At 66.2% G+C, this 57,671-nt stretch carries 47 protein-coding genes and 1 other RNA gene (1 of these 48 running past the window's edge); 17 read left to right on the forward strand and 31 right to left on the reverse strand.

Annotated features, from left to right (window positions below; translation table 11 throughout):
• Both DY468_RS07090 and DY468_RS07095 read right to left on the reverse strand, forming a co-directional pair.
• Window positions 1-2,384, reverse strand: a 2,384-nt coding sequence (locus DY468_RS07090; protein WP_164603711.1) for an AsmA family protein, incomplete at its 3' end; no start/stop codon positions are given.
• Between the two features lie 135 nt (window positions 2,385-2,519).
• Window positions 2,520-3,947, reverse strand: a complete 1,428-nt coding sequence (locus DY468_RS07095) for an FAD-binding oxidoreductase (protein WP_164603713.1) — start codon at window positions 3,945-3,947, stop codon at window positions 2,520-2,522.
• Window positions 3,948-4,014: 67 nt separating this feature from the next.
• Between DY468_RS07095 and DY468_RS07100 the strand changes: the two genes are divergently transcribed.
• Window positions 4,015-4,542 carry a thioesterase family protein gene (locus tag DY468_RS07100; RefSeq protein WP_164603715.1) on the forward strand — a complete coding sequence of 176 codons (528 nt, stop codon included), beginning with the start codon at window positions 4,015-4,017 and terminating at the stop codon, window positions 4,540-4,542.
• Window positions 4,543-4,551: 9 nt separating this feature from the next.
• Here DY468_RS07100 and DY468_RS07105 read toward each other — a convergent pair whose 3' ends face one another.
• On the reverse strand, window positions 4,552-4,725 hold the full coding sequence (locus tag DY468_RS07105; protein WP_164603717.1) for a DUF1328 domain-containing protein: 174 nt from the start codon (window positions 4,723-4,725) through the stop codon (window positions 4,552-4,554).
• Between the two features lie 315 nt (window positions 4,726-5,040).
• On the opposite strand from DY468_RS07105, the gene DY468_RS07110 reads away from it, so the two are divergent.
• The 6 genes from DY468_RS07110 to DY468_RS07135 all read left to right on the forward strand — a co-directional run bounded on the left by DY468_RS07110 (window position 5,041) and on the right by DY468_RS07135 (window position 10,432).
• Window positions 5,041-7,605, forward strand: coding sequence for an ATP-dependent helicase (locus DY468_RS07110; protein ID WP_164603719.1), 2,565 nt, complete (start codon window positions 5,041-5,043; stop codon window positions 7,603-7,605).
• On the forward strand, window positions 7,605-7,889 hold the full coding sequence (locus DY468_RS07115) for a type II toxin-antitoxin system HicB family antitoxin (RefSeq protein WP_164603721.1): 285 nt from the start codon (window positions 7,605-7,607) through the stop codon (window positions 7,887-7,889). The genes DY468_RS07110 and DY468_RS07115 overlap by 1 nt, the downstream gene beginning before the upstream one ends.
• Window positions 7,890-8,003: 114 nt before the next feature.
• Entirely contained in the window at window positions 8,004-8,198 is a 195-nt protein-coding gene (locus DY468_RS07120) for a type II toxin-antitoxin system HicA family toxin (RefSeq protein ID WP_110788289.1), read from the forward strand.
• An 8-nt stretch (window positions 8,199-8,206) separates the two neighbouring features.
• Entirely contained in the window at window positions 8,207-8,497 is a 291-nt protein-coding gene (locus tag DY468_RS07125; protein ID WP_164603723.1) for a type II toxin-antitoxin system HicB family antitoxin, read from the forward strand.
• A gap of 250 nt (window positions 8,498-8,747) precedes the next feature.
• Complete coding sequence (locus DY468_RS07130) at window positions 8,748-9,668, forward strand: ABC transporter ATP-binding protein (protein ID WP_164603725.1); 921 nt, start codon at window positions 8,748-8,750, stop codon at window positions 9,666-9,668.
• Window positions 9,669-9,670: 2 nt separating this feature from the next.
• Complete coding sequence (locus DY468_RS07135) at window positions 9,671-10,432, forward strand: ABC transporter permease (protein ID WP_164603727.1); 762 nt, start codon at window positions 9,671-9,673, stop codon at window positions 10,430-10,432.
• Window positions 10,433-10,518: 86 nt separating this feature from the next.
• Here DY468_RS07135 and DY468_RS07140 read toward each other — a convergent pair whose 3' ends face one another.
• Window positions 10,519-10,869 carry a hypothetical protein gene (locus tag DY468_RS07140; RefSeq protein WP_164603728.1) on the reverse strand — a complete coding sequence of 117 codons (351 nt, stop codon included), beginning with the start codon at window positions 10,867-10,869 and terminating at the stop codon, window positions 10,519-10,521.
• A 268-nt stretch (window positions 10,870-11,137) separates the two neighbouring features.
• Between DY468_RS07140 and DY468_RS07145 the strand changes: the two genes are divergently transcribed.
• Window positions 11,138-11,908, forward strand: a complete 771-nt coding sequence (locus tag DY468_RS07145; protein ID WP_164603729.1) for a L,D-transpeptidase — start codon at window positions 11,138-11,140, stop codon at window positions 11,906-11,908.
• Between the two features lie 58 nt (window positions 11,909-11,966).
• Here the strand turns inward: DY468_RS07145 and DY468_RS07150 are convergent, their stop codons facing one another.
• Window positions 11,967-14,249 carry a spermidine synthase gene (locus DY468_RS07150; protein WP_164603730.1) on the reverse strand — a complete coding sequence of 761 codons (2,283 nt, stop codon included), beginning with the start codon at window positions 14,247-14,249 and terminating at the stop codon, window positions 11,967-11,969.
• A 161-nt stretch (window positions 14,250-14,410) separates the two neighbouring features.
• Between DY468_RS07150 and DY468_RS07155 the strand changes: the two genes are divergently transcribed.
• A complete protein-coding gene (locus DY468_RS07155; RefSeq protein ID WP_164603731.1) occupies window positions 14,411-16,021 on the forward strand; it encodes a phytoene desaturase family protein in 1,611 nt (536 codons plus the stop codon).
• Window positions 16,022-16,089: 68 nt separating this feature from the next.
• On the opposite strand, the gene DY468_RS07160 is transcribed toward DY468_RS07155, so the two are convergent.
• Window positions 16,090-16,392: a hypothetical protein gene (locus tag DY468_RS07160; protein ID WP_164603732.1), complete on the reverse strand. Its 303-nt coding sequence runs from the start codon at window positions 16,390-16,392 to the stop codon at window positions 16,090-16,092.
• Between the two features lie 451 nt (window positions 16,393-16,843).
• Between DY468_RS07160 and DY468_RS07165 the strand changes: the two genes are divergently transcribed.
• Window positions 16,844-17,734 (forward strand): 50S ribosomal protein L11 methyltransferase, encoded by an 891-nt coding sequence (locus tag DY468_RS07165; RefSeq protein ID WP_164603733.1) that lies wholly within the window; start codon window positions 16,844-16,846, stop codon window positions 17,732-17,734.
• A 31-nt stretch (window positions 17,735-17,765) separates the two neighbouring features.
• Here the strand turns inward: DY468_RS07165 and DY468_RS07170 are convergent, their stop codons facing one another.
• Window positions 17,766-17,960 carry a hypothetical protein gene (locus DY468_RS07170; RefSeq protein ID WP_164603734.1) on the reverse strand — a complete coding sequence of 65 codons (195 nt, stop codon included), beginning with the start codon at window positions 17,958-17,960 and terminating at the stop codon, window positions 17,766-17,768.
• A gap of 192 nt (window positions 17,961-18,152) precedes the next feature.
• On the opposite strand from DY468_RS07170, the gene DY468_RS07175 reads away from it, so the two are divergent.
• Window positions 18,153-19,982, forward strand: a complete 1,830-nt coding sequence (locus DY468_RS07175) for an aminopeptidase P family protein (protein WP_164603736.1) — start codon at window positions 18,153-18,155, stop codon at window positions 19,980-19,982.
• Window positions 19,983-20,363: 381 nt separating this feature from the next.
• A complete protein-coding gene (locus tag DY468_RS07180) occupies window positions 20,364-21,653 on the forward strand; it encodes a multidrug effflux MFS transporter (RefSeq protein ID WP_164603738.1) in 1,290 nt (429 codons plus the stop codon).
• A 164-nt stretch (window positions 21,654-21,817) separates the two neighbouring features.
• Here DY468_RS07180 and ligA read toward each other — a convergent pair whose 3' ends face one another.
• On the reverse strand, window positions 21,818-23,965 hold the full coding sequence (gene ligA, locus DY468_RS07185; protein WP_164603739.1) for an NAD-dependent DNA ligase LigA: 2,148 nt from the start codon (window positions 23,963-23,965) through the stop codon (window positions 21,818-21,820).
• 146 nt (window positions 23,966-24,111) lie between these two features.
• On the opposite strand from ligA, the gene DY468_RS07190 reads away from it, so the two are divergent.
• Window positions 24,112-24,399: a GIY-YIG nuclease family protein gene (locus DY468_RS07190; RefSeq protein WP_164603741.1), complete on the forward strand. Its 288-nt coding sequence runs from the start codon at window positions 24,112-24,114 to the stop codon at window positions 24,397-24,399.
• 154 nt (window positions 24,400-24,553) lie between these two features.
• Here the strand turns inward: DY468_RS07190 and recN are convergent, their stop codons facing one another.
• From recN to DY468_RS07230, 8 genes are all read right to left on the reverse strand, one after another.
• Window positions 24,554-26,239, reverse strand: a complete 1,686-nt coding sequence (recN, locus tag DY468_RS07195; protein WP_164603743.1) for a DNA repair protein RecN — start codon at window positions 26,237-26,239, stop codon at window positions 24,554-24,556.
• Window positions 26,240-26,251: 12 nt separating this feature from the next.
• The gene (locus DY468_RS07200; protein WP_164603745.1) at window positions 26,252-27,160 is read right to left on the reverse strand and encodes an outer membrane protein assembly factor BamD; all 909 of its coding nucleotides are present in this window, start codon (window positions 27,158-27,160) and stop codon (window positions 26,252-26,254) included.
• A 229-nt stretch (window positions 27,161-27,389) separates the two neighbouring features.
• The gene (gene lpxC, locus DY468_RS07205; protein WP_164603747.1) at window positions 27,390-28,352 is read right to left on the reverse strand and encodes a UDP-3-O-acyl-N-acetylglucosamine deacetylase; all 963 of its coding nucleotides are present in this window, start codon (window positions 28,350-28,352) and stop codon (window positions 27,390-27,392) included.
• A gap of 346 nt (window positions 28,353-28,698) precedes the next feature.
• Window positions 28,699-30,480, reverse strand: coding sequence for a cell division protein FtsZ (gene ftsZ, locus DY468_RS07210; RefSeq protein ID WP_164603749.1), 1,782 nt, complete (start codon window positions 30,478-30,480; stop codon window positions 28,699-28,701).
• Between the two features lie 93 nt (window positions 30,481-30,573).
• Window positions 30,574-31,896 carry a cell division protein FtsA gene (ftsA, locus tag DY468_RS07215; RefSeq protein WP_164603751.1) on the reverse strand — a complete coding sequence of 441 codons (1,323 nt, stop codon included), beginning with the start codon at window positions 31,894-31,896 and terminating at the stop codon, window positions 30,574-30,576.
• Window positions 31,893-32,882 carry a cell division protein FtsQ/DivIB gene (locus DY468_RS07220; protein ID WP_164603753.1) on the reverse strand — a complete coding sequence of 330 codons (990 nt, stop codon included), beginning with the start codon at window positions 32,880-32,882 and terminating at the stop codon, window positions 31,893-31,895. Before DY468_RS07220 ends, ftsA begins: the two co-directional genes overlap by 4 nt.
• Before the next feature lie 317 nt (window positions 32,883-33,199).
• The gene (locus tag DY468_RS07225; RefSeq protein WP_164603755.1) at window positions 33,200-34,189 is read right to left on the reverse strand and encodes a D-alanine--D-alanine ligase family protein; all 990 of its coding nucleotides are present in this window, start codon (window positions 34,187-34,189) and stop codon (window positions 33,200-33,202) included.
• 106 nt (window positions 34,190-34,295) lie between these two features.
• Window positions 34,296-35,624 carry a glycosyltransferase family 87 protein gene (locus DY468_RS07230; RefSeq protein ID WP_164603757.1) on the reverse strand — a complete coding sequence of 443 codons (1,329 nt, stop codon included), beginning with the start codon at window positions 35,622-35,624 and terminating at the stop codon, window positions 34,296-34,298.
• A gap of 226 nt (window positions 35,625-35,850) precedes the next feature.
• On the opposite strand from DY468_RS07230, the gene DY468_RS07235 reads away from it, so the two are divergent.
• Window positions 35,851-36,654, forward strand: coding sequence for a bestrophin-like domain (locus DY468_RS07235; RefSeq protein ID WP_164603759.1), 804 nt, complete (start codon window positions 35,851-35,853; stop codon window positions 36,652-36,654).
• Between the two features lie 8 nt (window positions 36,655-36,662).
• On the opposite strand, the gene murB is transcribed toward DY468_RS07235, so the two are convergent.
• The 11 genes from murB to rsmH form a co-directional block, all read right to left on the reverse strand.
• Complete coding sequence (gene murB / locus DY468_RS07240; protein ID WP_164603761.1) at window positions 36,663-37,592, reverse strand: UDP-N-acetylmuramate dehydrogenase; 930 nt, start codon at window positions 37,590-37,592, stop codon at window positions 36,663-36,665.
• A 136-nt stretch (window positions 37,593-37,728) separates the two neighbouring features.
• Window positions 37,729-39,132, reverse strand: a complete 1,404-nt coding sequence (murC, locus tag DY468_RS07245; protein ID WP_164603762.1) for a UDP-N-acetylmuramate--L-alanine ligase — start codon at window positions 39,130-39,132, stop codon at window positions 37,729-37,731.
• 136 nt (window positions 39,133-39,268) lie between these two features.
• The gene (gene murG / locus DY468_RS07250; protein WP_164603764.1) at window positions 39,269-40,369 is read right to left on the reverse strand and encodes an undecaprenyldiphospho-muramoylpentapeptide beta-N-acetylglucosaminyltransferase; all 1,101 of its coding nucleotides are present in this window, start codon (window positions 40,367-40,369) and stop codon (window positions 39,269-39,271) included.
• 4 nt (window positions 40,370-40,373) lie between these two features.
• Window positions 40,374-41,516: a putative lipid II flippase FtsW gene (gene ftsW / locus DY468_RS07255; RefSeq protein WP_164603766.1), complete on the reverse strand. Its 1,143-nt coding sequence runs from the start codon at window positions 41,514-41,516 to the stop codon at window positions 40,374-40,376.
• A 193-nt stretch (window positions 41,517-41,709) separates the two neighbouring features.
• A complete protein-coding gene (gene murD, locus DY468_RS07260) occupies window positions 41,710-43,107 on the reverse strand; it encodes a UDP-N-acetylmuramoyl-L-alanine--D-glutamate ligase (RefSeq protein WP_164603768.1) in 1,398 nt (465 codons plus the stop codon).
• 151 nt (window positions 43,108-43,258) lie between these two features.
• Window positions 43,259-44,344, reverse strand: coding sequence for a phospho-N-acetylmuramoyl-pentapeptide-transferase (gene mraY / locus DY468_RS07265; protein WP_164603770.1), 1,086 nt, complete (start codon window positions 44,342-44,344; stop codon window positions 43,259-43,261).
• Window positions 44,345-44,354: 10 nt separating this feature from the next.
• Window positions 44,355-45,794, reverse strand: coding sequence for a UDP-N-acetylmuramoylalanyl-D-glutamyl-2,6-diaminopimelate--D-alanyl-D-alanine ligase (locus DY468_RS07270; protein WP_164603771.1), 1,440 nt, complete (start codon window positions 45,792-45,794; stop codon window positions 44,355-44,357).
• The gene (locus DY468_RS07275; protein ID WP_164603772.1) at window positions 45,791-47,248 is read right to left on the reverse strand and encodes a UDP-N-acetylmuramoyl-L-alanyl-D-glutamate--2,6-diaminopimelate ligase; all 1,458 of its coding nucleotides are present in this window, start codon (window positions 47,246-47,248) and stop codon (window positions 45,791-45,793) included. Before DY468_RS07275 ends, DY468_RS07270 begins: the two co-directional genes overlap by 4 nt.
• Before the next feature lie 111 nt (window positions 47,249-47,359).
• Entirely contained in the window at window positions 47,360-49,099 is a 1,740-nt protein-coding gene (locus DY468_RS07280; RefSeq protein ID WP_164603826.1) for a peptidoglycan D,D-transpeptidase FtsI family protein, read from the reverse strand.
• An 11-nt stretch (window positions 49,100-49,110) separates the two neighbouring features.
• Window positions 49,111-49,491, reverse strand: coding sequence for a cell division protein FtsL (ftsL, locus tag DY468_RS07285; protein WP_205512117.1), 381 nt, complete (start codon window positions 49,489-49,491; stop codon window positions 49,111-49,113).
• Window positions 49,491-50,489 (reverse strand): 16S rRNA (cytosine(1402)-N(4))-methyltransferase RsmH, encoded by a 999-nt coding sequence (rsmH, locus tag DY468_RS07290; protein ID WP_164603774.1) that lies wholly within the window; start codon window positions 50,487-50,489, stop codon window positions 49,491-49,493. Before rsmH ends, ftsL begins: the two co-directional genes overlap by 1 nt.
• Before the next feature lie 503 nt (window positions 50,490-50,992).
• On the opposite strand from rsmH, the gene DY468_RS07295 reads away from it, so the two are divergent.
• Entirely contained in the window at window positions 50,993-51,859 is an 867-nt protein-coding gene (locus DY468_RS07295) for an N-acetylmuramoyl-L-alanine amidase (RefSeq protein WP_164603775.1), read from the forward strand.
• On the opposite strand, the gene DY468_RS07300 is transcribed toward DY468_RS07295, so the two are convergent.
• Window positions 51,745-53,121 (reverse strand): RNA polymerase sigma factor, encoded by a 1,377-nt coding sequence (locus tag DY468_RS07300; RefSeq protein WP_164603776.1) that lies wholly within the window; start codon window positions 53,119-53,121, stop codon window positions 51,745-51,747. The genes DY468_RS07295 and DY468_RS07300 overlap by 115 nt on opposite strands.
• Window positions 53,122-53,128: 7 nt before the next feature.
• Window positions 53,129-53,485, reverse strand: coding sequence for a YciI family protein (locus DY468_RS07305; RefSeq protein WP_164603778.1), 357 nt, complete (start codon window positions 53,483-53,485; stop codon window positions 53,129-53,131).
• Window positions 53,486-53,638: 153 nt separating this feature from the next.
• On the opposite strand from DY468_RS07305, the gene rnpB reads away from it, so the two are divergent.
• Together rnpB and DY468_RS07315 are read left to right on the forward strand one after the other, a co-directional pair.
• Window positions 53,639-54,061, forward strand: an RNA gene (gene rnpB, locus DY468_RS07310) — RNase P RNA component class A.
• A 90-nt stretch (window positions 54,062-54,151) separates the two neighbouring features.
• Entirely contained in the window at window positions 54,152-55,561 is a 1,410-nt protein-coding gene (locus tag DY468_RS07315; protein ID WP_164603780.1) for a hypothetical protein, read from the forward strand.
• 7 nt (window positions 55,562-55,568) lie between these two features.
• On the opposite strand, the gene DY468_RS07320 is transcribed toward DY468_RS07315, so the two are convergent.
• Window positions 55,569-57,161: a DHA2 family efflux MFS transporter permease subunit gene (locus DY468_RS07320; protein ID WP_164603782.1), complete on the reverse strand. Its 1,593-nt coding sequence runs from the start codon at window positions 57,159-57,161 to the stop codon at window positions 55,569-55,571.
• Between the two features lie 155 nt (window positions 57,162-57,316).
• On the reverse strand, window positions 57,317-57,671 hold the 3' end of the coding sequence (locus DY468_RS07325; protein WP_164603785.1) for an HlyD family secretion protein. 923 nt of this gene lie beyond the right edge of the window; only the last 355 of its 1,278 coding nucleotides appear in the window; its start codon lies off the right edge, out of view — the gene reads right to left on this strand; its stop codon occupies window positions 57,317-57,319.

Here is a 57,671-nt window from a genome sequence, read left to right on the forward strand (position 1 = left end):
AGCTTCAGCCGGCCGCGCAGCCGCGAGCCGGCAATGCCGGCGTCGATGTCCTTGAAGGTCCATGTGCTGCCGGCGACCGCAAGCTGCGTCGCCAGCGACAACGGCGCGCCGGCCGCCGGCAAGTCGAACAACGGCGCCAGGTCGAGCTTGCGCGCATTCAGCGACAGCGCCGCTTTCGGCTCGGCCGCGAACGGTTCGATCTCACCGCTCGCCTCGGCATCGAGTCCCGCCGCGGCGAGCTTCACCTTTCCATGCAATGCGCCGCGCCATTTGCCGGTGCCCGACGCCTGCACTGTTGCCGCGCCGTCGCCGGCGGCGATGACATGATCTAGCCCGAGCACCGCGAGCAATGTCTCGCCGCGCGGCGCAGACAGCTCGCCGTCGAGCTTGAGCTCGCTTCGTCCCAGCGCATCGAGATCGAGCTTGCGCAGATCGGCGGCGGCCGGGCTCGCCTTCACGGTCAAACGACCGCTGAGCTGGGGCGCGGTCAGTTCGAGCGAGCCGCTGGTCTCAACGTGGTCCCGAGCCGCGCCGGCCTTCTCGGTCGACAGATTAAACTTGGCGCGCACCTCACCGGCCTCGTTGGCCAGCGCCTTCACCCGGGCCGCAATGGCTGGCGCAAACGGATCGATCGCAGCCGCGATCGGACCCGGCGACGGCGCACGCGCTGTGAGACTCAATCGTCCGGTGGCGCTGTCGCGATCGAGCGCGCCGTCGCCTTCGAGCAGCAGCCCGCCCGCAGTACCGAGCTTCAGCTTGTCGAGTGCGATCCGGTGCGGATCGTAGATGAGCCGCACCGCCGCCGGCTGCCAGACCTGATCGCCAACGCCGAGTTTGCCGAGATCGAGCATGACATTGGCCTGCTCCGGCCAGCCGCCATTGGGGCCGGCGAGCGTCTTGGCCCATTGCAAAGCGACGTCGAGATCGGCGCTGTCGCCCTTCAGCTCGGCGTCGATCTGCGGTCCCTGATCGTCGCGGCGGCCGCGGTAGGCGAAACGGCCGCGCAGCGTATCGCCTCCGCTTTCCACCGTCAGCGGATCGAGTACCAGCGCATCGGAACCGGCGCGGACGCCACCGGCGATCCGCAGCGCCTTGCTCAGTCCGCCGCCGGCCGTCGGCGTGCGGCCCTGCAGCCAGGCGGCGAGCAGATCGGGGTCGGTGGACGACAGATCGAGCGTGCCGGTGATGCCTGCATCCGACGCCCCGGCGCCGCCACGCAACGCCAGCCGGGTGCCGCCGGGGGCGCGCAGCTCGAGCCGTTCGATCTGCCAGGCCTGCTCATCGCCGAGAAGTTCTGCCGACAGATCGGTGACCGGACGGGTGCCGATCATGATCTGATCGGCGTCGACCGAGACCTGTGCCGGCAGCGGCGGCAGCGGCAGCGACGCCGCCAGATCGCGCAGCCGCCCCGCCCAGGGCCGAGGCGCCGCCGCATCGCCGGGCCTCGCCAGCAGCCGGTCGGCGTCGAACTGCCGGGCCGAAAGCTTGGCGGTGAGCCGCGGCGCCGCGCCGAACTTCGCCTCGCCGCTGCCCGTGAGCTTCAGCGCCCGGTCGTCGGCGCCCCAGGACATCTCGACCTGATCGAATTTTGCGAGCGCCGGATCGGCCTCGACCTTGGCGGCGAGCCGCCAAGGCGCGCGCGGCGCTTCGCCCGCCGCGGCCGCAACGACCGCCAGCGAGGCACTGCCCTCGAACCGCGGACGGCTTTGGTCGAGCGTGAGCAGGCCGTCGAGATCGGCGACGACCCCGCCGGCGCCCTGATTGATCCCGGCCCGCAGCCGGATCGCATCGCCGTCCGCCGCGCGGCCGGTCGACAGCCGGAACGGATAGCGCTGGCCGCGCAGCAGGAAATTGCCGTCGCCACGCAGCGCCGCGACTTGCGCCCGCAGCTCGCCGGAGAACGCGATGTCGCTGAGTTCGAGATTGCTGCGGCTGGCGGCATCGTGGAGCGCGATCCGGCCGGTGAGATTGAGCCGGTCGACGGTGAGCGCGGCCAGATTCGACAGCCCTGCGGCCGGCCAGTCGAGCCGGCCCTGCGGATCGAGCCCGAGATCGAGCGACAGCCCGTTGATCGACAGTTCGTCGGCGCGCAGCTCGCCGCGCATCAGCGAGCCGAGACTGAATTCGACGTCGAGCTTGGCGACGCCGACCCGGCCGGCATCATTGGCGCCGCCGACGCTGACCCCATGCAGCCGGAGCGAGGGTGTCGGCAATAGCCGCGCATCGAGCGGGCCGGTGACTCGCACCTGGGTGCCGAGCAACCGCGTCGCCTCCGCTTCAAACGGAGTGCGAAACTGAGTCCAGTCGATCAGATAAGGTCCGACCAGCGCGGCAATCAGCGCCAAAATCAGCGCGATCGCCAGGCTGAGCAGCGTCGTCTGCACGCGGTTTCCCCTCGGGGCGTTGCGACGCCCCTCGCCGGCGTCCTTCCCTTCGTGATTTCAACGCCTAACGCCAGACTGTGGCGAACTCACAGCGACTTCAAGCGGCGGATTCACGCCGCCGGAAAATCCTGTGGTTCAAATCCCTTGCGGCAGGATCTTGCCGGGATTGAAGATGTTCTGCGGGTCAAGCGCCTGCTTGATCGCAGCCATCGCCTGCAGCGCCTCGAGGCCGAGCTCGGCCTTGAGATATTTCTGCTTGCCCTGGCCGATGCCGTGCTCGCCGGTGCAGGTGCCGTCCATCGCCTGCGCCCGCTCGACCAGCCGGTGCATGAACTCGTCGGCCCGCGCCAGCTCTGCGGCGTCGTTGACGTCGCACAGCAGCGAGCAGTGGAAGTTGCCGTCGCCGACATGGCCGACGATCGGGGCCAGCAGTCCGAGCCGGTTGAGATCGGCCTCGGTCTCGCCGACGCAATCGGCCAGCCGCGAGATCGGCACGCAGACGTCGGTAGCGACGACGCCGACACCGTCGCCCTGACGCAGCGCCCGCACCGACCAATAGGCGTCGTGCCGGGCCTGCCAAAGCTTGTTGCGATCCTCGGGGCGCGTCGTCCAGGTGAAGTCGCCGCCGCCGCAATCCTTGGCGATCGCGCCGAAATTCTTCGACTGCTCGCCGACCTCGACTTCGCTGCCGTGGAATTCGAGCAGCAGCAGCGGCGTTTCCGGCAGCGTCAGCTTGGAATAGGCATTCACCGCCTTGACCTGGGATTCGCTCATCAGCTCGATCCGGGCCAGCGGAATGCCGGTCTGGATCGCCAGGATCACCGCCTGACAGGCGTCGCTGACCGACGGGAACGAGCAGGACGCCGCCGCGATGGTCTCCGGGATGCCGCGCAGCTTGATGGTCAGTTCAGAGATGATGCCGAGGGTGCCTTCGGAGCCGACGAACAGATGGGTCAGATCGTAGCCGGCCGAGGATTTCTTGGCGCGGGTGCCGGTGGTGACGATCTCGCCGTCGCCGCGCACCACCTTCAACGCCAGCACGTTGTCGCGCATGGTGCCGTAGCGCACCGCATTGGTGCCGGAGGCGCGGGTCGCCGCCATGCCGCCGATGGAGGCGTCGGCGCCGGGATCGATCGGGAAGAACAGCCCCTGGTCACGCAGGTTCTCGTTCAGCGCCTTGCGGGTGACGCCGGGCTGGATCACGCAATCGAGGTCCTCGGCGTGGACGGCGAGGATCTTGTTCATGTCGCGCAGGTCGATGCAGACGCCGCCGGCGGGCGCGTTGACGTGGCCTTCGAGCGACGTGCCCGTGCCGAACGCGATCACCGGCACCTGGTGCTGGGCGCAGATCCGCACCGTGTCCTGAATGTCCGCGGTGTCCTGCGCCATCACCACCGCGTCCGGCGGCTGGTTCGGCAGCCAGGTCGTGGTGTGGCCGTGCTGCTCGCGCACCGCAAGCGAGGTGACGAGGCGGTTGCCGAACCGCGCCGCGAGCGCTTCAATGGCGCTTGCCACGGCCTGCGGCTCGGCGCGCTTCGGCGTGTTGGTGATGGTCAGGCCCACGACAAGAACTCCTTCGGAAACGGGGCGACCGTGGCAAAGGATACCGGAGGGGTCAAGGGAGGTAGGATTGACTTTGGAAGTAGATCGCAGCGTCGAAACCGGCCCCGCGGCCGCGCCGTTCCTGTCGTCGGTGATGCAGATCGAGCCCGGCTGGATCGACTATAACGGCCACCTCAACATGGCCTATTACAACGTGCTGTTCGACCGCGCGATCGATCAGATCTGGAGCGAACTCGGCATCGGCGTCGATTATCTGAACACGCGCGGCGGCTCGACCTTCACGGCCGAAGCCCATGTGCGTTACTTGCGTGAAATCCATCTCGGCGACCCGGTGCGGGTCGCGGTCTACATCGTCGCGGCGGACGAGAAACGAATTCACACTTTCGAAGAATTGCGCCACGCCGAGGACGGCTGGCTGTCGGCGACATCGGAAAACATGTCGATGCATGTCGACATGGCGAGCCGCAAAGTAGCGCCGTTTCCGGACGACATTCGCGCTTCGGTCGCGCGGATGGCAGCGGCGCATCAGGCTCTGCCGCAACCCGAGGGCATCGGACGACGTATCGCGATGCCCTCGAAGCGACCTGCGGCCTAGACTTGCTGCCTAGACTTGCGAGCGACCGCGGAAGATGCTCACGACCGCCGACACCAGGAACAGCACGATCGCGATGAAGAAGATGATCTTGGCAATTTCGATCGACGCGCCGGCGATGCCGCCGAAGCCGAGCAGACCCGCGATCAGCGCAACCACGAGAAACGTCACAACCCAACCCAACATGTGATGACCTCCGTTTCGCTTCAGGCACCCGCTGGCGGCTGCCTTTTTGGGTGAGGCACCGCCGGTTTCGGCCGCGCCGCTTGGCGAAACAATCCAGGCCTGGAACGAAAGTTCCGGGCCTGATGGCTGTGTCGAGGCCTGATTATTTGCGGAAAATCACGGAACAGAATCGCATGAAACAACGCTGCCGGCGGGGCAACGGCGCCGGGCCGGCCTGTCAATCGCGGCGCGCTGCGCCTATATCGGCGGATAATCCTGCTCTGAAAGCTCTTCATCGAGCCCCGCAGCACGGCTGCGGGTGATAAAACGATTCGCATGACCGATCCGACCCAGCGCCAGCCTCTCGATGTCTCCAGCTATCAACCCGTCGCCGGCGGCATCGCCGCGCGCGCCCGCGCGTCGGCCGGCCCGGCCTATCTGTCCGGCCTCAATCCGGAGCAGCGCGAGGCGGTGGAGACGCTCGACGGTCCGGTGCTGGTGCTGGCCGGCGCGGGCACCGGCAAGACGCGGGTGCTGACCACGCGGATCGCCCATATCCTCTCCACCGGCCGCGCCCGGCCCGGCGAAATCCTGTCGGTGACCTTCACCAACAAGGCCGCGCGCGAGATGAAGCTGCGGCTCGGCCAGATGCTCGGCCAGGCGGTCGAAGGCATGCCGTGGCTCGGCACCTTCCACTCGATCGGCGGCCGCATCCTGCGCTATCACGCCGAGCTGGTGCAGCTCACTTCGAACTTCACGGTGCTCGACACCGACGACCAGATCCGGCTGCTGAAGCAGCTCCTCGCCGCCGACAATATCGACGACAAGCGCTGGCCGGCGCGAATGCTGGCCGGGCTGATCGACGGCTGGAAGAACCGCGGCCTGACGCCGTCGCAGGTGCCGGCCGGCGAAGCCGCGATGTTCGGCAACGGCCGCGGCGGCAAGCTCTACGCGCAGTATCAGGAGCGGCTGAAGATCCTCAACGCCGCCGATTTCGGCGACCTCTTGCTGGAGAACATTCGCCTATTCCGCGAACATCCCGACGTGCTGCGGCAGTATCAGAACCGCTTCAAGTTCATCCTGGTCGACGAATATCAGGACACGAACGTCGCGCAGTATCTCTGGCTGCGGCTGCTGTCGCAGACGCCTTCGCAATCGTCATCCCTTTCCCCATCGTCATTGCCGGGCTCGACCCGGCAATCCATCCCTTCTTCGCAAGACGATGGATCACCGGGTCTCGACGCTGCGCGTCGGCCCGGTGATAACGACCGAGGGAGCAACGATGTCGTTGCCCCCTCCGCGCCCCCCAAGAACATCTGCTGCGTCGGCGACGACGATCAGTCGATCTATGGCTGGCGCGGCGCCGAGGTCGACAACATCCTGCGTTTCGACCACGACTTCCCCGGCGCCAAGGTCATTCGCCTGGAGCGCAATTATCGTTCGACCGGCCACATCCTCGCCGCCGCCTCGCATCTGATCGCGCACAATGAAGGCCGGCTCGGTAAGACGCTGCGCACCGAGGATGTCGACGGCGAGATGGTCACCGTCACCGGCGCGTGGGACTCCGAAGAAGAAGCCCGCGCGATCGGCGAAGAGATCGAACAGCTGCAGCGCCAGGGCCACGCGCTCAACGAGATCGCCATCCTGGTGCGCGCCTCGTTCCAGATGCGCGAGTTCGAAGACCGCTTTGTCACCCTCGGCCTGCCCTACCGGGTGATCGGCGGCCCGCGGTTCTATGAGCGCGCCGAAATCCGCGACGCGCTAGCTTACTTGCGGGTAATCAACTCGCCGGCCGACGATCTCGCTTTCGAGCGCATCGTCAATGTGCCGAAGCGCGGCCTCGGTGAGGCCACCGTACAGATGCTGCACGATCATGCCAGGAAACGGCGGATTCCGCTGTTCGAGGCGGCCAGGATGGTGATCGACACCGACGAGCTGAAGCCGAAGGCGCGTAGCAGCCTGCGCGGCGTGGTCGAGAGCTTCGAGCGCTGGCAGGTGCAGCGCGACGCGCTGTCCCATACCGAGCTGGCAGAGATCGTGCTCGACGAGAGCGGCTACACCGAGATGTGGCAGAAGGACCGCTCCGCCGACGCCGCCGGCCGACTGGAGAACCTGAAAGAGCTCGTCCGCTCGATGGAGGAGTTCGAGAACCTGCAAGGCTTCCTCGAACACATCTCGCTGGTGATGGACCGCGAGGGCGGCGCGGATGAAGACGCCGTCAGCGTGATGACGCTGCACTCCGCCAAGGGACTGGAATTCGAGACCGTGTTCCTGCCCGGCTGGGAGGAAGGGCTGTTTCCGCATCAGCGCGCGCTCGACGAACAGGGCCGCGCCGGCCTCGAGGAAGAGCGCCGCCTCGCCCATGTCGGCATCACCCGCGCCCGCAAGCGCGCGAAACTGTACTTCGCCACCAACCGCCGCATCCACGGCACCTGGAACACGACGATTCCGTCGCGCTTCCTCGACGAACTGCCGGCCGCCAATGTCGAGATCACCGAGTCGAAGGGCGGCTCCGGCTGGGGCGGCATGAGCGGCTACGGCCCGTCGCGGTTCGACAATGTCGAGTCGTTCGGCTCGAGCTATTCGACCCCGGGTTGGCAGCGCGCCCAGGCCAATCGCGGCCGCAGCGGTGGCGGCAGCAATGGTGGCCGCAGCGGCGGTTTCGGCGAAAGCGGTTCGTCCTACTCGTCGGGCACCACCCGGCGCGCCCCGCTCACCATCGAAGGCGAGCTGGTCGCCAAATCCACCGGCACCGAGTCGGACTTCTCCCTGAAAGACCGCGTCTTCCACCAGAAATTCGGCTACGGCCACGTCACCAAGATCGACGGCAACAAACTCACCATCGCGTTCGACAAGGCCGGCGAGAAAAAGGTGGTCGATAGCTTCGTGGAGCGGGTGTGATGGTGCACTACGTCGCCTTGATCCATCAGGACGCCGACGGCAGCTACAGCGTGTCGTTTCCCGACATTCCGGGCGTGGTCACCGCTGGCGAGACGATCGAAGAAGCCGAAGAGGAAGCCGCCGAGCTGCTCGCCTACGCGATGGAAGATTCAGATGGTGCGATCGCGCTGAATCCGCCGCGGTCGATCGACGAGCTGAACAATGACCCGGCCTTCGTCGCAGCCAGCAAAGACGCGATCTTGGCGTTGATCGAATTTGATGCCGAGGCAGACGCAGCCGAATAGCGGCCGGGCGTGAGCTATTTGAGGTGACCGAGAGGAAGAACGCGCTCGCTCCTTTGGCGAAGGAGATGTAGGCTGCGGCATTGCAGTTTGAATTAATTACCTGACGACCGCCCGATGCTCACCAGTAGCCGCGATGTCATCCGACGTCTCGAACGTGAAGGCTGGACTTGCGTCCGCGTCACTGGATCGCATCACGTTTTCAAGCATCCCGTGCGCCGGGACATCGTCACCGTGCCGCACCCCAAGAAGGACTTGGGAAAAGGCTTGGTCCGTGCCATCTATAAGGGCGCAGGCTGGGAGCCGGATTGAGGTCGGCCATGACCCACTACATCGCCATCATCGAAGACGCCGGGCCGGACGTGGCGGTCGGGGTGTGGTTTCCCGACCTGCCCGGCTGCGTCTCCGCGGGCGACGATCTCGACGAGGCGCTGCGCAATGCGCCCGAGGCGCTGGAGCTGTACCTCGCGCAGGTCGAGCAAGACGGCAAGCCGCAGCCCAAGCCGCGCTCGCTGACCGAGCTGAAGGCCGATCCTGACGTCGCCGACGACATCCAGAACTACATCGTCGCGCTGATCGAAACACCAAGCCGCGCCCACGCGGCAGAGTGATCGCACCAACGTCTCCCCAGTCGCAGGATTGCGTCGTCGACTTCGCCTTCTCGCAATGATGCGGTGAGGGGCGATGCCACGAAGCGACGCGGTGAGGTTCGGTTTCAGGAAGCCGCGACACGAGATTTTTCCTGCCCCGGCCTGTTTGTCCCGTCGGTTGCGTCCGCGCTCGGCCATCCTTATGTAAGCCGCCCGCACGTTCCGGCTGCGTTCCGCCCTTTATCCTGCGCCCGACACTTTACGAGCCCGCATGGCCCCGATCATTTCCGTCCAAAATCTGAGCAAGACCTACGGCACCGGGCGCAAGGCGCTGAACGGGGTCAGCCTCGACATCATGGGGGGCGAGATCTTTGCGCTCCTCGGACCGAACGGTGCCGGCAAGACCACGCTGATCGGCACGATCTGCGGGCTGGTCAATCCGACCGGGGGCACGGTGACGGTCGACGGCCACGACATCATCACCGACTATCGGGCGGCACGCGAGCTGATCGGGCTGGTGCCGCAGGAGCTGCACACCGACGCGTTCGAGTCGGTGTGGGATACGGTCAGCTTCTCGCGCGGGCTGTTCGGCAAGCCGAAAAACCCGGCGCATATCGAAAAGGTGCTGCGCGACCTGTCGCTGTGGGACCGCAAGGACTCGAAGATCATCACCCTGTCGGGCGGCATGAAGCGCAGGGTGATGATCGCCAAAGCGCTCAGCCACGAACCGCAGATCCTGTTTCTCGACGAGCCGACCGCCGGCGTCGACGTCGAACTGCGCAAGGGGATGTGGGAGGTGGTGCGTGCGCTGAAGGCGACCGGCGTCACCATCATCCTGACCACGCATTACATCGAGGAAGCCGAGGAGATGGCCGACCGCGTCGGCGTCATCAACCACGGCGAGCTGATCCTGGTCGACGAGAAGTCGGCGCTGATGCAGAAGCTCGGCAAGAAGCAGCTCAAGCTGCATCTCGACGCCCCGATCGACACCGTGCCGCCGCAGCTCGCCGCCTACGATCTGGCGCTGTCGGACGACCATACCAAGCTGATCTACACCTACGACACCCGCGCCGAACATACCGGCATCACCGCGCTGCTCGGCGACGTCCGCGCCGCCGGCATCCGATTCCACGATCTCGACACCAGCCAGAGCTCGCTGGAGGAGATCTTCGTCAGCCTGGTGAGGGCGTGAGCATGAACTGGCGAGCAATCCGCGCAATCTATCTGTTCGAAATGGCGCGGACCTGGCGCACGCTGATGCAGAGCATCGTGTCGCCGGTGCTGTCGACCTCGCTGTATTTCATCGTGTTCGGCGCCGCGATCGGCTCGCGCATCGACCAGGTCGAAGGCGTCAATTACGGCAGCTTCATCGTGCCGGGCCTGATCATGCTCAGCGTTCTGACGCAGAGCGTCGCCAACGCCTCGTTCGGCATCTATTTCCCGAAATTCACCGGCACCATCTACGAGATCCTGTCGGCGCCGGTGTCGTTCCTGGAAATCGCGGTCGGCTATGTCGGCGCCGCCGCCAGCAAGTCGATCCTGCTCGGCCTGATCATCCTGGCCACCGCCGGCCTGTTCGTGCCGCTGCACATCGCCCATCCGGTGTGGATGTTCGGCTTCCTGGTGCTGACTTCGGTGGCGTTCAGCCTGCTCGGCTTCATCATCGGCATCTGGGCCGACGGCTTCGAGAAGCTGCAGGTGGTGCCGCTGTTGATCATCACGCCGCTCACCTTCCTCGGCGGCAGCTTCTATTCGATCTCGATGCTGCCGCCGGTCTGGCAGACGATCGCGCTGTTCAATCCGGTGGTTTATCTGGTCTCCGGCTTCCGCTGGAGCTTCTACGAGATCGCGGACGTCAATGTCGGCGTCAGCCTCGCCGCCACTTTCGGCTTCCTGCTCGCCTGCCTGGCGATCGTGTGGTGGATCTTCAAGACCGGTTACCGGCTGAAGGCCTGAGCGCCGCCCGCCTCCCTCTCAAACTACCGTCACAAACGAAAGGCGCGGCCGACCGGCCGCGCCTCGTAACATCAGACCTGTGCGCCTCAGCGGCGACGGTAGCAGCGGAAATGACCGCTCCGGGTATAATAGCCCTTGCAGCGATGGCCGCGGTGATAGCGATAGCGCGGGCCGTTATTCGGCAGGCCGAGCACGCCGTTCACCGCACCGACCGCACCGCCGACGCCGGCACCGATCGCGCCGCCGACCACGCCGCCCACCGGCCCAGCCGCGCGATTGCCTTCCCGCGCCCCCTGCTCGGCACCACGCACGATGCCCTGCGAATGACCCGCGGTCGGGATCGCCAGCATGGCGAGTGCCAGAGCCGCAGCCGCGAACAGAGCCTTCATCGGCGTTTGCCCAGTGCGGATAGCCTGCGCGTTGGGAGTGGTTTTCATGGATGTCCCTCCGGATTGAAGCGTCCGGCAGAAAGCCGGGCGTAGATGATGCGACACACTAACCCCGCAACCTGCATTGGGTTCCCGTTTCGCCGAGATTCCGCCGCCCCGGTGTCTTGATGCTGCCGCCGGAGTCGCGGAAGCCATTTTAACGATGCCGAAGGTTTTGATGCCGCGTCGCAGCGTCGACTGGAAACTGTTGCGACCGCTATGCATATTACCGTTGGGGCGGCAAGGAAGTGAAGGATCGGGCCAGGAGGCCGACACCATGCGTTCGTATCTCGTTTCTCTCACCGGCCTGATCCTGCTGACGCTGTCGAGTACCGCGCAGGCGAAAGTCGCCATCACGGTCGACAAGGACAATCAGCAACTCACCGTCGCGGTCGACGGCGTCGAGCGCTACCGCTGGCCGGTATCGACCGGCAACCCGTCGCACGAAACCCCGAACGGCAAATTCCAGACCTTCCGGATGGAAGCCGATCATTATTCGAAGGAATTCGACGACGCGCCGATGCCGCATTCGATCTTCTTCACCAAGCAGGGTCACGCGATCCACGGCACCGATGCGTCCGGCAAGCTCGGCGTGCCGGTGTCTCACGGCTGCGTGCGGCTGTCGCGCGCCAACGCCGCGACGCTTTACGCGCTGGTCGAGAAGGAAGGCGTGCTCAACACCACCGTGACGCTGACCGGCTCCTCGCAAGTCGCGCTGGCGCGGCTGAAGAGCAAGGGCGGCAATGCCATCGCCCGCGCCGAACCGGCCCCGGCGCCGGCCTATGACTCCGCTGGTGCGCCGGTCGAACTGGCGCCGAGCCAGCCGCGGGTGGTGCAGCCGCAGGTCGCCGACGACGGCTATATCTATCCGGCCGACGGCAGCTATGGCGACCGCCGCTACCCGGCCCCTCCCGGCTATCGCCGTGTCGCACCGCCGCAATACGGCTATGTCGAGAACGACTCCTACGCCCAGGATTACGCGCCGCGGCGCTATTACCAGCCGCGCGGCTATTATGACGGCGGCTATGGCGGCTACTCGGCGTACTGAGCCGAGCCACTGAAACGCTCACAGCGCGCGGCCTCCCCGGCCGCGCGTTTTGTTTTGCCTAATCTTCGCCGTCGCGCAGCCGGCGCCACACCGCGCCGAGCACGTTGGAGTAGTCGTCGGTCCACACCCGGTCGCCGGCACGCGGTGCGGTCAGGGGCCAGTCGTCGCTGCCGGCGAGCTTGCCGATGTCCGCCGACTGGCGGGCCGAGATCACCACCGAGGTGGCGAAGATGTATTCGGCGTCGCGCCCTGCATCCTGCGACGCCACCCAGCTCTTCAGCCCGTTGGCGTCGGCGATGCCGACCGCCACGCTCGCCAGTTCGAGATGGCGGTTGGAGACGTGCATCAGCACCGCGCCCTGCGGCGCCAGCTTGGCCTTGTAGATCGCCATCGCCTCGCGGGTGGCGAGGTGGATCGGGATGGCGTCCGACGAATATGCATCGACGATGATCAGGTCGTAGGCGCCGTCCGGCTCGTGGGCGAAGGTCAGACGGGCGTCGCCGACCACCGGAGCGAGGTCCGGCGCGCATTTGCTGACGAAGCTGAAATATTTCGGGTCGCGCGCGGTGTCGATCATCGACTGGTCGATCTCGAAGAACCGCCAATGCTCGTCCGGCGCCGCCGCGCAGGTCAGCGTGCCGGAGCCGAGCCCGATCACCGCAACGCGGATCGGGCCACCCTTGCGCTCGCGGATCGCGGTGATCGCCTGCCCGATGCCGCCATCCTTGTGATAGTACGAGATCGGCTCCGGCCGCCCGGTCACCGGCGTGCCGTCGTCGTTGCGCACCCGTTCGGCGCCGTGGATCGTGGTGCCGTGCAGCAGCACATGGAAGCGGCCGTCCGAGGTCGCTTGGATTTTATGCACGCCGAAGAAGCTGCGCACCGTTTCGACCCGGCCATCATCGGCCGGATACAGCCGGATCAGAAGCAGCGCCAGCGCGACGGTCGCGAGCAGCTTCGCCGGGCCGGCGCGCAGCGCCAGCGCGATCACGGCGGCGAGCGCGGCGACGTCGCCGATCATCAGTACGCGGTTGGTCATGAACCAGCCGTGCAGCTTGCCGTCGGTGAACGCCGAGGTGATCAGCACCGCGGCCAGCGCTGCGATGAGCAGCCAGATCGACCGCGACCATTGCGGCATGCGCTCCGGCGCCTGCGGCCGGCACAGCACCGCCAGCGCCAGCAGGATCGGATACTCGGCGATCCACGAAAACGTGTACGGCGCCACCAGCCCGGCGAACAGGCCGCCGACCATGCCGCCGAACGACAGCGCCACATAGAAGCCGGTGAGATACCGCGCGGGCGGCCGGGTCCGTGCCAGTTCGCCATGGCAGGCCATCGCGATGATGAAGAAGCACACCAGATGGCCGCCGAGCGTCAGCAGCAGATTGTGCTCGGAGTCCGAATAGGCCAGCAGCACGATGATCACCGCGATCGCGATCGGCTGCAGCGCCAGCATCCATTTGTGCGGCAACAGCGGACGGGACTGAAACACCAGCACCCAGGTGAGCAGATACAGCGACAGCGGCAGCACCCATAAGAGCGGCGCCGCGGCGACGTCGGTGGAGATGTGCGCGGTGACGGCGATCAGCAGGCCGGACGGCACCGCGGCGAGAAACACCCAGCGCCCCACGGTCAGCCATGACGGCGCCGGCGCGTCGGTGTCGTCGGCAATCACCTCCGCTGCGGCGGTTGCCGGCGCGCGCAGCAGCAGCACGCCGCAGCCGGCGATCAGCAGGATCAGCACGCCATAGCCGGCGGTCCAGACGATATTCTGTAGCCGCAGCGTCAGCAACGGCTCGAGCAGCACCGGATAGGACAACAGCGCCAGGAAGCTGCCGATGTTGGACGCCGCATAGAGGAAGTAAGGATCGCGGCCATCGGGATGGCCGGTACGCACGAACCACGCCTGCAGCAGCGGATTGTTGGCGGCGAGCGCGAAGAACGGCAGACCGATCGACACCGCGAACAGTCCGAGCAGCCAGATCGCATAGCCGCTCGACGGCGGCGTACCCCAGCCGGAGGCGATCGCGAGCGGCAGCGTCAGCAGCGCCGCGACCAGCACCACCAGATGCACCACGACCGGCACCCGCCGATCGCGGAAACGGCTCAGAGCATGCGCATAGGCGTAGCCGGCGAGCAGCAGCGACTGGAAGAACACCATCGCCACCGACCACACCGCCGGCGAGCCGCCGAGCCGCGGCAGCACCATCTTGGTGAACAGCGGCTGCACCGAGAACAGCAGCAACGCGCTGACGAAGATCGCGGTGGTATAGACGATCAGGATCTGACGGTCGCGCGCCGGTTTGATCCGGCTCGCGGCGGCGGGCAACGTCTCGGTCATGGCGGCTCCTGCTGCGGTCCGCCACCGCGGACGCTCGACATCTTCGGTCATGGCAGTCGATTCCGGCCGGGCCGTGACGCGCCGCATCCTAGCGTCGCTCTATGAACGGTGGCAAAACCAGCCACGCACGCATTCGTCACACCCGGTCCGGGAAACGTCCGATGTCCGATTCCGACGTCTTGATCATCGGTGCCGGCCACAACGGCCTCACTTGCGCGGCCTATCTGGCGCGCGCCGGGCTGAAAGTGAAGGTGGTGGAGCGCCGCAGCGTGGTCGGCGGCGCCGCGGTGACGCAGGAGTTTCATCCCGGCTTCCGCAATTCGGTCGCAGCCTACACGGTCAGCCTGCTCAATCCGAAAGTGATCGCCGACCTGAAGCTGCACGAGCACGGGCTCAGGATCGTCGAGCGCAAGGCGCAGAACTTCCTGCCCGCACTGGGCGGCCAGTATCTTCTCACCGGCGCCAACCATACCGCGGCGTCGCTGGCGCGGCTCAGCCCACATGAAGCGGCGGCATTCGGCGGCTTCGCGGCCGAGCTCGAAACCATCGCCGACGTGCTGCGGCATTTCGTGCTCCGCGCGCCGCCCAATCTGGTGGCGCAGTTCGGCCTGCCGGCAATCCGCGAAAGCCTGAACGCGCTCGGCACCGCCAATCGGCTGCGGGCTCTCACCATGGAGCAGCAGCGGCTGCTGCTGGATCTGTTCACCTGCTCGGCCGGCGAGATGCTCGACGCCCGGTTCGAGCACGATCTGGTCAAGGCGCTGTTCGGCTTCGACGCCATCGTCGGCAACTATGCCAGTCCCTACGCCGCCGGCTCGGCCTATGTGATGCTGCATCACGCCTTCGGCGAGGTGAACGGCAAGAAGGGCGTCTGGGGTCACGCGGTCGGCGGCATGGGCGCGATCAGCCAGGCGATGGCCTCAGCCGCCCGCGCCGCTGGCACCGAGATCGAGACCTCGGCCGGGGTGCGGGAGGTGCTGGTCGAAAAGGATCGCGTGGTCGGCGTCAGCCTCGACGACGGCCGCACGCTGCGCGCCCGCTCCATTGCGTCCAACGTCAACCCGAAGCTGCTGTACACCCGCCTGCTCCCGGCGGAGGCCCTGCCCGACGATATCCGGCGGCGGATGCAGCATTGGAAGACCGGCTCCGGCACCTTCCGAATGAACGTCGCGCTGGCGAAGCTGCCGTCGTTCACCGCGCTACCCGGCAACGGCGACCACCTGTCCGCCGGCATCATCATCGCGCCGAGCCTGGGCTACATGGACCGCGCCTATTCCGACGCCCGCGCCCACGGCTGGAGCCGCGAGCCGGTGGTCGAGATGCTGATCCCGTCGACGCTCGACGACAGTCTGGCGCCGGAGGGCCAGCACGTCGCCAGCCTGTTCTGCCAGCACGTCGCCCCCGAGCTGCCGGACGGTGCCTCCTGGGACGATCACCGCGACGAGGTCGCCGACCTGATGATCTCAACCGTCGATCGCTATGCGCCGGGCTTTGCCGCCAGCGTGCTCGGCCGCCAGATCCTGTCGCCGCTCGATCTCGAGCGCGAATTCGGCCTGCTCGGCGGTGACATCTTCCACGGCGCGCTGTCGCTGAACCAGCTGTTCTCGGCCCGCCCGCTGCTCGGCCATGCCGACTATCGCGGCCCGCTGAAGGGCCTCTACCACTGCGGCAGCGGCGCCCACCCCGGCGGCGGCGTCACCGGCGCGCCCGGCCACAACGCAGCCGCGGCGATCCTCAACGACCACCGCAGCTTGTTCACAAGCCGTGGATAGGTCTGGGGACAAGCCTGTGGATAAACTGTGGAAAACTTGTTGACGGCCGGTGCAATGCAGGCCGTTCGTCAGCCCCGCAGGCAGCGCTTGGCTTCGGCGATCTGGGCCCAGCTGTAGCCGTTCTTGATCGCCCAGGCGATCGACTTGGCGCGGCCGTGCTCGCTGACGTAGTAGCGCACCGTGGCGCAGTCGACGCCTGCCGGAACGGGCGGCTGGCCGACTGGAAAAGCCACGGGTGTAACGCCGCCCTTGTCGTTCGCGAATGCCGAGGGCGCACCGGCCGGTGCGAGCAAGGCTGAAACGGCTACAATCGCGGACATTCCCCGGCGGCGGGTGACGGTCGCAAATGGAACTTCGTTGGCCTTGATCATCGCACCTCACGTTCGCTGTTGGGATCGGGTGCTGGCGGCGCTGTGATTCAAGCTGCGGCTCAGCACACGAACGCATTCGCCAGAGATCAAGGCGACACGATGACCCTCACAACCGAAACTTGAAACGCAGCGAATATGGAACCAGTTCCCTTGCTGCGGCGGGATGGAGCGGTCTTTCGCGGCGAAGCGGATCGCGCCCTGTGGCGAGCGTGTCCACCTCACTTTCCGCGAGCCGTTTTCTGCCCCGCGCCCATGGACTTGGCGCGTATTCATCAGGCTGTGCACGAGTCTGTCGACAAATTGCGTGAAGGCTGTGGAAACCCGGTGAATCTTCCGGATTCAACCCCGTGCATAAGTCATGGACAAGCTGTGCATTTCCGGCGCAGAAGCTGTGGACGCCGTGTTGATGCTTCGCTTCAGCCGCCTCTCGCCGCCAACCTTCGGACCCGCCATGACTGATCCCGCCCCCACCGTCCGCGCCAGCTTCGTGCTCGGCGACGAGGCCACCGCCCGCCGCGTCACCGACCTGCTCGGCGAGTGCTTCGACGAGGCCGAGATGGCGATCGCGGCGTTCGAGCGGCCGGACAGAAGCTGGGAGGTCGCGCTGCATTTCGGCGAGCAGCCGAACCTCGACCACATCCGCGAGCTGGTGGCGCAGGCCGCCGGACCCGAGGCCGCGCAAGCGATCAGCCTCGAGACCGTTGCGGCCAAGGACTGGGTCGCGGCGAGCCTGGAAGGGCTGGTGCCTGTGCCGGCCGGCCGCTTCGTCGTCCATGGCAGTCATGATCGTGATCGGGTGCCGGCCAACAAGCTCGGCATCGAGATCGAAGCGGCGCTCGCGTTCGGCACCGGCCATCACGGCACCACCCGCGGCTGCCTGACGCTGCTCGACCTGGTGCTGCGCGCCGGGCCGCCGCAGCGTGTGCTCGACCTCGGCACCGGCACCGGCGTGCTGGCGATCGCCGCCGCAAAGGCGCTGCGTCACACCGTGCTCGCCACAGATATCGACAAGCAGTCGGTCGCGGTCGCGCGCGAGAACGCGCGGCTCAACGGCGTCGGCAATCTGGTTCAGGCCGAATGGGCGACCGGCTTCGCCTCACCGGTGTTCGCCGCGCACGCGCCGTTCGATCTGGTGCTGGCGAACATCCTGGCCAATCCGCTGCGCACCCTGGCACAGCCGATGAGCGAGCACCTGGCGCCGGGCGCGCTGGTGATCTTGTCGGGACTGCTGCAGCCGCAGGCGCAGAGCGTGATCGCCGCCTATCGGGCCCGCGGCTGCGTGCTGCTGCGACAGCTCGTGATCGAAGGCTGGAGCAGCCTGCTGCTGGTGAAGACGTTCTGACGATGGGCGCCAGCCGGCGCGGACCAAGCGCTCAGCGCGCGGGCTTGTCGGGGAAGCGGCTGTGGGCGTCGCCCTTCGGAGCGCCGCGCTTCACCGCGTGTTCAACGAAGCGGTCGAGCATGCGGACGATCACGCCGCGCGTGGGCTCTTGTTTCGGCTCGACGTTGACCGGGGAAACGCCCGGACGAACCGGCGGAGCAATCTTCTCGAATGTGAAAACAGGCATGGTGTATCACCTCGTCATTGAGTTGAGACACTCCCGGGATCGACCCCGGATGCGTTGTCGGAGCGTTGGCAGCGGCACCCCCGCGCCACCGCCCGTCTCTTGCAGGCCCGATAAATCAAGCATAACTCGTGCCATAAGCACAGCTTTGCATATCGCGTGCGCCGAGCGCAACAGGTCGAGGGAGCAGCCGCTATGTTCGAGTCGCATTTCCAGAGCTTCGAGGATCCCGAGATCGGAGTCGCGCTCACCGCGCGGCTGTCGGCGTTCCGCGAAGAGCTGCTGCGGCGCAAGCTCACCGGATTTGCAATTCCCCGCGCCGATCAGCAACAAAACGAGTATGTGCCGCCCTCCGAAGAACGCTTGGCGTGGCTCACCGGCTTCACCGGATCGGCCGGTCTGGCCTACGTGCTGATCGATCAGGCCGCGCTGTTCGTCGATGGCCGCTACACCTTGCAGGCCGCCAAGCAGGTCGACGGCAACGCCTGGAGCATCGAGTCGCTGATCGAGCCGCCGCCGGAACGCTGGCTCGAGACGCATCTGAAAGCCGGTGATCGCCTCGGATTTGATCCGTGGCTGCACACATCTTCAGCAGTCGAACGGATGCAGGCCGCCTGCGCCAAGGCCGGCGCCGAGCTGGTGGCGGTCGATGGCAATCCGGTCGATGCGGTGTGGAGCGAACGCCCCGCGGCGCCGCTCGGACCGGTCAGCGTCCACGGCATGGAATTTTCCGGCGAGAGCGAGACCAGCAAGCTCGCCCGCATCAATGAGGAACTGGCGCGGCTGAAGGCCGACGCGCTGGTGCTGTCGGATTCCCACGCGGTGGCCTGGACCTTCAACATCCGCGGCGCCGACGTCTCGCACACGCCACTGCCGCTGTCCTACGCGCTGCTGCCGAAGCACGGCCGCCCCACCATCTTCATCGACGGCCGCAAGCTGTCGAACAGCGCCCGCGATCATCTCGAGCAGACTGCGCAAGTCGCCGAGCCCGCCGCTCTGGCGCCGATGCTGCGCGAGCTGGCCAAGACCGGCGCCACCATCGCGCTCGACAGCGCCACCGCGGCCGATGCGCTGACCCGGCTGATCAAGGAGGCCGGCGGCAAGCCGCTGCGCGGCGCCGATCCGGTCGCGCTGCTCAAGGCCGTCAAGAACAACGCAGAGATCGACGGCACCCGCGCCGCGCATCGCCGCGACGCGGTGGCGCTGGTGCGCTTTCTCGCCTTCATCGATGCGGAGGCGCCGAAGGGGACACTGACCGAGATCGACGCGGTCGAAGCGCTGGAGACGTTCCGCCGCGACACCGGCGCGCTCAAGGACGTGTCGTTCCCGACCATCTCCGGCACCGGCCCGAACGGCGCGATCGTGCATTATCGCGTCACCCGCAAGAGCAACCGGCGGATCCAGCCCGGCGATCTGCTGCTGATCGATTCCGGCGCTCAGTATCAGGACGGCACCACCGACGTCACCCGCACCATCGCGGTCGGCGAGCCGACGGCGGAGATGCGCGACCGCTTCACCCGCGTGCTGCGCGGCCACCTCGCGATTGCCCGCGCGGTGTTTCCCGACGGCACCACCGGCGCGCAGCTCGACACGCTGGCGCGGCAGTTCCTGTGGCAGGCCGGAATCGATTTCGAGCACGGCACCGGCCACGGCGTCGGCAGCTATCTGTCGGTGCACGAAGGCCCGGCGCGGATCTCCAAGCTCGGCACCACGCCGCTGAAGCGCGGCATGATCCTCTCCAACGAGCCCGGCTACTACAAGACCGACAGCTACGGCATCCGCATCGAGAATCTCGAACTGGTGGTCGAGAAACAGATCGACGGCGCCGAGAAACCGATGAACGGTTTCGAGGCCCTGACGCTGGCGCCGATCGACCGCCGGCTGATCGACGTCGCGATGCTCAGCGCCGAGGAGCGATCCTGGCTCGACGCCTACCACACCCGCGTCCGCGAAACCGTCCGCCCCCACCTCGACGGCCCGACCCAGCTCTGGCTGGACGCTGCGACCGCGCCGTTGGAGGCCTGAGCGCCTGAAGCGGTGAGTGCCACCCTCTCCCCGAGTCATTCCGGGGCGCGAGCGCCAGCTCGCGAACCCGGAATCTGAAGCGGGCACGGCCTGGAGCTGCGTCGCGCACACTAACCTCGAGATTCCGGGTTCGCCGCTGCGCGGCGCCCCGGAATGACACGCGAGAGTTTCTGCGCACGCGCCCCGGAATGACAGGTTGAGAGTCTGCGCGCGAATGACACCGATCCGAGGCCTGTGCGGCCCGACGACCAGCAGCCCCTCGCCCGCCTTCCGCATAGCCTTATGCCGAAAAACCGCCTGTTAGCATTGCCCTGGCAGGCTACAGTCGTTTCACCAGCTCACATCCTTCGCCACGGCAGGCCCGTCGGGAACCGCTCTCGCATGCACGGAATCGTCGGCAGATACGCAACGATCGACGCCAGCCGGCGCGACCTGCCGCCGTCGAAGCTGCTGCTCCTGCTGCTGGTGCTGATGAACGGTGCGGCGCCGATCGCGCTGTACATCTTCGTGCCGGCGCTCCCCGTGCTGGCGAGCGATTTTTCCAGCGACATCTCGGTCGCGCAGATGACCGTGTCGCTCTACATGGTCGGGCTGGCCTGCTCGCAGCTGATCATGGGGCCGTTGTCCGACCGTTTCGGCCGCCGCCCGGTGCTGCTAGGCGGGCTGGCGCTGATGGTCGCCGCCAGCATCGGCTGCATCTTCGCGCAGACCCTGCCGCAACTGATCGCCCTGCGCTTCCTGCAGGCGCTCGGCGGCGCGTCCGGCATGGTGATCAGCCGCGCCATCATCCGCGATCTCTACAGCCGCGACCGCGTCGGCGGCATGCTCAGTCTCGTGATCGCCGTGATGATGATCGCGCAGATGCTGAGCCCGCTCGCCGGCGGCGTGATCGAAACCGCGTTCGGCTGGCGCGCGATCTTCTACGCCGTCACCGCCGGAGCGGTCGTCGTCGCCGCCGCGATCACGCTGGCGCTGCCGGAAACGAGCCGCCGCAGCGGCGCGCCGGCCGCGCAGCGCGGCGGCTTCCGCACCGACCTGCGCAGCCTGTTCGGCAGCCGCGCCTTCATCGGCTACGTGCTGTGCCAGGTGCTGGCGTCGGCGATCATCTTCATCTTCGCCGGCGGCGGCCCCTACGTCGTGGTGACGCAGATGGGCCGCAGCAGCGCCGAGTACGGCGCATGGTTCGCCAGCTCCGGCTTCGCCTATCTGATGGGCAACGTGTTCTGCGTGAAGTTCTCGCCGCGGCATTCGCTCGACCGGCTGATCTGGTTCGGGCTCAGCTTGCAGATCGTCGGCGCGCTGCTCAATCTGGCGTGGGGCATCCTCGGCTGGAATCAGGTGCCGAGCTGGCTGTTCGGCACCCACATGATCATCATGTTCGGCAACGCCGCGGTAATGGCCAATGCTGCCGCCGGCGCGATCAGCATCCGCCCGCAGGCCGCTGGGACCGCATCCGGTCTGATGGGCTTCACCCAATTCGGGTTCGGCTCGCTGTGCTCACAGGCCGGCGCCTGGCTAGGCGGCCATTTCGCCACGCCGTTGCCGCTCAACATCGCGATCTTCGGAACGGCACTCGCCTGCGCCTCGGCGATGATCTTCCTGGTGCCGCGCCGCAATCTGATCGCGACCGAGGAACTGATCGAAAAGGCGGAAGAAGAGACGCTGGTGTAGATCGGCGATCCTTCACCGTCATCCCAGAGGCTCACGCGTTCACATCGAAGCGCCCCAACGAGTCATTCCGGGGCGCTCACGAAGTGAGCGAACCCGGAATGTCGATCGGCAGAACACCTCGAGATTCCGGGTTCGCGCGTTCCGCGCGCCCCGGAATGACGGGGTCAGTTTCCGATCAGCGCCAGCCACTCGTCTTCGGTCAGCACGGTGACGCCGAGGTCTTTCGCCTTGGTCAGCTTCGAACCGGCATCTTCGCCGGCGACGACGTAGTCGGTCTTCTTCGACACCGAGCCGGCCACCTTGGCCCCCAATCGCTCCGCCGCGGCCTTGGCTTCGTCGCGGGTGAATTTCGAGAGCGAGCCAGTGAACACCACGGTCTTGCCGGCGACCGCCGTGTCGCGCCGTGCCTGCTCGGCCGGCAGCACATCGGTGAGTTCGGCCAGCAGCGCATCGAGCGCCTTGATGTTGCGCTCCTCGGCGAAGAACTCGACCACCGCTTCCGCCACCACGTCGCCGATGCCGGCGATGTTGTCGAGATCCTGATAGGCCTCCGACGTGTTGCCTTGCTCGGTCTGGGCGTCGGCGGCGGCGCGCATCGCGCTGAGGAACGCATCCTGCGTGCCGTAATGCCGCGCCAACAGCTTGGCGTTGCCCTCGCCGACATGGCGGATGCCGAGCGCGAAGATCAGCCGGTGCAGCTCGATCGTGCGCCGCGCATCGATTGCGGCGAACAGGTTGCGCACCGAGGTCTCGCCATAGCCTTCGAGCTGTTCGAGCTTCAGCTCGGCATTGCGGGCTTTCAGCGTGAAGATGTCGGCCGGCTCCTGCACCCAGCCGCGCTCGTGGAACAGCTCGATCTGCTTTTCGCCGAGCCCGTCGATGTCGAAGGCGAGCCGCGAGACGAAGTGCTTCAGCCGCTCTACCGCCTGCGCCGGGCAGATCAGCGCGCCGGTGCAGCGCCACACCGCCTCGCCCTCTTCGCGCACCGCGTGGCTGCCGCACACCGGGCACTTATGCGGGAAGTGATACGGTTCGGCGGACTCCGGCCGCTTCTCCATCACCACGCTGACGATCTGCGGAATCACGTCGCCGGCGCGCTGCACCACCACGGTGTCGCCTTCGCGGATGTCGACACCATCGCGGATCGGCTCGCCGTCGTTGCCGATGCCCTTGATGTAGTCCTCGTTGTGCAGCGTCGCGTTCTGCACCACGACGCCGCCGACCGTCACGGGTTGCAGCCGCGCCACCGGCGTCATCGCGCCGGTGCGGCCGACCTGGATATCGATCTTCTCCAGCACGGTCGTCGCCTGCTCGGCGGCAAATTTGTGCGCGATCGCCCAGCGCGGACTGCGCGACACGAAGCCGAGGCGTTCCTGATAGTCGAGCCGGTCGACCTTGTAGACCACGCCGTCGATGTCATAGGGCAGCGACGCGCGCTTGTCGCCGATCCGGCGATAGAACGCGAGCGCATCCTCGACGCTGTGGCACAGCGTGATCTCGGGATTGACGACGAAGCCGGCGTGATCGAGCCATTGCAGCATCTTGTGCTGGGTCGGCTCCTCCATCGGATAGTCGCTCATCTCGCCCCACGCATAGGCGAAGAACTTCAGGGGGCGCGACCGGGTGACCTCCACGTCCTTCTGCCGCAGCGAGCCGGCGGCGGAGTTGCGCGGATTGGCGAACACGGTCTCGCCGGCCTCCTCCTGGCGCTTGTTCAGCGCGAGGAAGTCCTGCTTCAGCATATAGACCTCGCCGCGCAGCTCGCAGGCAGCGGGGATGTGCTTGCCCTTCAGCATGTTCGGCACGTCGGCGATGGTGCGGACATTGGCGGTGACGTCCTCGCCGGTGAAGCCGTCACCGCGCGTCGCCGCGCGCACCAGCTCGCCATGCTCATAGCGCAGCGACAGCGACAGGCCGTCGATCTTGGGCTCGGCAACGATCGCCGGCACGTCGTCGAGCTTGAGAAATCGCTGCACGCGCAGGGCGAATTCGGTGACCTCGTCGTCCGCGAAGGCGTTGCCGAGCGACAGCATCGGCACCGCGTGCTGAACCTTGGCGAAGCCGCGCGCCGGCGCCGCGCCGACGGTCTGTGTCGGCGAATCCCCGCTCACCAGTTCGGGAAACTTCTGCTCGATCGCCTCCAGCCGGCGGCGCAAGGCGTCATAGTCAGCATCCGAAATCTTGGGCGCGTCGTCCTGATAGTACGCTTTGTCGTGGCCCTCGATCACGAGGCGAAGCCGCATCAGCTCCACCTTGGCTTTCGATTTGGTGAGGGTGGCAATGTCGGGGGCGGGATTTTTCTTCACAGTCATTTTTCGCACTTGAGATTCCGGGTTCGCGAGCTCACGCTCGCGCCCCGGAATGACCTTGGGGCTAACTTACTGAGTTCACCGCGAGTCATTCCGGGGCGCTTGCGGCACGCAAGCGAACCCGGAATCTCGCCGCGCGCGAGGCGCCGGTGGCCTATTATGTCTACCTAGTCGCCAGCCGGAAAGACGGTGCGCTGTATGTCGGCGTCACCAACGACCTCGTCCGCCGGGTCTACGAGCATCGCACCAAAGCCGTGCCGGGTTTCACCTCGAAATACAACATCGCCAGACTGGTGTGGTTCGAAATCCACGACGACCCGATCTCCGCAATCACCCGGGAAAAGGAGATCAAGAAGTGGCGGCGCGCCTGGAAAGTGGCGTTGATCGAGCGGGACAATCCGGGCTGGGAGGATCTGTTCGAGACGATCGTGCGATAGGCCGGGGCCGGGTGCCCTGAACCTCGGGATTCCGGGTTCGCGCTGCGCGCGCCCCGGAATGACGGCGTGTTGAGAAACGGCCCCTCAGCGAGTCATTCCGGGGCGCGAGCGAAAGCTCGCGAACCCGGAATCTCTGCCACTGGGAGGAGCCCCCCTACCCCGCCGCCTTGATCAGCCGGTCCGCGGCCGCCCTCGCCTCTGCGGTGATCTCCGCGCCTGCCAGCATCCGCGCGATTTCTTCGCGGCGGTGGTCTAGTTCCAGCGCGGCGACGCGGGTGGCGACGCGTTTGCCCTTGTCGAGGGCGGCTTTCGAGATCAAGAGGTGCTGGTCGGCGCGGGCGGCGACCTGGGGGGCGTGGGTCACGGCCATCACCTGGACCTTGGAGGCGAGCCGCGCCAGCCGGGCTCCGATCGCATCGGCGACCGCGCCGCCGACGCCGGTATCGATCTCGTCGAACACCAGGGTCGGTGCCGAGCCCTTGTCGGACAGCACCACCTTCAGCGCCAGCAGGAAGCGCGACAGCTCGCCGCCGGAGGCGACCTTCATCAGCGGGCCCGGCCGCGTGCCCGGATTGGTCTGCACCCAGAATTCGACGCGGTCGATGCCCTGCGGCCCTGGAGCCGCCGCATCGGCCTCGACCTGGGTCATGAACTTGGCGCGTTCGAGCTTGAGGGGCGCGAGCTCGGCGCCGACCGCCTTGTTGAGCTTGTCGGCCGCCTTGGTGCGCGCGGCCGACAGCTTCGCCGCCGCCGCATCATAGCGGGCGTCGGCCTCGGCCGCGGCCTTCTCCAGCACGACGAGCCGATCGGCGCCGGCATCGATCAGCGCGACGTCGGCGACGTATTGCGCCGCCAGCGCGGCGAGCGAATCCACCGGCGTCGAATACTTGCGGGCGGCGGCGCGCAGCGCGAACAGCCGCTCCTCGATCCGCTCCAGCTCCAAGGGGTCGAAATCGGCCGCCGCGAGCGCCGCATTGAGGAGCTGGTCGGCCTCCTCCAGCGCATTGATGGCGGCGTCGATTGCTTTCACCGCCGGCTCGACCAGCTGCGGCGCGGAGCCGGCGCGGCGCTCCAGCCGGCGCACCGCGGCGGCGAGCGAAGCCACCGGCGAATGATGCCCGCCGACCGCCTCCTGCGCCTCGCGCAAATCGGCTGCGATCTTCTCGCCCTGCATCATGGTGGCGCGGCGCTCGGCCAGCGAGGTCTCCTCGCCGTCCTGCGGCGCGAGCTGCTTCAGCTCGTCGGCGGCATGGCGCAGATAATCGGCCTCGCGCGCGGCGCGCTCCATCCCGGCGCGGTGGGCGTCGAGCGCGGCGCGCGCGGTGCGGCGGCCGTCCCACAGCGTCTCCAGCGCGGCGACGTCCTTGTCGAGTCCGGCGAAGGCGTCGAGCAGGCGGCGATGCGTCGCCGCATCGACCAGCGCCCGCTCGTCGTGCTGACCGTGAATCTCCACCAGCGTCGCGCCGACCGCTTTCAGGGTCTGCACGCTGACCGACTGGTCGTTGATGAAAGCGCGGGTACGGCCGTCGGCGAGCTGGACGCGGCGCAGGATCAGTTCGCCGGATTCATCGACCTCACGGTCGTCGAGGCCGTTGGCTTTGAGAATCGCGAACGCCGGATGGGTTTTGGCGACATCGAAACTGGCGGTGACCTGCCCATGCTCGGCGCCGTGGCGGACCAGCGCGGCATCGCCCCGACCGCCAAGCGCCAGTGCAAAGGCATCGAGCAGAATCGATTTGCCGGCGCCGGTTTCGCCGGTCAGCACTGCAAGGCCACGTGAAAATTCGATGTCGAGCCGCTCGATCAACACGATATCGCGGATCGAAAGGCGCGCCAGCATGAGAGACAGGTCCTATCCGAGGCCGAGTTTCTTGAACGACCTAGAGATCCAGGAGCCCTTGTTCTCGGTCGGTTCGAGTCCACCCGACTTTACAAGAGTGTAGGCGTCTTTGTACCACTTGCTGTCAGGAAAATTGTGGCCAAGCACGGCGGCGGCGGTCTGCGCCTCGCCGACGATACCGATCGCCATATAGGCCTCGGTCAGCCGCGCCAGCGCCTCTTCGACGTGGCGGGTGGTCTGGTAGCGCGTCACCACGGTCTTGAAGCGGTTGATCGCCGCGGCATAGTCGCGCTTGCTCATGTAATAGCGACCGATATCCATCTCCTTGCCGGCGAGCTGGTCGCGGGCGCCTTCCAGCTTCTGCTTGGCGCTGGTGGCGTATTCGGAGGTCGGATATTTGCGGATCACCTCTTCGAGCGCCGCGATCGCCTTTTCGGTGCGGCCCTGGTCGCGCGAGATGTCCGGGATCTGGTCGTAATTCGACGCCGCGATCAGATACTGCGCATAAGCCGCGTCGGGGCTGCCGGGATGCAGCGTGACGTAGCGGGTGGCGGCGCCGATGCAGCTGTCGTAGTCGCCGGCCTGATAATAAGCGTAGGCGGACATCAGCAGCGATTTGCGCGCCCAATCCGAATACGGGTGCTGGCGGTCGACTTCCTCGAACTTCTTGGCGGCGCCCTTGGTGTCCTTGTCCTTGTTCATCAAGTACAAGCCCTCGTTGTAGAGCTTGTCCGCCGGCTCATCGATCATCTTGTCGTCTTTGGCCAGGAACTTGTCCCAGATCGCGCCAGTGCCGCAGCCACCGAGCGGCAGCGACAGCGCCAGCAGACTGAAGATCATCGGAAGGCCGCGCCGCAGGCGATCGCCCCTGCGCGAAGTTTCCCCGTTCCGCAGTCCGAGCGCGATCCGCTGTACCGACATCAATTCCAACCCGACCAATGGAGAACGGTGTGCCCCGGCATTCGACCAAGGCCGCGGTGGCCTGCAGCCATCGACCTGCGCCGGAAGCGCGAAAGCAACCGACGGCTGTTTAGCCGAAAAAGGCGACTTCACCAACCGGGTAAGCAGCCAATTCGCCGGGAATAAGGCGGCCGGCCCAATCGGTTAACCGGCGGCAACGATGTGGAAAAGCAGCGCGCGCCTGTTGCGTTCAGGACACGTCCGGGCCGTAGGCCGGAGCCACCATGCCGCCGACCAGACCGGTGACGGCCTCGGCGTGACCACGCACCGCGCGGCGCGCCGGCTCGGCTTCGATCACCCGCCAGGCGCTGCGATCAGCCAGCAGAGCGGTGAGCGCGGTGTGGTTGAGCTTGTGGCCGCCGCGCACCGAGCGATAGGCGCCGAGGATCGGCAGGCCGGCGAGCGCAAGGTCGCCGATCGCATCAAGCGCCTTGTGGCGGGCGCATTCGTCGGAAAAGCGCAGGCCTTCCGGATTCAGCAGACGGTCTTCGTCGAACACCACCGAGTTTTCGAACGAGGCGCCGAGCGCGTAGCCCATTTTCCAAAGCCGGGCGACATCGCTCATCCGGCCGAAGGTGCGGGCGCGCGAAACTTCGCGGCGGAACATCTCCGGCTCGACCGCGAGCGCGTATTTCTGCTTGCCGATCTGCGGGTTGGTGAAGTCGATTTCGACTTCGACGCGGAAGCCGGACGCATAGGGGCGGAATTCGCCGAACGATTCGCCGATAGCAGCGGACACCGGCTTCAGAACCTGGAGATACCGGCGGGGTGCGGTCTGCTCGCGAAGGCCGGCCTGATCGATGGCGGCAACGAACGGAGCAGCGCTGCCGTCCATGATCGGAACTTCGGGGCCGTCGACTTCGATCGTGGCGTTGTCGATGCCCATGCCGCGCAGCGCGGAGAGGACGTGTTCGGCGGTGGAAACGAGCGGCCCGTCGCTGTCGCCCAGAACCGTGGCCAGCTCGGTGGCGACCACCGATTTCGACGTCGCCTTGATCTCGCGATCGGCGCCATCAAGTCCGGTCCGGACAAAAAGAAAACCCGCATCGATGTCTGCGGGTCCCAACGTCAGAGTCACAGGACGGCCCGAATGAACACCTACGCCCGTCACCGTGGCTTGCGAACGCAGCGTGGTTTGCCGGCTGAACTTCATAAGTAAAGTGTCCCACTGACGCAGTGCGGAAATCGGTCCAGTCTCAGCGGCCGGACGACTCGCTCTGTGCGTCCCCAAGTCGTGATTGACCATAGCACTGCCCCAAATCGCGCCAACTCACGCTTTTTTACGGATTGTTACCCCAACTCCGCCGTATTACCGCCGCCCCGCGATCGAATTCGACATCAATCGTGATCGTCACGGCTTTTCTTAAAATTCGCCTAAAGTCGCAATCTGACGATATTTCAGTAACTTAGACGGCAGAGACCAGAACCGAGGCTTGCCACAAAAAAGGGCCCCGGCGGTTCGCCGAGGCCCTGGATCACGTCAGATTTCAGACATTGTTTCAGGTCGCCTGCCGCCGCAGGAAGGCGGGGATATCGAGATGGTCGTCGCCCTGTGGCGCGGGAGCAACAGGTGCCGGGCGGCCGTGGATATCGAGACCCTGGGGCGCCTGGCGCTTGGCGTACTCAGACACCGGTTCCTTACCCATCTGCTCGGCGACGCTGCGCTGCGGCCGGCGATCCGGCAGCGGCGGCATCTGCGGACCGCCGTGGCGGGCAGCCATCGCCGGCGCTTCGACCGGCTCGTCCTCGCGGCGGCCGAGGCCGTTGGCGAGACGCTGCAGCAGCGACAGCCGATTCTTCTGCGGGTGATCGTCTTCGGCGTCGCCGCGGGCCTGGCGAATTTCGTTCTGGGCAGGCACCGGCAGTTCATCGAACCGCGGCATCCGCGGCGGACGCATTGCGGCGCGGTCGGCCGCCGGCGGCACGAAGGCTTCCGGCGCGGTCGGCTCTTCGGCCACGGCACGCGATTGTTCCGGATCCGGGAACAGCGACGGCTTCTGCGGGATCGGGCGGACGGTGACGTCGCCGTAAGACGCCGGCTGAACCGGGGTCTCGGCCTGCGGCATCGGTTCGTTGCCGACGGCGGCGGCGATCGCGGCGAGCGCAGCGCGCTCGACATTGGCGGCCTGGCGCGGAGCCGATTCGGCGGCAGCGGCGACCGGAGCAGCGGAGGCCTGGGCGGCGCGCATCGCGGCGGCTTCGGCGATCCGCTGATTGTCTGCCCGCAGCTTGGCCGTCAGCTCGGCCAAGCGGCTATCGTTTCCCACCGCACTCGTCGGCGCAGCCGCCGGGGTGCCGGCGTTGCGCGACAACTGCGCCTGCTCGATGCCGGTGGCGACCACCGACACGCGGATGATGCCGTCGAGGCTCTCGTCGAAGGTCGCGCCGACGATGATGTTGGCGTCCTGATCGACCTCTTCGCGAATTCGGGTTGCGGCTTCGTCGACTTCGAACAGCGTCAGATCCTTGCCGCCGGTGATCGAGATCAACAGGCCACGTGCGCCCTTCATCGAGGAATCGTCGATCAGCGGATTGGCGATTGCGGCTTCGGCGGCGGTCAGCGCGCGCTTCTCGCCGGAGGCTTCACCGGTGCCCATCATCGCCTTGCCCATCTCGCGCATCACGGCGCGGACGTCGGCGAAGTCGAGGTTGATCAGTCCTTCCTTGACCATCAGGTCGGTGATGCAGGCAACGCCCGAATACAGCACCTGGTCGGCCATCGCGAACGCGTCGGCGAAGGTGGTCTTTTCGTTCGCGACCCGGAACAGGTTCTGGTTCGGGATGATCAGAAGAGTGTCGACCACCTTGTGCAGCTCGGTGATGCCGCTCTCAGCGGTGCGCATCCGGCGCGCGCCTTCGAAGTGGAACGGCTTGGTCACCACGCCGACGGTCAGTATACCCATCTCGCGCGCGGCCTTGGCGATCACCGGCGCGGCGCCGGTGCCGGTGCCGCCGCCCATGCCGGCGGTGACGAAAACCATATTGGCGCCCGAGAGGTGGTCGCGAATTTCGTCGATGACTTCCTGGGCGGCGGCCGAGCCGACGTCCGGCTGCGAGCCGGCGCCCAGCCCCTGAGTCACTTGCGTGCCCATCTGGATCAGGCGCTGCGCCTTCGACATCGTCAACGCCTGCGCGTCGGTGTTGGCGACCACAAAGTCAACGCCGTCGAGCCCGGCCGTGATCATGTTGTTGACCGCGTTGCCGCCGGCGCCACCGACGCCGAACACGGTGATCCGGGGCCGCAGCTCGCGAATGTCCGGGACGTTGAGATTGATGGTCATGATTGCCTCTCGATTACGCGCGCGTTGGTTCGTGAAGTCCCCGGCAACTGGCCTGGACGATCTGTGATGGCGGAAGGGGGCGGAAAAGAGTCATCAAAAGCCCTCGCGCAGCCAACGGCCGACTTTGCCGAAGTAACCGGCATGGGCATCGGCTCGAATGTGGCGGGTGTGGCGGGGCTCGATGTGCTCGAGATGGGCGTATTGCGGATACACCAGCAGGCCGGTCGGAACCGCGAACGATCCGCTCTTGGCTTCGTTCGGCAGACGGCCGACACCGAGCGGCCGGCCGACCCGCACCGAACGGCCGAGAATCCGCGTGGCGAGCTCGGGCACGCCGGTGAGCTGCGACGCGCCGCCGCTGAGCACCACCCGCGCCCGGGGCTCTGCTGCGAACGGCGAATCCGCCAGCCGGTCCCTGACCATTTCAAAAATCTCCTCGGCCCGATGCCGGATGATGTTCGCGATCGTGGCGCGGGAGATCACTTGCGGGCCATCCCGCTCGTCCCCGGCGGCCGGGATCGACATCAACTCGCGCGCATCGGAACCGCCAGTTAGCACCGTGCCATATAACGTCTTGATTCGCTCGGCATCCGCAATGCACGCACCCAATCCGCGCGCCAGATCCATCGTGATGTGATGCCCGCCGACCGCAAATCCGGATGCGTGGACGAAGCGTCCGCCGGAATAGATCGCGATCGTCGTGGTACCAGCCCCCATCTCGACCAGTGCGGCGCCGAGATCGAGTTCGTCGTCGGTGAGCATCGACAGGCCGGCGACATAAGGGCTCGCGGCCATCGCCTCGACTTCGAGGTGGCAGCGCTCGACTGCAAGCATCAGGTTTTTGGCGACGGTGGCGTCGGTGGTCACCACGTTCATGTCGACGCCGAACTGGCGCGCCACCATGCCGCGCGGATCGCGGATGCCCTTGACGCCGTCGAGCGTGTAGCCGACCGGCAGCGCATGCAGCACGGCGCGGCCGATGCCGGTGGCGTGATGCATGCCGGTCGAAGTGACGCGGCTGATGTCTTCGGCGGTGACGGCCCCGCCCCTGATGTCCGAGGCAGCCTCGATCAGTTGGCCCTGCAGCCGGCCGGCGGAGACCGACAGCAGAACGGATTCCACCCGCACCTTCGCCATCCGTTCGGCGAGCGCGACGGCGTGGCGGATCGCCTTCTCGCACTCGGCCATGTCGACCACGGCGCCGGCCTTGACGCCGCGCGACTGGATCTGGCTGTAGCCGACGAGTTCGATGGCATGAGTCCGGCCGCGCAGCGCCTCCTGCGGCGGACACGGCTTCAGCCGCGCGATCATGCAGGCGATCTTACTGGTCCCGATATCGAGCGACGCCACCATCGCAGTGCGATGTGGCGGCATCGGCCGGGTCTTCGGCGTCTGAGTGCGATCGAAGACGGTCACGCGTCACCAGCCTTCTTCTTGATTTTCTTGTCTTTGCTGAACTGCTCTTCGCGCGCCTTGAAGGCGGCGTCCGACAGCCGCACCGTCAAACGGTCCGGCAGCCGCATATCGATCGCGGTGATGTCGCGCGAGAACAGCTTGTCGCTCTGATCGAGCTGGCTGAGCAGCGTCAGCGCATTGCCGACATCGTGCTCGGGCATCCTGATGACGAGGCCGCTGGTGAACCAGACGTTCCAGCGCCGCTCGCCGACCAGGGCGATGGCGCGGGTCTGCGACCATACCTGCGGGTAGCGCTTCAGCAGCGCGATGAAATCCTTGGCACGTTCGCCGGCGCCCTTCCCCACCACCAGCGGCAGCGACAGAAACCGGCGCGCCACATAGGGTTCGAGTACAGCACCGTCGTCGGCGATCACCGACATGTGGCCATCGAGCTGCCAGCGCGCGAACGCGGTGCGCTCGGTGATGTCGATCTGCAATTCGCCCGGATAGAATTTCAATACGGTCGCGTCGGCGATCCACGGGTTCGCCTTCAGCTTGTCGCGCACCGCGCCGGCGTCGAGAAACAGCAGCGACGAGCGTCCCGTGATGCCGCCGATCGCAAGGATCTCGTCCTGGGTGAGCTGCTTACGACCGCTGATCGCGACCTGCTTGATACGAAATCCGGCGAGATTGGCGGCGCCGTTGCGGGTATCGTCGAGCGCCTGGACGAATTCATCGACATGACCGCCTTTGACGATCCCCATGCCGGCGCTGCCGAGCAGGATCAACGCGGTGAAAGCCACTCCAACCCGACGCGGCAGCCAACGCTCCAGCACGGCGATCACACCGCGCTGCGGCTCGGGCCGCACCAGAGCCTGCGGCCGCACCTGCTTCTTGCGCGAACGACGTTCACGCAGCAGCGCTGCCACCGCAAGGGAGACCGCTTTCAGGTCAGACTGAAGCCTCGACAGTCTCGACGACCGGGCGAGGCGCCCTCCACCGTCCATTGCAAGAGCTCGTTACACGTTGCGCCCGCGCCTACTTCGGGCAATCGCGCAAGTGACGTCTCGGTGGTTCCGGACCCGACCGCGGGCCGGACCGTCTGTTGCAATGTGAGACCGAAACGGAAGAAAACTGCTCCGCCCGGCTTACGCCACGACAGCCGAGCGCCAGGATGCGCCGCCAGCGTTAACCTTCGGCCCTCCTGGTAAACAAATCGTAAAGCAGGCCTGCGCAGAACCGAATTTGTTGCGTCCTGAGAAGGATTTGCGGCGAAATCGCGGCTTTTCTGACACCCCTTCCGGAGGGAACCGGCCGCGCCCGCTCAGTTCCGTAGCGCGCGCTCAGCGAGAGCGATTTGGCCGTGCAGGAAGTCGACGAAAGGGATCCCCTGTGCGTTCAAAGCCTTGGGATAGAGCGAAGCCTTGGTCAGCCCCGGCAACGTGTTGGTCTCCAGGAAAATCGGACCGTCTTTGCCGACGATGAAGTCGGAGCGCGAGTAGCCGCGGCACGACATCACCCGGTGCGCCCGCACGGCGAAATCCATGATCTCTGCCGCGACCTCAGGGGCGAACCGGCCGGGGCAAATCTCCTGGGTGGACTTGGCGAGATATTTCGCCGTGTAATCGAAGCCGCCGTCCGCCGGGACAATCTCGATCGGCGGCAGCGCGGACAGCGAGCCGTCTTCGGCCTCGAGCACGCCGCAGGTCGCCTCGATCCCTGCGACGAACGGCTCGATCAGATAGTCTTCGGTCTTGGACGCATTGCGGACCGCCACCAGGTCCTGCCTGGCGTTGATGAAGAACAGTCCGTAGCTCGAACCGTCGCGGGTCGGCTTGGCGATCAGCCTGCCATGCTCCTGGAGCGCCGCCTCGGCATCGGCGAGCGCGACCCCGGTCACCGTGCGGATGCCGGCGATCGCGGCGAAACGCTTGGCGGCGACCTTGTCGAACGCCAGATGCGACGCTGCCGCGCCCGAACCGGTGAACGGCACGCGGCGCAGTTCGCACATCGCCTGCAATTCGCCGTTCTCTGCGGCGCCGCCGTGCAGCCCGAGCACCAGCAACCGCTGCTCCGTTGCGGCGCGATCGAGCGCAGCTTCGAGCGGGCCGATCAGTCCGCCGGCCGGCACGAACGCTTCTTCAAACGGCCGCGCGTGCGCCAGCAGCGCCTGCGCCGAAACGGCATGGACGCTGTTGTCGTCGTTCCAGAACCACAGATCGGCGTCCGGCAGCGCATTGTGCAGCGCCTGCGCCGAAGCGACCGACACCAGACGCTCTTTGCTGGTGCCGCCGAACAAAATGGTGTGTCGCATGATCGATCCGCCGCGTGGTCCCTGCTGAAGTCGAAGACAAATGCTGCGTCCCGCGGGCCGGCGCGCGGCACCATTTTGCCGATTCGGACGATTCGGAGAAGCAGCCTTATGTCGGCGCGGCGGCGCGTCGCAGACAGGCCAGGCCCCAGATCAGCAGAACGATCAGCGCCGGCGTCACCAGGCCGATTACCTGCAGCGGCTCCCATACGCCGCCTTCGGTGGCGATCATGCCGAACCACATCACGCCCGCCCAGGCAACCAGCGCCGGCACGATGCCGACCCGCCCTGCTCGCCGCCACGCTTCGAGCTGCACCACGGCAACCAGCGGCGCTGCGAAGGCGACATAGTTCGGTTGCGACACCGACAGCATCACCGGCAACGCCGCAGCAAGGATCGCGCCGCCGATCAGCAGCGCTTCGGACGGCTGCGGCTGCGGGCCGTTGAGCCGCCAGAACCGGCCATGGCCGATCCACACCAACGCGATCAGAAACACTGCATCGAACCCGAGCTGCCCGGCGGTAGCGAAGCGCGGCAGCGTGTCGGTCGCCGGCAGGCCGCCGGCTGCGATCCGCGCCAGCATCGCACCGATGCTGAGCATGTCGTAGGAGGTGAAGGTGATCTCGTCGGCGATCTTCGGATTCGGCACGCCGGTCATGATGCCGCTGAGATGCTCGGTCCACATCGCGCTGTACAGCGTCACCACTTCGGACGGCCCCAGGCACAGCATCGGCACCACGAACAGGAACACCGCACTGAAGCCCGCCGTGGCGAGCACGGTACGGAAGTCGCCTCGCAGCACCGGGAAGATCAGCAGTGCCAGCGGGAAGAGCTTGATGGTGAAGCCGATCGCCAGCGCGCAGGCGGCCATGTAGATGCGGCCACGTACATACAGCACCAGGAACGCCACCATGGTCAGCAGCACCACCGCGCTCAGTTGTCCGCGCCCAAGGCCATCGCCGAAGAACGGCAGCAGGGCCAACAGCGGCCCGAGCCGCAACAACCACCAGCCGTTCCAACCGACCTGATCGAGCGGTTGCGGCGCGAAGCATTGCAGTCCCTTGGCCCACAAATTCAGTGCAGCGAGCATCGCCAGCGCACTGATGGCGTACCAAACGCCGACCGAAACCGGGAGCGACAGGGCCCAGTCCGGTTTGGAGAAGCCTTCGAGCGGATAGGCGAACAGCCCCATCAGCAGCGCGAAGGTCGGAGGATAGTGATAGGTCCAGCCGTGATGATCGGCGACCTGATACAACGGATAGCCGGTCCACACCGCCCAGCCGGCGCGGAAGAACACCTGAACGTCGCCGAATCCGTGCACCACGGAGCGCCGCACCACGATCGGAAGATAGACGCACAGCGACACCGCAACGACGGCGATCAGCAGGATTTCGTGCCAGCTCAGAGCCCGCCAGCGGGGCGCGAATTGCGATGGCAAGGCGGGATACTCCAACTTTGTCCAGGAAGGACGTGGCAGGCGCCTCGGGCGGAACCGTGACGGTTCACCTTCGATACGCGCAGAGCAGCCAAACCCCTCGCGCGCCGCCGTGGACGATAACGGCGAAAACCGCCATGTTCGGCCGAGATCGAACAAATTCAATTGGCCGTTCGACGATTCGCAGCGGTTATGTTTCGATCCGTTGCGGCGACATGAAGAGAAACAAATGATCCAGCCTTGGCTCGACCTCCCACCCTCAGGGACCTTCGCAACGCTGGCGTTGCTGTATTACGGCGTGGCGGCGCTGCTGATGGCGGTGGTATTCGCCTCGCCGCTGCGCGGACCGATCGCGAAATTTCAAGGCGTGGTCGCACCGTTCTTTTCGTCGGTGGCGGTGTTGTTCGGCCTGCTGACCGGCTTCCTCGGCTACGATGTGGCCGAACGGAATCGGCAGGCGACACGCGCGGTCCAGACCGAGGCCGGGGAACTGCAGAACGTCTATACGCTCAGCGTCGCGGCCGTATCCGACATGCGCAACATTCGTATCGCCCTGAAGGGCTATGCCGACTCGGTGCTGAAGAACGAATGGCCGACGGTGAATGGGATGGCCGCGCCGCCGACCAGCCTCGCCTACGACAAGATGCTCACCGAAATCAGCGCGCCGGCAATCACCCGCGATTCCGGTGCGGCCGTCCACGTCGCCCTGTTGAGTTCGGCGGTACGGGTCGGCACCGCACGCAACACCCGCATCAGCCTATCGACCGACCGTACCAGCGACCTGAAATGGATTTCGGTGCTGATCCTCGGTGTCGTTACCCAGGTTGCACTCGCGCTGGTGCATCTCGACAAGCCGCGCCCGATGGCCGCAGCACTGTCGGTATTCGCCACTGCAGCGATCGTGGCGCTCGGCCTGATCGCGTTGCAGGAGGATCCGTTCAGCGGCATCTTCCGGGTATCGCCGCTGCCGCTCGAGCACGTTTTGTCGTTACCGGATACGCCCGAGCTGCCGACCGGTCCGCCGCCGAAGTAACAAGCGGCTCAGCCCTGCGCAGGGCCGACGCCGATCCGCTTGATTTCCCATTGCAGCTCGATGCCGGACTGCGCCTTGACGCGGGCGCGAACGGTCTCGCCGAGCGTCTCGATGTCGGCGGCGGTGGCGTCGCCGACATTGATCAGGAAGTTACAGTGCATCTCCGAGACCTGCGCGCCTCCGACGCGCAAGCCGCGGCAGCCGGCAGCGTCGATCAATCGCCATGCACTGTGGCCGGGCGGATTCTTGAAGGTCGACCCGCCGGTCTTCTCGCGGATCGGCTGCGCCAATTCGCGATGCGCCTGCACCTCGTTCATCTTGGCGCGGATGTGGTCCGGCGTCGCGGGGGTGCCGCGCAGCCGCGCCGAGGTGAAGATCAGCGCAGGATCGGCGCCGCTGTGGCGATACGAGAACTGCATCGCGGCGTTGTCGAACAGTTTGCGCGCGCCGCTGCGGTCGTAGGCGGTTGCGTCGATCAGCACGTCTTTGGTCTCGCGGCCGTTGGCGCCGGCATTCATCCGCAGCGCGCCACCGATCGATCCGGGAATGCCGTAGTAGAACTCGAGGCCGCCGAGCTGCGCTGCGGCGGCGGTCTCGGCGACGCGCTTGTCGAGCGCGGCCGCACCGGCATGCACCACTTCGCCCTCGACACGGTGCTCGCCGAATCCGCGCGGCGACAGCCGGATCGCGACACCCGGCAGGCCGCCGTCGCGCACGATCAGATTGGAGCCGAGCCCGAGGCACAGCACCGGAATCTCGGCCGGCAGGCGCGACAGGAAGTAGCCGAGATCGTCCTCGTCGGCCGGCGTGAACAGCACCTGCGCCGGCCCACCGACACGAAACCAGGTAAGCGGCGCCAGCGGCTCGTTGCCGAGCAACCGGCCGCGCAACTCCGGCATCGCGGCTTTCAGCTCAGACGTGAGATCGGGAAAACTCATACGTTCACCGCCAAAGACGTGGGTACCCGGGACGAGCCCGGCCATGACGGGTTGAGAGGTGGTACTGCCGACCGCACAGCCAACAGTCCATGGCCGCCCTGCTCCCAGCCATCCGCGCCACGCAGCGCCACGACCATCAGCCCAGCGCCTTCAATTCGCCGGGCAGTGCGTAGGCCCATTGGGTGATGTTGCCGGCACCTAAGCAGACCACGTAGTCGCCGCTGTGCGCGAGGCCGGCGACGACACCGGCGAGCGAAGCGGAATCCTGCAGCGGATGCACTTCGCGGTGGCCGTGGGCGCGCAGGCCGAGCACGAAGTGATCGCGGTCGACGCCTTCGATCGGCGCCTCGCCGGCCGGATAGACATCGGCGACGATCACCGCATCCGCATCGTTGAAGCAGGTGCAGAACTCTTCGAACAGCGACTGCAGCCGGGTGTAGCGATGCGGCTGCACCACGGCGATCACCTTGCCGGAGGTCGATTGCCGCGCCGCCTTCAGCACTGCGGCGATCTCGACCGGGTGATGGCCGTAATCGTCGATGATGGTGACGCCGTTCCATTCGCCGGTCTTGGTGAAACGGCGGCGCACGCCGCCGAACGCCGCCAGCGCCTTGCGGATGGTGTCGTCGGAGAGCCCCAATTCGTGCGCCACGGCAATCGCCGCGGTGGCGTTGAGCGCGTTGTGCCGGCCAGGCATCGGCAGCATCAGATCGGCGATCTCGTGCGCGGTGCCAGCCTTGCGATCGCGGAACGCAACTTTGAAGCTCGAGCCGCCGCCCGACGGCGTCAGATCGAGCAGCCGCGCATCGGCCTGCGGGTTTTCGCCGTAAGTAATGATGCGGCGGTCTTCGATCTTGCCGACCAGCGTCTGCACCACCGGATGATCGATGCACATCACGGCGAAGCCGTAGAACGGCACGTTCTCGACGAAGTTGCGGAACGCGTCCTGCACCGCCTCGAAGGTCTTGAAGTGATCGAGATGTTCGGGGTCGACATTGGTGACGATCGCCACATCCGCCGGCAGCTTGAGGAAGGTGCCGTCGCTCTCGTCGGCCTCCACCACCATCCAGTCGCCGGCGCCGAGCCGCGCATTGGTGCCGTAGGCGTTGATGATGCCGCCATTGATGACGGTCGGATCGAGTTCGCCGGCATCGAGCAGCGCGGCGACCATCGAGGTCGTGGTGGTCTTGCCGTGGGTGCCGGCGATCGCAACGCAGCTCTTCAGCCGCATCAGCTCGGCCAGCATTTCGGCGCGCCGCACCACCGGGATGCGTTGGGCGCGCGCCGCCAGCAGTTCCGGGTTGTCGCGCTTGATCGCGGTCGACACCACCAGCACGTCGGCGCCCTTGATGTTGTCGGCCTGGTGGCCGACGTGAATCTGGATGCCCTTTTCGCGCAGCCGGTTGACGTTGGCGCTTTCGGATGCGTCGGAGCCCTGCACGGTGTAGCCGAGATTGCACAGCACCTCGGCGATGCCGCTCATGCCGATGCCGCCGATCCCGACGAAGTGGATGGGTCCGATATGACGCGGCAATCTCATGGGGAGGGTCTCTATCGTTGATGGTCGCGCCCCGGATTTGCCAGGGCATTCGCGATTCAGGGTCACTTCATGCAAGACGGGGATGGCCGGGACAAGTCCGGCAAATGCGCCGTTGCGACGTTTTCCTTGAGCGGAGCTAGGCCCGCGCGACCCGTCCGACCACGTCGGCGAGCCGTTCTGCGGCATCCAGACGGCCGATTTGGCGGGCAGAAGCGGCCATTTGGGCCAATTTGGCCGGATCGGCGGCCAGCGCGGCGATGTCGGCAGCCAGACGATCCGGAGTAAAATCCGGTTGAACGATACGGATCGCACCACCGGCTGCGGTCAGCACGCCGGCATTGGCGAACTGGTCCTGATCGAGCGCACCGGGCAGCGGCACCAGGATGCCTGGCCGGCCGATCGCCGCGAGTTCGGCGACGGTGCCGGCGCCGGAGCGCGACACCACGAGCTGGCTCGTCGCCAGCCGCTGCGGCAGATCGGTGAAGAACGGCGCCAGTTCGCAATTGAGCTTCAAGCGGTCATAGACCGCGCGAACGCGCCCCATGTCCTCGTCGCGGACCTGCTGGGTCAGCACCAGCCGGGCCAGCAGCGCCGGATCGAGCTTCTCCAGCGCCGGCGGCACGATGTCCGCCATCACCCGGGCGCCCTGGCTGCCACCGAATACCAGCACCCGCAGCGGCCCGCCGGCAGCCGGCGGATCGTAGGCGACGTTCGCGGCATCGGCGACCGCCGGCCGGATCGGGTTACCTGTATTGGTGATCTTCGCGGCCAGCGCCGGCCACGCAGTCTCGTGGCCGGGAAAGCCGGTGGCGATGGCGTCGACCCGCGGCGCGAGGAAGCGGTTGGCACGGCCCATCACCGCGTTCTGCTCGTGGATCAGCGTCGGCACTTTGCGCCAGGTCGCGGCGAGCAGCGGCGGCAGCGTCGGATAGCCGCCAAACCCGACCACCGCAGCTGGCTTCAGCCGCCCGATCAGGTTGAAGGCGAGCAGCGCGCCGGTCGCGAGTTTCAGACCGGTGCGTGCAAGCGCCCATGGGGTACGGCCGCGCACCGTCTCGCTCGGCACCACGTCGGTCATCTCGGCGCTGAACAGCCCGCTGTAGCGGGTGGCGCGATGGTCGGTGACCAGGCGGACGCGATAGCCGCGGCGGATCAGCACCACGCCGAGCGCTTCGGCCGGGAACAGATGGCCGCCGGTGCCGCCGGCGGCGAGCAGGATCAAAGGTGCGTCGGTCATGGCCTCACGCGTAGCTTCCCGCCGCCTCGATCGCATTGACCTCGGTCTTGGGCCGCTGCCGCGTCAGCGCCAGCATCATCCCGACGCCGTAAGCCAGCGACACCATCGACGAGCCGCCATAGGAGATGAACGGCAGCGTCATGCCCTTGGCGGGGATCAGTTGCAGGTTCACCGCCATATTGATCCCGGCCTGAATGCCGAACAGGATCGCCAGTCCCGACGCGGCGAAGCGCGAGAACAGATCCTCGCTGCGATAGGCCCGCGACAGCGTCCGCAGCACGATGAAGGCGAACAACGCCAGCAGCGCCAGACACAGCACGATGCCGAATTCTTCGCCGGCGACGGCGAACACGAAATCGGTATGGCTGTCCGGCAGGCTGCGTTTTGCGATGCCCTCGCCCGGCCCGAGGCCGAACCAGCCGCCATTGCTGAACGCCTCGCTCGCCATGTCGACCTGGAAGGTGTCGCCGGAGGCCGGATTCATGAACCGCTTGATACGGCCGGCGACGTGCGGTACCAGCAGATAGGCGGCGAACAAGCCGCCCGCCGCGGTGGCGCCAAGCCCGAATACCCAAATCACGCGCATCCCGGCGATGAAGAACAGCGAGCCCCAGACCATGGTGATCAGCATGGTCTGGCCGAAATCCGGCTCCATCACCAGCAGCGACACCAGCGTCAGCAGCAGCATCATCGCCATCGAGGTCGCCGGCATTTCCGGCCGCCGCGCCGCTTCGGAGAACAGCCACGCGGCGAGGATAACGAACGACGGCTTGGCGATTTCCGAGGCCTGAATGTTGATGCCGACAAGCGTGATCCAGCGCCGCGCGCCCTTCACTTCCGGCCCGATCAGGAGCGTGGCTACGATCAGCGCGACCGACAGCGCGAACACGACCAGCGCCGAGCGCCGGATCTGCCGCGGCGACAGGAACGACACCCCGATCAGCACCACGATCGACGGAAACAGGAACAGGACGTGCCGGTTGAAGAAGTGGAACGGATCGAGCCCGATCCTCGTCGCGACCGGCGGCGACGCCGCCAGCGACAGGATCACGCCGGCCAGCATCAGCGCGATCAGCGCCACCAGCAGCACGCGGTCGACGGTCCACCACCATTCGCTGAATGGGGTGCGTTGGTCACGGGAGATCATCGGCGATCCTGAGCAAAGAGATCGCCCATTGGTGCGCCCACGTGGTTGCTAGGGGGTTAATGCTTTGAGGCGGATTTGAGATGTGAACGGAAGAGTCTGTATCTCCGGGGCACAGCGGTCATCCCGCCATCGTCGTCATCCCCGCGAAGGCGGGCGATGACGGCGTCTGAGAGGCGGCGCAGTGCCCCCGGCCTCACACCGCCGCAACGCCATTCAGCGCCGTCACCAGCTCACGAAACCTGGTGCCACGGATCTCGAAATTGCGGAACTGGTCGAACGACGCGCAGGCCGGCGACAGCAACACCACCGGTTCGGCAAGGCCTGAAGCAGCGGCGTCGCGAGCCGCGGCCTGGACCGCATTCTCCAGCGTCCGGCTGATTTCGTAGGGCACCCGCCCCTCCAGCGTCGTCGAGAACTCGGCCGCCGCCTCGCCGATCAGATAGGCTTTGCGGATCCGCGGGAAGTATTCGGCGAGACTTTCGATGCCACCGGTCTTCGGCTTGCCGCCGGCGATCCAGAAGATGTCGCCGAACGACGACAGCGCCTTGGCAGCGGCATCCGCATTGGTCGCCTTGGAGTCGTTGACGAACAGCGTCGTCCCCTGCCGGCCGACCTGTTCCATCCGGTGAGCCAGACCCGGGAAGCTGCGCAGCCCTCGCTGCAGCACTTCGGGCGAAACGCCGAGCGCCAGCACCGCAGCCGCTGCGGCCGCCGCGTTCTGCGCGTTGTGCAGGCCGCGCAGCGAACCGATCCCGCCGAGCTTGGCGACTTCGCTGGAGGCGCCGCCGTCGATGCGGCGAATGGCGTCGAGATCGGCGGTGATCCCAGACTCGACCGGCCCCTGGACCGACATCCGCACCACCCGCTTGCCGGCACGTTCGATCCGGTCCGCGGCGGCGCGGCCGAACTCATCGTCGACGCCGACGATCGACGTACCGCCTTCTTGCACGCCGGCGACCAGCCGCTCCTTCACCGCAGCGTAGTGCTCGATGGTGCCGTGGCGGTCGATGTGATCCTCGGTGACGTTGAGCAGGATGCCGACGGTCGGGTCGAGCGAGGGCGTCAGGTCGATCTGGTACGACGACATCTCGATGACATGGACGCGGCCGTCCTTCGGCGGCTCCAGCGACAGAATCGCGGTGCCGATATTGCCGCCGAGCTGGGTGTCCCAGCCGGCCTCGCGCAGCAGATGCGCGATCAGCGCCGTGGTGGTCGACTTGCCGTTGGTGCCGGTGATGGCGACGAACGGCGCGTGCGGCGCGTGCGCCTTGCGCTCGCGGCAGAACAGCTCCACGTCGCCGATCACTTCGACGCCGGCCTCCTGCGCCTTCAGCACGGTCCAATGCGGCGCCGGATGCGTCAGCGGCACGCCGGGGGTGAGCACCAGCGCATCGAAATTGACCCACGACAGATTGCGCAGATCCGCGGTGACGAAGCCGGCCTGCGCCGCCTCGACCATGCGGTCGAGATTGTCGTCGCACGCAATCACTTCGGCGCCGCCGGCTTTGAGCGCATGACAGCTCGCCAGCCCAGACCCGCCGAGCCCGAACACCGCGACCGAGCGGCCTGCGAAAGTGGTGACGGGGATCATGCCGACGCTCCGACTACAAGGACGACCTCATCCTGAGGAGCGCGCGCCAGCGGGCGTCTCGAAGGATGATTGTTTGGCACATCCTTCGAGACGCGGCCCTGCGGGCCGCTCCTCAGGACGAGGTTGTGCCGATGGAATCGTATCAACAACGTCACCGCAACTTCAGCGTCGACAGGCCGGCGAGCGCCAGCATCACGGCGATGATCCAGAACCGGATCACGATCTGCGGCTCGGTCCAGCCCTTCTGTTCGAAGTGGTGGTGGATCGGCGCCATCTTGAACACGCGCTTGCCGGTGAGCTTGAACGAGGCGACCTGCACAATCACCGACACCGCTTCGAGCACGAACAGGCCGCCGATCACCGCGAGCACGATCTCGTGCTTCACCGCCACCGCGATCGAGCCGAGCATGCCGCCGAGCGCCAGCGAGCCGGTATCGCCCATGAAGATCGAGGCCGGCGGCGCGTTGAACCACAGGAATCCGAGCCCGGCGCCGAGCAGCGCGCCGCACAGCACCGACAGTTCGCCCGTGCCGGCGACGTAGTTGATCTGCAGATATTCGGCGAAAACCGCGTTGCCGGCCAGATACGAGATCAGCCCGAAGCTGGCGGCGGCGATCATCACCGGCACGATCGCGAGGCCGTCGAGGCCGTCGGTCAGGTTCACCGCATTGCCGGCGCCGACCACCACGAACGCGCCGAACGCCACGAACGCCCAGCCGAGATTGATCATCACTTCCTTGAAGAACGGGATCACCAGCGAACTCGACAACGGCGCACGGCCGAGCCACACCAGCGCGAAACAGGCCGCAGCGGCGATGGTGAATTCGATCAGCAGCCGGGTGCGGCCGGAGATGCCGGCATGGGTCTGCTTGGTGACTTTCATGTAGTCGTCGTAGAAGCCGACGAAGCCGAAGCCGAGCGTCACCGCCAGCACAATCCACACATAAGGATTGAGCGGATTGGCCCACAGCACGGTGCCGACCGTCAGCCCCGACAGGATCATCAGGCCGCCCATCGTCGGCGTGCCCTTCTTCGAAACCAGATGCGATTGCGGGCCGTCGGTGCGGATCGGCTGGCCCTTGCCCTGGCGCAGCCGCAGATTGTCGATGATCCAAGGCCCGAACATGAACACGAACAGCGCCCCGGTCACCATCGCGCCGCCGGTGCGGAAAGTGATGTAGCGGAAGACGTTGAACGCAGGAAACGAGCCGGAGAGGTCGATCAGCCAATAAAGCATTCAAGCCGCCTTACACCGCAGCGTCGTCGCGCGCGGCCTTGCCGGGGAAGCGCTTCTCGAGCGCGGTGACAATCGTTTTCATGCGGGATCCGAGCGAACCCTTCACCATCACGGCGTCGCCGGCTCTGAGCGCGGCGACGACCTGGGATTCGAGCCCGGCCGCGTCGCCTGCATAGCCCCCTCGTTTGCCGGAGGAAAGGGCGTCCCACAAATTGCGCATCAACGGTCCGCAGCAGAACACCAGGTCGATGCCGTGCGTGCGCACCGCCTCCACCAGCCCGCGATGCAGCTCCGGCCCGGTCGGGCCGAGTTCGAGCATGTCGCCGAGCACTGCGATCCGCCGCCCCTGCAGCCCGATCTCGGCGCGGCCGAGCACGCCGAGCGCAGCCGCCATCGACGCCGGATTGGCGTTGTAACTTTCGTCGATCAGCATCGCTTCGTCGGCGCCGATCCAAAGCGTCCTGCGCGCGCCACGGCCTGCGGCAGGCTGAACCTGCGACATCGCCAGCGCGGCGAGCGCGAGGTCGGCACCGGCCAGCTCCGCCGCAGCCAGCACCGCCAGGGAATTCATCGCCATGTGGCGGCCCGGCATGCCGACCTTGTAGGTGACGTCGTGGCCGACAATGCGGGCGTGCACCGCCGAGCAATCGGCATGCAGCGCGACGTCGAGCAGCCGCGCATCGGCGGACGGGTCAGCGCCGAAAGTGACGATGCGTCCGACATTGGCGCGTAGCGCGTTGGTGCTGAGCCGGTCGAACATCGGGTTGTCGCGATTGAGCACCGCGATGCCGCCGGGCTCCAATCCCAAGAAGATCTCCGATTTGGCATCGGCAATGCCCTCGATGCCGGAAAAGAATTCCAGATGCACCGGTTCGACCGTGGTGATGATGGCGATGTGCGGCCGTACCATCTTCACCAGAGGTTCGATCTCGCCGGCATGGTTCATGCCGATCTCGAACACCGCGTAGTCCACGCTCGCCGGACAGCGCGCCAGCGTCAGCGGCACACCCCAATGATTGTTGAACGACGCCACCGAGGCGTGGGTGAGGCCTTGCGCTCCGAGCACAGCGCGCAAGGCCTCCTTGGTGGAAGTCTTGCCGACCGAGCCGGTGACCGCGATGACTTTGGCGGTCAGGCGCGAGCGCGCCGCGATGCCGAGCCGGCGCAGACCCTCGAGCACGTCGTCGACGACCAAGAGCGGCGCGTCGGCGGCGAACTTGTCGCGCTGCGCCTTCTCGACCACCGCCAGCGCGGCCCCGGCATTGAGCGCCGCAGCGACGAAATCATGGCCATCGTGGACATCGCCTTTGATCGCGAAGTACGCATCCCCCGGCGCCAGCGTGCGGCTGTCGATCGAGATGCCGAACACATCGCGCGGCAGCGTTCCGCTACGCGTGGCGACCATCGCCTCCGCCATCGCGTCGGAGGTCCATAACGGGTCTGTGCTCATGCGGCGCTCGCTGACAACGCCGCGTGCGCGGCTTCGTGATCACTGAAATGCAGCACCGTGTCGCCCACGATCTGCCCAACCTCGTGTCCCTTGCCGGCAATCACCAGCGCGTCGCCGGGCTGCAATTCGCCGATCGCGGTGCGGATCGCCTCGGCGCGGTCGCCGATCTCGCGCGCCCCGGGCGCGGCAGCGAGGATCGCGGCGCGGATCGCGGCGGGATCTTCGCTGCGCGGATTGTCGTCGGTGACGATCACCGCATCGGCGTTCTCGGCGGCGATTGCGCCCATCAGCGGCCGCTTGCCGGTGTCGCGGTCACCGCCGGCGCCGAACACCACCACCAGCTGGCGCTTGGCATAAGGCCGCAGCGCCTGCAGCGTCTTGGCGAGCGCATCCGGCTTATGTGCGTAGTCGACGAACACCGGCGCGCCATTGCGGGCTCCGACCAAGTCGAGCCGGCCGGGCGCGCCTTCGAGATGTTCGAGCGCAGCAAAGCTCGCCGCCGCATCGCCGCCGGTGCCGATCACGAGGCCGGCCGACACCAGAGCGTTCTCGATCTGGAATTCGCCGACCAGCGGCAGCTTGATGCTGTAGCGCCGCCCCGCATGCTCGATCGTGAGCCGCTGCGCGAAGCCATCGACCACGGCGTCGATCAACTTGATCCCCGCGTCCGGATCACCGTTGCGGCCGATGGTGATCAGCCGCAGCCCGCGCTGACGCGCCGCTTCGATGACTTGCGCCGAACAGTCGTGATCGGCGGAGATCACCGCCGAGCCGCCGTCCTGCACCAGATTGCGGAACAGCCGCAGTTTGGCATTCAGATAGTGCGCGACGTCGGGGTGATAATCCATATGGTCGCGCGACAGATTGGTGAAGCCGCCGGCGGCGACGCGAACGCCGTCGAGGCGGAACTGATCGAGCCCGTGCGACGAGGCTTCCAGCGCCAGATGGGTGATGCCCTCGCCCGCGATCTCGTCGAGCGAGCGATGCAGCGCGATCGGGTCCGGCGTCGTCAGCGAGCCGTAGACGCTGCGCGTCGGCGTGACGAGACCGATCGTGCCGATGCTGGCGGAGGCATGGCCGAGCCGCTGCCAGATCTGCCGGGTGAAGGCCGCGACCGAGGTCTTGCCGCTGGTGCCGGTGACCGCGGCGATCACCTCGGGCTGGCGCGGGTAGAACCGCGCCGCGGCCAGCGCCAGCGCCAGGCGCGGATTGGCAAGCCGCACGAACGGCACCGCGAGGTCATCCTCGGGCCGATGGTCGCCTGCGATCGCCACCGCACCGGCCGCAACCGCCGCCGCGACAAAGCGTGCGCCGTCGGTCCTGGCGCCGGCGAGCGCGAAGAACAGGTCGCCCGGTTTCACCGCGCGGCTGTCGACGGCGATCCCGCCGATGGCGACGTCGGCCGCAGACGCGGCAATCTCGGCCTCGTCGCTGAAGAGATCGCGGAGCTTCATGGTCCTCGGGCGTCCGATTCGAGACAGATGTTCTCACGCCTGAGAGGCTTTTAGCGCAAGCGGGGCGCAGCGCAACTCGGCGGCCACGCGCCCCGCCCGGCCGAACCGGCGTTACTGACCGCCCCGCGATGCCGCAAGAATGAGGCGGTCCGGCGGCGGCAAATCGAACCGCGGCTCGATCCCGAGCAGCGGCGCGATTCGCTCGATCACCTTGCCGCCGGTCGGCACTGCGTTCCAGCCGGAGGTGATGAAACCGTGAGTCTCCGGCAGCGCCTTCGGCTCGTCCAGCATCACCAGCACCTGGTATTTCGGCTTGTCGGCCGGCAGGATGGCGGTGAACGAGTTCAGCACCTGCTTCTTGGCGTAGCGGCCGTTGATGACCTTCTCGGAGGTGCCGGTCTTGCCGCCAAGATAGTATCCCTTGGCGATCTGCTCGGCCTGACGCGCGGTACCGACCTCGGCGTTGAGCCGCATCAGGTAGCGGATCTTGTCGCTGGTGTCCGGCTTGATCACCCGCTTGGCCACCTTCATCGCCTCCTCGTGGGTGCGCTTCAGGAAGGTCGGCGGAATCAGATAGCCGCCGTTGACCATCGCGTTGATGCCCATCACCGCCTGCAACGGCGCCACCGCGATGCCGTGACCGAACGAGATGGTGATGGTGTTGAGTTCGCCCCAGCGCTTCGGCACCAGCGGCGAGGCGCTTTCCGGCAGCTCGGTGCGCAGCCGGTCGAGCTGGCCGATCTTCTTCAGGAACGCCTTGTGCGCCTCGACGCCCTGAGCCAGCGCGATCCGCGCCGCGCCGACGTTGGACGAATAGGTGAAGACTTCCGGCAGCGAGATGAAGCGTCCCATCCGGTGATCGTCGTGGATCTTGAACTTGCCGTATTGCAGCGGACCGCGCGCATCGTACATCGAGCTCAGCGTCGCCTTGCCGCTGTCCAGCGCCATCGCCAGCGTCAGCGTCTTGAAGGTCGAGCCCATCTCGTAGACGCCGGTGGTGAGCCGGTTGATGCGGTCGGGGTCGTTAGCCTCTTTCGGATTGTTCGGATCGAAGTCCGGCAGCGACACCATGGCGACGATCTCGCCGGTGTTGACGTCGGAGACCAGGCCGGACGCCGCCTTGGCGCTGAACTTCTCCTTGGCCTTCATCAGTTCGTCGCGCAGCGCATGCTCGACGCGGACGTCGAGCGCCAGCTCGATCGGCCGCTGCATCCGGTCGGATGCGAAGCCGGCGCGGTGCAGATCGGCGAGGCCATTGGTGTCGAGCCACTTCTCGATGCCGGCGATGCCCTGGTTGTCGATGTTGACCAGACCGATCAGGTGCGAAACCTCGGCAGCGTTCGGATAGACGCGCTTGTTCTCGCGCAGGAAGCCGATGCCGGGAATGCCCAGCTTCTTGATCTCGGCCTGCTGGCGCGGCGTGATTTCGCGCTTCAGCCAGACGAAGCCCTTCTTCGACGCCAGCCGCTCGCGGACCTCCTGAGTTTCGAGGTCGGGCAGCGTCGCGGTGAGCAGCTCCACCGCTTCGTCCTGGTCGATGATCCGGCGCGGCTCGCCGAACAGCGACGGCGTTTTCACGTCGGTGGCGAGGATCTGTCCGTTGCGATCGACGATGTCGGGCCGCGCGGTGGCGACCGCATCCTGAGACCCGCCGCGCCGCGAACCGTGGCCGTCCCCGACCACCGCGATCATCACCAGCTTGAACGCTATCACGCCGTACACCACCGCGAACGCGATCATCGCCAGCCCGACACGCGCCCGCGCCTTGGCGTCGCGATCGACCTCGCTGCCGTAAATCAGGCTGCGGATCAGGCGCTGACGCCATTTGATGTGGTGGCCGACGAGCGGCATCGTGGAATCTGTCACTGGGCGGGCTCCGGAGCCGGCAGAGAGCCGGTGACCATGTCGGGATCGATCTTTTCGATCATCGAGGCGATCGGATCGGGAGCGTTGGGATCGACGACGGCCGGCGGACGCTCGGGAAGGCTCTTCAACGCATCGAACTGACGCGCGGTCACCGGCTTCAGTTTGAGGTGGCGGGCAGCAAGGCCCTGCAGCCGGCCGGGCGAATCCAGCTTGGCCCATTCGGCGCGCAGCCGGGCAATCGCCTCGCGCTCCTTGCGCAGCTCGGCATGGAGCTGCAGCACCTTCTCGGTCCGCACGGTGGATTCCAGCTTGATACGGTACACATAGGCCGCAGCAAACACCAGCATGCCGATGACCAGCACATGCACGAGGCGCATCATCGGCCGGCCCTCATCACGCTGGCGAGCGTCGGCCATCCCGGCAGATCGCCGGTGGGGTGTGCCGGCGCTGCGGTGCGTTCGGCGCCGCGCAGCTTGGCCGAGCGCGCCCGCGGATTGGCCGCGACTTCGGCATCGCCGGCGACGATCGGCCGCTTGCCGAGCAGCGTAAAGCTCGGCGCCGCCTGCGCCAGCTCCGGCAGATGGCGCGAGCCGCCGCCGGTCTTGCTGCGCGCAGTGAGGAAGGTTTTGACGATGCGGTCTTCCAGCGAATGGAACGACACCACCGCCAGCCGGCCGCCCGGCTTCAGCGCGCGCTCGGCGGCGTCGAGCGCCTGATGTAGTTCGTCGAGCTCTTCGTTGACGAAGATCCGCAGGCCCTGAAACGTGCGGGTCGCCGGATGGATTTCACCGGGCTTGGCGCGCACCACTTTGGCGACGATGTCGGCGAGCGCCTTGGTGGTGGTGATCGGCGCCTCGCTACGCGCCGCCACGATGGCGCGGGCGATGTGGCGTGAATAGCGCTCTTCGCCGAAGATGTAGATGATGTTGGCGAGATCGGGTTCGGATGCGCGGGCGACGACATCGGCCGCGCTCGGCCCGTCCCGCCCCATCCGCATGTCGAGCGGCCCGTCGAACCGGAACGAGAAGCCGCGCTCGGCCTGGTCGAGCTGCATCGACGACACGCCGATGTCCATGACCACGCCATCGACGGTATCGGCGCCCTGCGCGGCGCAGATCTCGGCGAGATTGGAGAACCGGTCGTGCACCAGCGTCAGCCGGCCGCCGGCTTCAGCCACCAGATCGGCACCGCCGGCGATCGCAGTCGGATCGCGGTCGATCGCGATCACGCGGCTGCCGGGGGTCTGCAGGATCAGCCGCGTATAGCCGCCGGCCCCGAACGTGCCGTCGACATAGACGCCGCCGTCGCGCGGCGCGAGCAGTCCGACCGCTTCGGGCCCGAGCACCGGAATATGGCGTGCGCCGGAATGGCTCATGCGATGGCCCCGGCCGCGCTGAGGCCACGTCCGGTCCGCATCGCGCGAAAACCGGCCGAGCTGATCGTCGGCTTGCTGCAGGGCAATCGGCCCATCGTGCCTCGCCTCGTCCCAATCCACCGACAGAGCGCCGTGCCAGCCGGCCGAAGCGACCGACGAACTTGGCTCTCCGCAAGAAATCTGATGGATTTCCATCGGCTTATGGGGCGTCACAGGAGATATTGCCGGCAATTTGACACCGGCTGTTCACCGCTCAGTAACGGCGCTTACGCTTAAGAAACCGTTGACGGATGCCCGCTCATTCCGCGTCCGAAGAGACGGCGCTCGCTCCCTGCCCCTCGCTGCGCGGCAGGATGGGCGAAACCCGGCCTCGTCCACAGAAAATGGCAAAATCGTGAATACAGCGCGTTGCGGGGAAGCACAGGGACTCAGATAGTAAATCGAAAGTTGCAGCCGGCGCCGCTCCGCCTCCCGCCGCGGTCCTGCCAGTATTGAGTCGTCCGATGTTGTCAGGTTCGTTAGCGTCCGTTGGTCAGGAGTCGAAACGTCGACGCGCCCTCTTTTTGCCCAAGGGCATCGCGTCCATGCAGACCTTCACGCCCGACTCGTCGATGGTGTCCGACGTGCTGCCGTCGCCGAATTTCGGCGAGCGCAACAAGGCGCGCCGACCCGACATGATCGTGCTGCACTACACCGGCATGCCCGACGTCGAAGGCGCGCTGACCCGGCTGTGCAAGGCCGGCACCGAAGTCTCGGCGCACTACGTGGTGCTCGAAGACGGCCGCATCCTGCAATGCGTGCCGGAATCCAAGCGCGCCTGGCACGCCGGCGTCGCCTGTTGGGCCGGCGAGGAAGACATCAACTCCTGCTCGATCGGTATCGAGATCATCAACAGCGGCCACGACTGGGGCTATCCGGACTACCCGCTGCGCCAGATCGCGGCGGTGATCGCGCTGTGCCGCGGTATCATCCTGCGCCGCGACGTGCCCCCGCATCGCGTGGTCGGCCATTCCGACGTCGCACCGGCGCGCAAGAAGGATCCGGGTGAGAAATTCCCGTGGCGCTCGCTCGCCGCCTCCGGCGTCGGCCTGTGGGTCGAGCCGGCGCGGATCGTGCCGGGGCCGGCACTGCAGCAAGGCGCCGAGGGCGAGGAAGTGCGGCTGATGCAGCAGGCGCTCACCGATTACGGCTACCGCGTCCCGGTGAGCGGCAGCTACGACCGCGCCACGACCGACGTCGTTACCGCCTTCCAGCGTCACTTCCGACCGGAGAAGGTCGACGGCATCGCCGATGCATCGACACTGGCAACGCTGCACACGCTGCTCGACCGGCTCCCGGTCGCGGCCCGCGCGGTCGCTGCGCTGGGCTGACCGCTCTCCTCCGCCCCCGCCAACACATCGAGTTCGGCGAGCCTTCGGGCGAAGAACCGCCGCAGCGGCTCGAGCTGGGTCGCGGCTGAGGCGACGCGATACGCAATCCGCGCCTCGTCGCGGCGTCCGAGCCGGCGCAGCAGATCGGCGCGTACCGCCGGGAGCAGATCGAAGCTGCGCAGCCCGCCGCGGGCGCCGAGCGCGTCGATCAGGTCCAGCGCCCGCGCCGGGCCGTCGACCATCGCGATCGCCGCGGCGTGATTGAGTTCGATCACCGGCGACGGGCTGATCCGCAGCAGCACCTCGTACAGCCCGGCGATCTGCTTCCAGTCGGTGTCGTGATGGCTGGCGGCGCGGGCATGCAGCGCGGCGATTGCGGCCTGCACCGCATAGGGCTCCGGCCGGCCCGGCTCGCCCAGCACGGCCTCGACCAAAAGCAGTCCCTCGGCGATCTCGGCGCGATCCCACAGCGAGCGGTCCTGCTCCTCCAGCAGCACGATGTCGCCGCCGGCGGTGGCGCGCCCGGCGCGACGGGCGTGATGCAGCAGCATCAGCGCCAGCAGCCCGCGAATTTCGCGACGGCCCGGCATCAGCGCGTCGAGCAGCCGCGCCAGCCGGATCGCCTCGCCGGCGAGATCGTGCCGCATCAACTGCTCGCCGCAGGTCGCCAGATAGCCCTCGGTGAACATCGAATAGACCACCGCGAGCACGCCGCTCAGCCGCGGCGCGAGCTGGTCGCGCGCCGGCACCTCGTAGGGAATGCCGGCCAGCCGGATCTTCTGCTTGGCGCGCACCAGCCGCTGCGCCATCGCCTCCTCGCCGACCAGAAAGGCGCGCGCCACCTCCGCGGTCGACAGCCCGCATACCGTGCGCAGCGTCAGCGCCACCTGCACCTCCGGCGCGAACGAGGGATGGCAGCAGGTGAAGATCAGCCGCAGCATGTCGTCGTCGAGCGCCGAGGCGTCTGCGGTGTCGCCGTCGCGTTCGGCGTCGAGCAGCAGATGCTGCGTCAACAAATCCTGCTTGCCGCGGAATGCGACGCTGCGGCGGATGCGGTCGATCGCCTTGTGGCGACCGACCGACACCAGCCAGGCGCGCGGATTGCCGAGTGGCGGCTCGTGCCGCCAGCGCTGCAGCGCCTCTGCGAAGGCGTCCTGCAGCGCATCCTCGGCGAGATCGAAATCGCCGACCAGACGGATCAGCGTCGCCAGCGCGCGCCCCGCCTCGGTGCGGAACAGGATGTCGATCTCGGCCGGGGTCATCGTGGCGTCAACGGTGATCCAGCATCCAGATCGGCCGGACCTCGACCGAACCGTGGCGCGCCGACGGGATCCGCGCGGCGATCTCGAGCGCCGCGTCGAGATCCTTGGCCTCGATCAGATAATAGCCACCGAGCTGCTCGCGGGTCTCCGCGAACGGCCCGTCGGTGACCAGGGTCTTGCCGTCGCGCACCCGCACCGTGGTCGCGGTCGCCACCGGCCGCAGCCGGTCCCCGGCCTTGAACGCGCCGCTCTCGACGATGCCGCGGGTGAAGACCTCGTATTCCTTCATCATCTCGCCGTTGATCCGGGTCTCGAGCTTCTCCGCCTCCGCCTCGTTCTCGTAGATCATCAACAGGTACTGCATATCCGTCGTCTCCTGGTTGCCGGCGTCATCCGCCGGCATCTGGTCGAACGAGCCGCGCCCGGAACGACAGCGCCACGTTAAAATATTTCCGACCCGGCGCACGAGACGTTTCGCGCTTGACGATCGCGGCCCGAGCCCGCATGGCTTGCCGCGTCAGTCGGCCGGACGGCCGCTCCGGCAAGTGCCGAAAGGCCGCCGGGGAGGAAAGTCCGGGCTCCATCGACATACGGTGCCGGATAACGTCCGGCGGGGGCGACCCCAGGGAAAGTGCCACAGAGAACGAACCGCCTCGCCTTTCGGGGCGCGGTAAGGGTGAAAAGGTGCGGTAAGAGCGCACCGCGTCGCCGGCAACGGGGACGGCATGGTAAACCCCACCGGGAGCAAAACCGAATAGGGACGGCATCGCGGATAGTTCGCTCCTCGGGGCGATAACTCCGCAGGGTGATGTCAAACCCGCCGTCCGGGTAGGTTGCTCGAGGCGCTGTGCAAACAGCGTCCCAGAGGAATGGCCGTCGCGCACCGCCTCCGCAAGGAAGCGGTGCCCTCCAGAACCCGGCTTACAGGCCGGCTGATACTTATAAGTGAAGGGCTCGGCGTGATGCGCCGGGCCCTTCACCACGCCAAAAGCCGAACTCACGCGAACACTAGACGATTGATTTAAGAATCATGATCGATCTTGCACTATTTATCATTGAACATTTAAGCCTCGCCGGCCTCACAATCGTGCTCGGCTTAATCTTGGATTATGTCAGTACGCCCACGCTCAAGAGGCAAGCTGTTGACTGGCTCAAGAAAGGGACCCTATCCATTCCTCTTCAAGAAATTCTATCCATTTTTCTTTCTGGCTTTCTATTTCGGATATTGGGGAAGGAGCTTTTCAGCATCCGCTTCTTTGTGCGATCCAGCGCACTATCTTGCCTATTCTTCCTCGTTATCGTCGCACTTCAGTTCTCTTTCCAACGCGAACCATTGAAGCAATTCTCAAACCTCGGCCCTAGCCTATATTTAAGCTGCTTAGCGTTTACAGTCCTCCTCGCAACGAATTTTGTTATCGACTACATCTCCAATGTGCAGACGATTGTCTTCCTGAGAATGGCCTCCTACAAAGGACGCCCTATCGAAAGCATCGTGGCATTCTACTCCGACGTCCTGGTAACCTTGGCGATATTCACCTTCTTGTTCCCTGCAGCAATTCTGTTGTGCGCAGAAATACTTCTAGCTTCCAATACTAAGGTAAAGTTTGCACTGGTAGAAACTTCACCAAAATTCACTCAACTTATTGAGGGCATCGTCCCAAAGCCCATCCACGGGACCTTTAGCGCCGACTTAAACTTGCATGCTGTATCGTTCAAGCCGCTCAAGGACGAGGGAACTAAAGATGACGACATCGAGGCGAAAGGACAGATCTACGTTTACGCAAAGGATCCAGAAGCCGCCATTTCGGTTGCCTCTCAGCAAATAGTTCGCATCAACAAATCCGCAAGAATACTGAACGAAACACCGTCCAGAATTGAAATTGAAGCAGAAGCCCCAACTCCGAGACTAACTATCGGACTCTTCAAAGCTCTCTATTACGAAAGCTATCGACGTTCGAACATCACGCGAGATGGATTTCTAGATATAGTATCTCTAGAACCAACAAGCCTCTCCGCAGACTCAATCACAAATCAAGCACTGAAGCAGATTGTCGACGGAGTAATGGTTTCGGCCCGATGCATTGACGGCACATGGAAGGAGATTGAAAACCGAAGCAAAAACTTTGAGGTGCCGTGCGAATCTTCAGGGGTGGTTCTGGACAATACAGTTGAAGGACATCTCTTCACGCTGATGCGCACCGCATCTTCAGACGCAATTTTCCCGATTACGCCATTTTTCATGACATCATTCACGGCGTGCGCTTTGTACTACGGCGCTATCTTGATGAGTTTCCTTGGCATCGTCATACTCCGAAGCGCATCCAAACTCTCTAAGTCGCAATACTTAGATTTCGAGAATAAGCCCTTCACAATTCTTGGAATGGCTGTATTTCCATTTCTGCTAATAGTTATTGCCTTGACGCAGCAATTTTTACTGTAGCATCCCCTCAATGCCCCCCGCCGCCCGCCGCCGCCATCGGGTTGGCCGGCTTGGCGAGCAGGAACACCAGCGTAGTCAGGCCGAGGTAGAACACCGTCAGCAGGAAGAACGCGTCGCCGTAGCTCATCACCACGGCCTGGCGGTGGACGATGCTGGTGAGCTGCTTCAGCGCCATCATCGAGGCGTCGCCCATGCCCTGGAAGCGCTGGGTGAAGGTGTTGAGCAGCTCGACCGCCTGGGCGTTGCCCCAGTTCACCTTGTCGTGCAGCCGCGAGATGTGGAAGTCGGTGCGGTTGTCGAGCGCGGTGTTGATCAGCGCCAGGCCCAGCGCGCCGCCGAGGTTGCGGGTCAGGTTGAACAGGCCCGAGGCGTTCTTGACCCGGTGCGGCGGCAGCGTGCCGAGCGCGATGTTGTTGACCGGCACCATCGCCATCATCATGCCGACGCCGCGGAAGATCTGCGGCCACAAGAGCTCGTAGAAATCGAAGTCGCGGGTGATCCAGGTCATCTGCCAGGTGCCGCCGGCGAACAGCAACAGGCCAACGGCGACCAGAATCCGCATGTCGACCAGCGCCATCAGCCGGCCGACGATCGGCGCGGTGCAGAACATCGCGATGCCGGAGACGAACATCGTCTCGCCAATCATCAGCGCGCTGTAGCCGCGCACTTCGGCCAGATAGCGCGGATAGATGTAGGTCAGGCCGTACAGCCCGATGCCGACGCAGAACTGGAACATGCAGCCGATCGCGAAATTGCGGTCGGTAAAGGCGCGGATGTCGACGATCGGCTCGCGCGCGGTCAGCACCCGCCAGAAGAACGCTATCGCCGAGACCGCGCAGACGATCGCGAAGATGAAGATCGACTCGTCGTTGAACCAGTCGTTGCGCGGCCCCTCTTCCAGCACGTATTCGAGCGAGCCGAGGAAGCCGGCCATGAAGCCGAGGCCCCACCAGTCGAAATGATCGAGCAGCTCGTAATGCGGCTCGTCGAAATCGACCAGCGACAGCACCCCGATGGTGATCAGCACGCCGGGCACGACGTTGATGAAGAACAGCCAGTGCCACGACATCAGATCGGTGATGTAGCCGCCGACCGTCGGACCAATGGTCGGCGCCAGCGTCGCGACGAGGCCGATGATGGGGCCGACCAGGTTGAACTTGCTGCGCGGAAACACCGTATAGGCCGAGGCAAACACGGTCGGGATCATGCCGGCGCCGAGGAAGCCCTGGATCGCGCGCCACACGATCATCTCGGCGATGGTCGAGGTGAAGCCGCACATCAGGCTCGCAAAGGTGAAGCCGGCCGCCGAGATCGCGAACAGATTGCGGGTGCCGAGCGCGCGCGACAAAAAGCCGGACAGCGGGATCGCGATCACTTCGGCGATCAGATAGGCGGTCTGCACCCACGAGACTTCACTCGACGACGCCGACAGGCCGGCCTGAATTTCCGACAGCGACGCCGAGACGATCTGAATGTCCAGGATCGCCATGAACATCCCGAACACCATGATCAGGAACGCGATCAGCCGCGTCGCCGGGACGTGCTCGGAGGGCTCGGCGGGCGCCGCGGCTGGTGCGTCAGCGGTGGTCGATGCCGACATGCTCATGTCCTCACGGTCGTCCGACCGGGAATGTGGTCAATTCAATCCGGCGATGTCTCGTCATTGCTAGCGAAGCGAAGCAATCCAGGGCCCGGTGCACTGAGCTGGATTGCTTCGTCGCTTCGCTCCTCGCAATGACGGTTGATAGAAGCGAGTTACTTCGTCTCGCCCGTCCGCGTGTCGACGTCGACATAGACCGACATGCCGGCGCGCAGCAGGTTTTCGCGCGCGACGTCGGCGGGAACGCGGATGCGGACCGGGACGCGCTGCACGATCTTGGTGAAGTTGCCGGTGGCATTGTCGGGCGGCAGCAGGGTGAACACCTGCCCGGCCGCCGGCGACAGGCTGTCGACGGTGCCTTCGATCTTGCGGCTGGAGAACGCGTCGACCGAGATCGCCACCTTCTGGCCCGGCTTCAGCCGGCGAAGCTGGGTTTCCTTGAAATTGGCGTCGATATACACGCCGTCGAGCGGCACGATATTGGCCATCCGCTGGCCGGCGTTGATGAAG

The sequence above is a fragment of the Rhodopseudomonas sp. BR0M22 genome (assembly GCF_010907035.1).
Lineage (GTDB): Bacteria > Pseudomonadota > Alphaproteobacteria > Rhizobiales > Xanthobacteraceae > Rhodopseudomonas.

Bases quoted from the DNA above. Each gene is read 5' to 3' on its own strand.
- DY468_RS07105 (WP_164603717.1), bottom strand. From the start codon at position 4,725: ATGTTGGGTTGGGTTGTGACGTTTCTCGTGGTTGCGCTGATCGCGGGT.
- DY468_RS07110 (WP_164603719.1), top strand. From the start codon at position 5,041: ATGACCGATCCGACCCAGCGCCAGCCTCTCGATGTCTCCAGCTATCAA.
- DY468_RS07115 (WP_164603721.1), top strand. From the start codon at position 7,605: ATGGTGCACTACGTCGCCTTGATCCATCAGGACGCCGACGGCAGCTAC.
- DY468_RS07120 (WP_110788289.1), top strand. From the start codon at position 8,004: ATGCTCACCAGTAGCCGCGATGTCATCCGACGTCTCGAACGTGAAGGC.
- DY468_RS07125 (WP_164603723.1), top strand. From the start codon at position 8,207: ATGACCCACTACATCGCCATCATCGAAGACGCCGGGCCGGACGTGGCG.
- DY468_RS07130 (WP_164603725.1), top strand. From the start codon at position 8,748: ATGGCCCCGATCATTTCCGTCCAAAATCTGAGCAAGACCTACGGCACC.
- DY468_RS07135 (WP_164603727.1), top strand. From the start codon at position 9,671: ATGAACTGGCGAGCAATCCGCGCAATCTATCTGTTCGAAATGGCGCGG.
- DY468_RS07140 (WP_164603728.1), bottom strand. From the start codon at position 10,869: ATGAAAACCACTCCCAACGCGCAGGCTATCCGCACTGGGCAAACGCCG.
- DY468_RS07145 (WP_164603729.1), top strand. From the start codon at position 11,138: ATGCGTTCGTATCTCGTTTCTCTCACCGGCCTGATCCTGCTGACGCTG.
- DY468_RS07150 (WP_164603730.1), bottom strand. From the start codon at position 14,249: ATGACCGAGACGTTGCCCGCCGCCGCGAGCCGGATCAAACCGGCGCGC.
- DY468_RS07155 (WP_164603731.1), top strand. From the start codon at position 14,411: ATGTCCGATTCCGACGTCTTGATCATCGGTGCCGGCCACAACGGCCTC.
- DY468_RS07160 (WP_164603732.1), bottom strand. From the start codon at position 16,392: ATGATCAAGGCCAACGAAGTTCCATTTGCGACCGTCACCCGCCGCCGG.
- DY468_RS07165 (WP_164603733.1), top strand. From the start codon at position 16,844: ATGACTGATCCCGCCCCCACCGTCCGCGCCAGCTTCGTGCTCGGCGAC.
- DY468_RS07170 (WP_164603734.1), bottom strand. From the start codon at position 17,960: ATGCCTGTTTTCACATTCGAGAAGATTGCTCCGCCGGTTCGTCCGGGC.
- DY468_RS07175 (WP_164603736.1), top strand. From the start codon at position 18,153: ATGTTCGAGTCGCATTTCCAGAGCTTCGAGGATCCCGAGATCGGAGTC.
- DY468_RS07180 (WP_164603738.1), top strand. From the start codon at position 20,364: ATGCACGGAATCGTCGGCAGATACGCAACGATCGACGCCAGCCGGCGC.
- ligA (WP_164603739.1), bottom strand. From the start codon at position 23,965: ATGACTGTGAAGAAAAATCCCGCCCCCGACATTGCCACCCTCACCAAA.
- recN (WP_164603743.1), bottom strand. From the start codon at position 26,239: ATGCTGGCGCGCCTTTCGATCCGCGATATCGTGTTGATCGAGCGGCTC.
- DY468_RS07200 (WP_164603745.1), bottom strand. From the start codon at position 27,160: ATGTCGGTACAGCGGATCGCGCTCGGACTGCGGAACGGGGAAACTTCG.
- lpxC (WP_164603747.1), bottom strand. From the start codon at position 28,352: ATGAAGTTCAGCCGGCAAACCACGCTGCGTTCGCAAGCCACGGTGACG.
- ftsZ (WP_164603749.1), bottom strand. From the start codon at position 30,480: ATGACCATCAATCTCAACGTCCCGGACATTCGCGAGCTGCGGCCCCGG.
- DY468_RS07220 (WP_164603753.1), bottom strand. From the start codon at position 32,882: ATGGACGGTGGAGGGCGCCTCGCCCGGTCGTCGAGACTGTCGAGGCTT.
- DY468_RS07225 (WP_164603755.1), bottom strand. From the start codon at position 34,189: ATGCGACACACCATTTTGTTCGGCGGCACCAGCAAAGAGCGTCTGGTG.
- DY468_RS07235 (WP_164603759.1), top strand. From the start codon at position 35,851: ATGATCCAGCCTTGGCTCGACCTCCCACCCTCAGGGACCTTCGCAACG.
- murB (WP_164603761.1), bottom strand. From the start codon at position 37,592: ATGAGTTTTCCCGATCTCACGTCTGAGCTGAAAGCCGCGATGCCGGAG.
- murC (WP_164603762.1), bottom strand. From the start codon at position 39,132: ATGAGATTGCCGCGTCATATCGGACCCATCCACTTCGTCGGGATCGGC.
- murG (WP_164603764.1), bottom strand. From the start codon at position 40,369: ATGACCGACGCACCTTTGATCCTGCTCGCCGCCGGCGGCACCGGCGGC.
- ftsW (WP_164603766.1), bottom strand. From the start codon at position 41,516: ATGATCTCCCGTGACCAACGCACCCCATTCAGCGAATGGTGGTGGACC.
- murD (WP_164603768.1), bottom strand. From the start codon at position 43,107: ATGATCCCCGTCACCACTTTCGCAGGCCGCTCGGTCGCGGTGTTCGGG.
- mraY (WP_164603770.1), bottom strand. From the start codon at position 44,344: ATGCTTTATTGGCTGATCGACCTCTCCGGCTCGTTTCCTGCGTTCAAC.
- DY468_RS07270 (WP_164603771.1), bottom strand. From the start codon at position 45,794: ATGAGCACAGACCCGTTATGGACCTCCGACGCGATGGCGGAGGCGATG.
- DY468_RS07275 (WP_164603772.1), bottom strand. From the start codon at position 47,248: ATGAAGCTCCGCGATCTCTTCAGCGACGAGGCCGAGATTGCCGCGTCT.
- DY468_RS07280 (WP_164603826.1), bottom strand. From the start codon at position 49,099: ATGCCGCTCGTCGGCCACCACATCAAATGGCGTCAGCGCCTGATCCGC.
- ftsL (WP_205512117.1), bottom strand. From the start codon at position 49,491: ATGCGCCTCGTGCATGTGCTGGTCATCGGCATGCTGGTGTTTGCTGCG.
- rsmH (WP_164603774.1), bottom strand. From the start codon at position 50,489: ATGAGCCATTCCGGCGCACGCCATATTCCGGTGCTCGGGCCCGAAGCG.
- DY468_RS07295 (WP_164603775.1), top strand. From the start codon at position 50,993: ATGTTGTCAGGTTCGTTAGCGTCCGTTGGTCAGGAGTCGAAACGTCGA.
- DY468_RS07300 (WP_164603776.1), bottom strand. From the start codon at position 53,121: ATGACCCCGGCCGAGATCGACATCCTGTTCCGCACCGAGGCGGGGCGC.
- DY468_RS07305 (WP_164603778.1), bottom strand. From the start codon at position 53,485: ATGCAGTACCTGTTGATGATCTACGAGAACGAGGCGGAGGCGGAGAAG.
- DY468_RS07315 (WP_164603780.1), top strand. From the start codon at position 54,152: ATGATCGATCTTGCACTATTTATCATTGAACATTTAAGCCTCGCCGGC.
- DY468_RS07320 (WP_164603782.1), bottom strand. From the start codon at position 57,161: ATGTCGGCATCGACCACCGCTGACGCACCAGCCGCGGCGCCCGCCGAG.